This window comes from uncultured Lutibacter sp. (assembly GCF_947495725.1).
In the GTDB taxonomy this organism is placed as follows: Bacteria; Bacteroidota; Bacteroidia; order Flavobacteriales; family Flavobacteriaceae; genus Lutibacter.
In genome coordinates this window covers 57,672-115,342 of record NZ_CANLZZ010000007.1, presented here as the reverse complement: position 1 = coordinate 115,342, position 57,671 = coordinate 57,672, and the positions used below count along the sequence as shown (strand labels likewise).

48 protein-coding genes and 1 other RNA gene (1 of these 49 only partly in view) are annotated in these 57,671 nt (G+C 30.0%); 24 read left to right on the top strand and 25 right to left on the bottom strand.

Annotated features, from left to right (window positions below; genetic code table 11):
- The first annotated feature begins 202 nt into the window (after positions 1-202).
- Positions 203-2,656, top strand: a complete 2,454-nt coding sequence (gene lon / locus Q0776_RS15500) for an endopeptidase La (RefSeq protein WP_298370221.1) — start codon at positions 203-205, stop codon at positions 2,654-2,656.
- Positions 2,657-2,711: 55 nt separating this feature from the next.
- Here lon and Q0776_RS15495 read toward each other — a convergent pair whose 3' ends face one another.
- The 7 genes from Q0776_RS15495 to ruvX all read right to left on the bottom strand — a co-directional run bounded on the left by Q0776_RS15495 (position 2,712) and on the right by ruvX (position 6,894).
- Positions 2,712-3,476: an SDR family NAD(P)-dependent oxidoreductase gene (locus Q0776_RS15495; protein ID WP_298370218.1), complete on the bottom strand. Its 765-nt coding sequence runs from the start codon at positions 3,474-3,476 to the stop codon at positions 2,712-2,714.
- Positions 3,451-3,909 carry a DUF1801 domain-containing protein gene (locus Q0776_RS15490; RefSeq protein ID WP_298370216.1) on the bottom strand — a complete coding sequence of 153 codons (459 nt, stop codon included), beginning with the start codon at positions 3,907-3,909 and terminating at the stop codon, positions 3,451-3,453. Before Q0776_RS15490 ends, Q0776_RS15495 begins: the two co-directional genes overlap by 26 nt.
- Positions 3,910-3,939: 30 nt before the next feature.
- Positions 3,940-4,719 carry a nucleoside triphosphate pyrophosphohydrolase gene (mazG, locus tag Q0776_RS15485; RefSeq protein WP_298370213.1) on the bottom strand — a complete coding sequence of 260 codons (780 nt, stop codon included), beginning with the start codon at positions 4,717-4,719 and terminating at the stop codon, positions 3,940-3,942.
- 3 nt (positions 4,720-4,722) lie between these two features.
- The gene (locus Q0776_RS15480; RefSeq protein ID WP_298370210.1) at positions 4,723-5,142 is read right to left on the bottom strand and encodes a DUF5606 domain-containing protein; all 420 of its coding nucleotides are present in this window, start codon (positions 5,140-5,142) and stop codon (positions 4,723-4,725) included.
- A 4-nt stretch (positions 5,143-5,146) separates the two neighbouring features.
- Positions 5,147-5,734 carry a peptide deformylase gene (gene def / locus Q0776_RS15475; protein ID WP_298370207.1) on the bottom strand — a complete coding sequence of 196 codons (588 nt, stop codon included), beginning with the start codon at positions 5,732-5,734 and terminating at the stop codon, positions 5,147-5,149.
- Positions 5,735-5,809: 75 nt separating this feature from the next.
- Complete coding sequence (locus tag Q0776_RS15470) at positions 5,810-6,487, bottom strand: DUF1919 domain-containing protein (RefSeq protein WP_298370204.1); 678 nt, start codon at positions 6,485-6,487, stop codon at positions 5,810-5,812.
- On the bottom strand, positions 6,484-6,894 hold the full coding sequence (ruvX, locus tag Q0776_RS15465) for a Holliday junction resolvase RuvX (protein ID WP_298370598.1): 411 nt from the start codon (positions 6,892-6,894) through the stop codon (positions 6,484-6,486). Before ruvX ends, Q0776_RS15470 begins: the two co-directional genes overlap by 4 nt.
- A 98-nt stretch (positions 6,895-6,992) precedes the next feature.
- On the opposite strand from ruvX, the gene Q0776_RS15460 reads away from it, so the two are divergent.
- The 3 genes from Q0776_RS15460 to Q0776_RS15450 all read left to right on the top strand — a co-directional run bounded on the left by Q0776_RS15460 (position 6,993) and on the right by Q0776_RS15450 (position 9,912).
- The gene (locus Q0776_RS15460; protein ID WP_298370202.1) at positions 6,993-7,808 is read left to right on the top strand and encodes a 2,3,4,5-tetrahydropyridine-2,6-dicarboxylate N-succinyltransferase; all 816 of its coding nucleotides are present in this window, start codon (positions 6,993-6,995) and stop codon (positions 7,806-7,808) included.
- 115 nt (positions 7,809-7,923) lie between these two features.
- The gene (locus Q0776_RS15455; RefSeq protein WP_298370200.1) at positions 7,924-8,484 is read left to right on the top strand and encodes an L-threonylcarbamoyladenylate synthase; all 561 of its coding nucleotides are present in this window, start codon (positions 7,924-7,926) and stop codon (positions 8,482-8,484) included.
- A 3-nt stretch (positions 8,485-8,487) separates the two neighbouring features.
- Entirely contained in the window at positions 8,488-9,912 is a 1,425-nt protein-coding gene (locus Q0776_RS15450; protein ID WP_298370199.1) for an HD domain-containing protein, read from the top strand.
- A 41-nt stretch (positions 9,913-9,953) separates the two neighbouring features.
- Here the strand turns inward: Q0776_RS15450 and Q0776_RS15445 are convergent, their stop codons facing one another.
- The 4 genes from Q0776_RS15445 to Q0776_RS15430 all read right to left on the bottom strand — a co-directional run bounded on the left by Q0776_RS15445 (position 9,954) and on the right by Q0776_RS15430 (position 15,098).
- On the bottom strand, positions 9,954-11,780 hold the full coding sequence (locus Q0776_RS15445) for an ABC transporter ATP-binding protein (protein WP_298370196.1): 1,827 nt from the start codon (positions 11,778-11,780) through the stop codon (positions 9,954-9,956).
- On the bottom strand, positions 11,780-13,495 hold the full coding sequence (locus Q0776_RS15440; RefSeq protein ID WP_298370194.1) for a phospho-sugar mutase: 1,716 nt from the start codon (positions 13,493-13,495) through the stop codon (positions 11,780-11,782). Before Q0776_RS15440 ends, Q0776_RS15445 begins: the two co-directional genes overlap by 1 nt.
- Before the next feature lie 73 nt (positions 13,496-13,568).
- Positions 13,569-14,516, bottom strand: a complete 948-nt coding sequence (locus Q0776_RS15435; RefSeq protein ID WP_298370191.1) for a glycosyltransferase family 2 protein — start codon at positions 14,514-14,516, stop codon at positions 13,569-13,571.
- Positions 14,517-14,531: 15 nt separating this feature from the next.
- Positions 14,532-15,098 (bottom strand): DUF4199 domain-containing protein, encoded by a 567-nt coding sequence (locus Q0776_RS15430; protein ID WP_298370188.1) that lies wholly within the window; start codon positions 15,096-15,098, stop codon positions 14,532-14,534.
- Between the two features lie 175 nt (positions 15,099-15,273).
- On the opposite strand from Q0776_RS15430, the gene ffs reads away from it, so the two are divergent.
- Positions 15,274-15,372: signal recognition particle sRNA small type (gene ffs, locus Q0776_RS15425), an RNA gene on the top strand.
- Positions 15,373-15,482: 110 nt separating this feature from the next.
- Complete coding sequence (locus tag Q0776_RS15420; RefSeq protein WP_298370186.1) at positions 15,483-16,286, top strand: SDR family oxidoreductase; 804 nt, start codon at positions 15,483-15,485, stop codon at positions 16,284-16,286.
- Between the two features lie 28 nt (positions 16,287-16,314).
- Here the strand turns inward: Q0776_RS15420 and Q0776_RS15415 are convergent, their stop codons facing one another.
- Positions 16,315-16,491 (bottom strand): hypothetical protein, encoded by a 177-nt coding sequence (locus Q0776_RS15415; RefSeq protein ID WP_298370185.1) that lies wholly within the window; start codon positions 16,489-16,491, stop codon positions 16,315-16,317.
- 330 nt (positions 16,492-16,821) lie between these two features.
- Here Q0776_RS15415 and fsa point away from each other — a divergent pair, with 330 nt between their 5' ends.
- Complete coding sequence (gene fsa, locus Q0776_RS15410; RefSeq protein WP_298370183.1) at positions 16,822-17,475, top strand: fructose-6-phosphate aldolase; 654 nt, start codon at positions 16,822-16,824, stop codon at positions 17,473-17,475.
- Positions 17,476-17,623: 148 nt separating this feature from the next.
- Here the strand turns inward: fsa and Q0776_RS15405 are convergent, their stop codons facing one another.
- The 6 genes from Q0776_RS15405 to Q0776_RS15380 all read right to left on the bottom strand — a co-directional run bounded on the left by Q0776_RS15405 (position 17,624) and on the right by Q0776_RS15380 (position 32,359).
- Positions 17,624-19,171, bottom strand: a complete 1,548-nt coding sequence (locus tag Q0776_RS15405) for a T9SS type A sorting domain-containing protein (protein WP_298370181.1) — start codon at positions 19,169-19,171, stop codon at positions 17,624-17,626.
- 384 nt (positions 19,172-19,555) lie between these two features.
- Complete coding sequence (gene uvrB, locus Q0776_RS15400; RefSeq protein ID WP_298370178.1) at positions 19,556-21,544, bottom strand: excinuclease ABC subunit UvrB; 1,989 nt, start codon at positions 21,542-21,544, stop codon at positions 19,556-19,558.
- 73 nt (positions 21,545-21,617) lie between these two features.
- The gene (locus Q0776_RS15395) at positions 21,618-24,458 is read right to left on the bottom strand and encodes a T9SS type B sorting domain-containing protein (protein ID WP_298370175.1); all 2,841 of its coding nucleotides are present in this window, start codon (positions 24,456-24,458) and stop codon (positions 21,618-21,620) included.
- An 80-nt stretch (positions 24,459-24,538) separates the two neighbouring features.
- The gene (locus Q0776_RS15390) at positions 24,539-30,454 is read right to left on the bottom strand and encodes a T9SS type B sorting domain-containing protein (RefSeq protein WP_298370172.1); all 5,916 of its coding nucleotides are present in this window, start codon (positions 30,452-30,454) and stop codon (positions 24,539-24,541) included.
- 157 nt (positions 30,455-30,611) lie between these two features.
- Entirely contained in the window at positions 30,612-31,457 is an 846-nt protein-coding gene (locus Q0776_RS15385) for an ABC transporter permease subunit (protein ID WP_298370170.1), read from the bottom strand.
- The gene (locus tag Q0776_RS15380) at positions 31,457-32,359 is read right to left on the bottom strand and encodes an ATP-binding cassette domain-containing protein (RefSeq protein WP_298370168.1); all 903 of its coding nucleotides are present in this window, start codon (positions 32,357-32,359) and stop codon (positions 31,457-31,459) included. Before Q0776_RS15380 ends, Q0776_RS15385 begins: the two co-directional genes overlap by 1 nt.
- 90 nt (positions 32,360-32,449) lie before the next feature.
- On the opposite strand from Q0776_RS15380, the gene Q0776_RS15375 reads away from it, so the two are divergent.
- Entirely contained in the window at positions 32,450-33,514 is a 1,065-nt protein-coding gene (locus Q0776_RS15375) for a hypothetical protein (RefSeq protein ID WP_298370166.1), read from the top strand.
- A gap of 142 nt (positions 33,515-33,656) precedes the next feature.
- Here Q0776_RS15375 and Q0776_RS15370 read toward each other — a convergent pair whose 3' ends face one another.
- Complete coding sequence (locus Q0776_RS15370) at positions 33,657-34,022, bottom strand: YchJ family metal-binding protein (RefSeq protein ID WP_298370164.1); 366 nt, start codon at positions 34,020-34,022, stop codon at positions 33,657-33,659.
- A gap of 127 nt (positions 34,023-34,149) precedes the next feature.
- Between Q0776_RS15370 and Q0776_RS15365 the strand changes: the two genes are divergently transcribed.
- Complete coding sequence (locus Q0776_RS15365; RefSeq protein ID WP_298370161.1) at positions 34,150-34,461, top strand: MTH1187 family thiamine-binding protein; 312 nt, start codon at positions 34,150-34,152, stop codon at positions 34,459-34,461.
- Positions 34,462-34,540: 79 nt separating this feature from the next.
- On the opposite strand, the gene Q0776_RS15360 is transcribed toward Q0776_RS15365, so the two are convergent.
- Positions 34,541-35,044: a hypothetical protein gene (locus Q0776_RS15360; protein WP_298370159.1), complete on the bottom strand. Its 504-nt coding sequence runs from the start codon at positions 35,042-35,044 to the stop codon at positions 34,541-34,543.
- A 75-nt stretch (positions 35,045-35,119) separates the two neighbouring features.
- On the opposite strand from Q0776_RS15360, the gene Q0776_RS15355 reads away from it, so the two are divergent.
- The 5 genes from Q0776_RS15355 (at position 35,120) to Q0776_RS15335 (ending at position 39,651) form a co-directional block, all read left to right on the top strand.
- Complete coding sequence (locus tag Q0776_RS15355) at positions 35,120-35,536, top strand: PaaI family thioesterase (RefSeq protein WP_298370156.1); 417 nt, start codon at positions 35,120-35,122, stop codon at positions 35,534-35,536.
- 53 nt (positions 35,537-35,589) lie between these two features.
- Positions 35,590-36,396, top strand: a complete 807-nt coding sequence (locus tag Q0776_RS15350; protein WP_298370154.1) for an alpha/beta hydrolase — start codon at positions 35,590-35,592, stop codon at positions 36,394-36,396.
- A complete protein-coding gene (locus Q0776_RS15345) occupies positions 36,396-37,466 on the top strand; it encodes a chorismate-binding protein (RefSeq protein ID WP_298370152.1) in 1,071 nt (356 codons plus the stop codon). Before Q0776_RS15350 ends, Q0776_RS15345 begins: the two co-directional genes overlap by 1 nt.
- A gap of 88 nt (positions 37,467-37,554) precedes the next feature.
- On the top strand, positions 37,555-39,219 hold the full coding sequence (gene menD, locus Q0776_RS15340; protein ID WP_298370149.1) for a 2-succinyl-5-enolpyruvyl-6-hydroxy-3-cyclohexene-1-carboxylic-acid synthase: 1,665 nt from the start codon (positions 37,555-37,557) through the stop codon (positions 39,217-39,219).
- A gap of 6 nt (positions 39,220-39,225) precedes the next feature.
- Positions 39,226-39,651: a DNA-binding protein gene (locus Q0776_RS15335; protein ID WP_298370147.1), complete on the top strand. Its 426-nt coding sequence runs from the start codon at positions 39,226-39,228 to the stop codon at positions 39,649-39,651.
- Positions 39,652-39,769: 118 nt separating this feature from the next.
- On the opposite strand, the gene Q0776_RS15330 is transcribed toward Q0776_RS15335, so the two are convergent.
- The 3 genes from Q0776_RS15330 to Q0776_RS15320 are packed head-to-tail and all read right to left on the bottom strand — an operon-like array spanning position 39,770 to position 45,840.
- The gene (locus Q0776_RS15330; RefSeq protein ID WP_298370144.1) at positions 39,770-40,927 is read right to left on the bottom strand and encodes a C1 family peptidase; all 1,158 of its coding nucleotides are present in this window, start codon (positions 40,925-40,927) and stop codon (positions 39,770-39,772) included.
- Positions 40,927-42,120: an alpha/beta hydrolase-fold protein gene (locus Q0776_RS15325; RefSeq protein WP_298370141.1), complete on the bottom strand. Its 1,194-nt coding sequence runs from the start codon at positions 42,118-42,120 to the stop codon at positions 40,927-40,929. Before Q0776_RS15325 ends, Q0776_RS15330 begins: the two co-directional genes overlap by 1 nt.
- Positions 42,121-42,138: 18 nt before the next feature.
- Entirely contained in the window at positions 42,139-45,840 is a 3,702-nt protein-coding gene (locus Q0776_RS15320) for a metallophosphoesterase (protein WP_298370138.1), read from the bottom strand.
- Between the two features lie 67 nt (positions 45,841-45,907).
- Between Q0776_RS15320 and Q0776_RS15315 the strand changes: the two genes are divergently transcribed.
- Entirely contained in the window at positions 45,908-47,155 is a 1,248-nt protein-coding gene (locus Q0776_RS15315; RefSeq protein WP_298370136.1) for a Pycsar system effector family protein, read from the top strand.
- On the opposite strand, the gene Q0776_RS15310 is transcribed toward Q0776_RS15315, so the two are convergent.
- Positions 47,152-49,542 carry a GAF domain-containing protein gene (locus tag Q0776_RS15310; protein ID WP_298370133.1) on the bottom strand — a complete coding sequence of 797 codons (2,391 nt, stop codon included), beginning with the start codon at positions 49,540-49,542 and terminating at the stop codon, positions 47,152-47,154. The genes Q0776_RS15315 and Q0776_RS15310 overlap by 4 nt on opposite strands.
- 219 nt (positions 49,543-49,761) lie before the next feature.
- Here Q0776_RS15310 and Q0776_RS15305 point away from each other — a divergent pair, with 219 nt between their 5' ends.
- The 4 genes from Q0776_RS15305 to Q0776_RS15290 all read left to right on the top strand — a co-directional run bounded on the left by Q0776_RS15305 (position 49,762) and on the right by Q0776_RS15290 (position 54,831).
- Positions 49,762-50,601: a 1,4-dihydroxy-2-naphthoyl-CoA synthase gene (locus Q0776_RS15305; RefSeq protein WP_298370131.1), complete on the top strand. Its 840-nt coding sequence runs from the start codon at positions 49,762-49,764 to the stop codon at positions 50,599-50,601.
- Positions 50,602-50,687: 86 nt separating this feature from the next.
- Positions 50,688-51,299 (top strand): fumarylacetoacetate hydrolase family protein, encoded by a 612-nt coding sequence (locus tag Q0776_RS15300; protein ID WP_298370130.1) that lies wholly within the window; start codon positions 50,688-50,690, stop codon positions 51,297-51,299.
- Between the two features lie 104 nt (positions 51,300-51,403).
- A complete protein-coding gene (locus tag Q0776_RS15295) occupies positions 51,404-54,133 on the top strand; it encodes a T9SS type A sorting domain-containing protein (protein ID WP_298370129.1) in 2,730 nt (909 codons plus the stop codon).
- Positions 54,130-54,831, top strand: coding sequence for a hypothetical protein (locus Q0776_RS15290; RefSeq protein WP_298370126.1), 702 nt, complete (start codon positions 54,130-54,132; stop codon positions 54,829-54,831). The genes Q0776_RS15295 and Q0776_RS15290 overlap by 4 nt, the downstream gene beginning before the upstream one ends.
- Positions 54,832-54,864: 33 nt before the next feature.
- Here Q0776_RS15290 and Q0776_RS15285 read toward each other — a convergent pair whose 3' ends face one another.
- On the bottom strand, positions 54,865-55,281 hold the full coding sequence (locus tag Q0776_RS15285) for a hypothetical protein (RefSeq protein WP_298370123.1): 417 nt from the start codon (positions 55,279-55,281) through the stop codon (positions 54,865-54,867).
- Positions 55,282-55,382: 101 nt separating this feature from the next.
- On the opposite strand from Q0776_RS15285, the gene Q0776_RS15280 reads away from it, so the two are divergent.
- From Q0776_RS15280 to ftsY, 5 genes are all read left to right on the top strand, one after another.
- Positions 55,383-56,627 carry a competence/damage-inducible protein A gene (locus Q0776_RS15280; protein ID WP_298370122.1) on the top strand — a complete coding sequence of 415 codons (1,245 nt, stop codon included), beginning with the start codon at positions 55,383-55,385 and terminating at the stop codon, positions 56,625-56,627.
- Between the two features lie 80 nt (positions 56,628-56,707).
- A complete protein-coding gene (gene rpmB / locus Q0776_RS15275; protein ID WP_298370121.1) occupies positions 56,708-56,947 on the top strand; it encodes a 50S ribosomal protein L28 in 240 nt (79 codons plus the stop codon).
- 7 nt (positions 56,948-56,954) lie between these two features.
- On the top strand, positions 56,955-57,140 hold the full coding sequence (gene rpmG / locus Q0776_RS15270; RefSeq protein WP_298370119.1) for a 50S ribosomal protein L33: 186 nt from the start codon (positions 56,955-56,957) through the stop codon (positions 57,138-57,140).
- A 9-nt stretch (positions 57,141-57,149) separates the two neighbouring features.
- Positions 57,150-57,302, top strand: coding sequence for a DUF4295 domain-containing protein (locus Q0776_RS15265; RefSeq protein WP_298370117.1), 153 nt, complete (start codon positions 57,150-57,152; stop codon positions 57,300-57,302).
- A gap of 179 nt (positions 57,303-57,481) precedes the next feature.
- Positions 57,482-57,671, top strand: the start of a protein-coding gene (gene ftsY, locus Q0776_RS15260) for a signal recognition particle-docking protein FtsY (RefSeq protein WP_298370115.1). 764 nt of this gene lie beyond the right edge of the window; 190 of the gene's 954 nt are visible here — the first part of the coding sequence; it begins with the start codon at positions 57,482-57,484; its stop codon lies beyond the right edge, outside the window.

Here is a 57,671-nt window from a genome sequence, read left to right as displayed (position 1 = left end):
AAGCTGTTACACTTTTATTTAAAATTACTAAAAAATAAATTGTACTAATGCTAATCAATTTGGCATAAGAATTGAAATTTAACTAAAGCAGAATGCAACTACAATGCTTTAAAGTATTGTAAACCAATGAAATAATTATGATTAATTAAATTGTGATTTGAATAAGATATTATTTAAGTGACAAAATGACCATAAAGAAACTATGAGTGATTCAAATTTTTTAAAAATAGACAATATGTCATTACAGCACATATTAGATGAAGATGCAGATTTAATACCTTTAATGACGCCAGAAGATGAAGAGGAAATAAATAAAGAAGATGTGCCAGAGGTGTTACCAATATTACCTTTGCGCAATACTGTTCTTTTTCCGGGAGTTGTAATACCTATTACTGCAGGAAGAGATAAATCCATACAATTAATAAAGGAAGCAAATAAAGGAAATAAAATTATAGGTGTTGTTGCTCAAAAGAATGAGGCAATTGAGGATCCATCAGTAAATGACATATACAAAGTTGGGACAGTTGCCCGTATCTTAAGGATGTTAAAAATGCCTGATGGTAATACAACTGTTATAATTCAAGGAAAAAAGCCTTTTGAAATTGATAGTATTGTTCAGGAAGAGCCTTATTTACAAGCAATAACAAAGCCGCGTATTGAAGATAGAACAGAAGAAAAAGAACTCGAATTTGATGCTATTATTGATTCAATAAAAGAAATGGCTGTTCGTATTATTAAGGCAAACCCAAATTTACCATCCGAAGCTTCTTTTGCAATAAAAAACATTGAGAGCAAGCCATTTTTAATAAATTTTGTTTCTTCAAATATGAATTTGAATGTTGAAGAGAAACAAGAATTGTTAGAAACTGAAAATTTAAAAGAAAGAGCGCTTCTTACTTTAAAAAAGATGGATGAAGAATTTCAACGATTAGAGTTGAGAAATGTAATTCAGTCTAAAACACGTACTGATATGGATCAGCAGCAGCGTGAGTATTATTTACATCAACAATTGAAAACCATTCAAGAAGAATTAGGTGGTGTTTCGTACGATGAGGAATTGGAAGAAATGCGGGAAAAATCGCATACGAAAAAATGGAGTAAAGAAGTTAAAGAAACATTTGAAAAAGAATTAGGACGTTTACAGCGAATGAATCCGCAGGTGGCAGAGTACTCTGTTCAAAGAAACTATTTGGATTTATTACTCGATTTACCTTGGAACGAATATTCAGATGATCAATTTGATCTTAAAAGAGCTCAAAAAATATTAGACCGTGATCATTTTGGTTTAGAAAAAGTGAAGGAACGTATTATAGAGCATTTAGCTGTTTTAAAACTTAAGGGAGATATGAAATCGCCTATTATTTGCTTGTATGGACCTCCGGGTGTTGGAAAAACTTCTTTGGGGAAATCAATTGCAGAGTCTTTAGGAAGAAAATATGTTCGTATGTCCTTAGGTGGTGTTCGAGATGAAGCTGAAATTCGTGGGCATAGAAAAACCTATATTGGTGCAATGCCAGGAAGAATTATTAAAGATTTAAAAAAAGCTGGAACTTCTAATCCTGTTTTTGTATTAGATGAAATTGACAAATTAGCTTCTTCTAGTCATAATGGAGATCCATCTTCAGCTATGTTAGAAGTGTTAGATCCTGAGCAAAATACTACCTTTTACGATAATTATTTAGAATTAGATTATGATTTATCTAAAGTGCTTTTTGTTGCTACGGCTAATAGCTTATCAACTATTCCTTGGGCATTAAGAGATAGAATGGAGATTATTAATGTTTCTGGTTATACAATTGAAGAAAAAGTTGAAATAGCTAAACGTCATTTATTACCAAAGCAGTTAAAAGAGCATGGTATAACGGCCGATCAACTTAAAATAGGTAAGAAACAGTTAGAAAAAATAGCTGTTGCTTATACAAGAGAATCTGGAGTTAGAGGTTTAGAAAAGCAGATAGCAAAAATGGTGCGTTACGCAGCAAAATCTATTGCTATGGAAGAGGAGTACGATATTGATATTTCTGTAGAAACTATTGAAAAAGTATTAGGACCATCTCATTTAGAACGCGATAAATACGAAAGCAATGACGTTGCGGGTGTTGTTACCGGTTTAGCTTGGACGAGTGTTGGTGGGGATATTTTATTTATTGAGTCAATTATTTCAAAAGGGAAAGGATTATCTATTACTGGAAATTTAGGAAAAGTGATGAAAGAATCGGCTACAATTGCAATGGAGTATATAAAAGCGAATGCCGAAGAATTTGAAATTAAACCTGAAGTTTTAGAGGAATATAAAGTTCATATTCACGTTCCTGAAGGTGCAACACCTAAAGATGGTCCAAGTGCTGGTATTACTATGTTAACTTCATTGGTTTCTGTATTTACTCAGCGAAAAGTGAAATCGAGATTGGCAATGACAGGTGAAATTACCTTAAGAGGTAAAGTGCTACCAGTTGGAGGAATTAAAGAAAAAATATTAGCAGCAAAACGTGCAAATATTAAGGAATTAATTTTATGTATTGATAACAAAAAAGATATTGAGGAAATTAAGCCGTCTTATTTAAAAGGATTAAAATTTCATTATGTATCAGATATGAAAGAGGTGATTGCAATAGCACTTACTAAACAAAAGGTTAAGAACGCTAAAAAATTATAATAAGTAAAAAAAACGCTTTAAAAAGCTAAAAAAAGCAGCCAATGGGCTGCTTTTTTTATTCGTTTCGTACATCTAAAATTATTCCATTTTTTAATTTCCCCTTATCTTCAAGTTCATAAATTTTTTCTGCAACTTGTTTAGGAGTAGATAATTCTCCATTCTCATAAAAATCAATAAATCGTTGAACGGAATTAAACCTTTCTTTTGGAGTGTTTCTTGCCTTGGCTTGCATATCTGTATCAACTACTCCTGGATAAATTGAAACTATTTTTACACCATTTTTAATTTTCTTTTGCTCTTTTGCAACAACTTTTGTCATCATATCAATTCCCGCTTTTGAGGAGCAATATAACGACCAGCTTTCGTATGGGTTTATTGCAGCGCCAGATGAAATATTGATAATTTTCTTTTTGCATTCCCATCCTTTAGTTAATTTAATAAAAAGAGAATTTAAAATTAGTGGAGCTGTTAAATTTACTTTTATTGTGTAATCAATATTTATGGTTGGAATATTTTCTAAAGTATTTACAATTCCTAAATCTCCGGCATTATTTATTAATACCAATTTTTTTGTAGTGTTTTCATCCAATTGCGAAAAAATATCAAGCATAGTTTTTTCAATAGAATCTGAAATGCTTAAATCACATTGATATTGTTCAACTGAATACAACTTTTCAATTTTATTTCTTGAAATTGAAATAACACGGTATCCATTTTTATGAAATTCTTTTGCTAGTCCGTACCCAATTCCTTTATTTCCACCAGTAATAATTACAACTTTTTCCATATTATTTTTATCTTTTTTTAATGGCTTTTTCATAAATATGTATCCAATCTTTTACACTCATTTTTTGCATTAATTGAGCAATTAAATCAAAAGGAATTTCTTCCGCTTTTTTAAATCTGATACAACTTTTTCCCATATCTATTTTACGCTTACAATGTTTTGGGTATTCGTTTACAAACCAATCATAGAGTTCTTTATTGGCATAAATACCGGAATGGTACAATGCAATAAAATTCTTTTGAGACGCAATATTTACAAATGGTAGAGGTAAACTAGTATCGCAATGGTATCCTTCCGGATAAATACTTTTTGGAACCACATAGCCAATCATTCCATAACTCATTTGTTCTTCAAATCCTTTAGGGATATTGGTTAAAATAGTAGTTCTTAGTTTTTTAAAATATGGAATTCTGTCTTCAGGAATATTTTGAATATATTCTTTTGGTGAATTTGCTTTAATTTGCATAGTTTGTAGTTTACCATGCTAATTTAAAGATTATTTATAAAACTTTTTAGATTCATTCCAAAATACATCCATTTCTTGTAATGACATGTTATGAAGTGATTTATTCACTTTTTTCGCTTCTTGTTCTAAATATTGAAAACGATTTATAAATTTTTTGTTAGTTCTTTCCAATGCATTTTCGGGATTTACTTTAATAAATCGAGCGTAATTAATCATTGAAAATAGGACATCTCCAAATTCAGATTCAATTTTATCAGTATTTCCTTTTTTAATTTCTTCATTCAATTCGGCTAATTCCTCTTGGACCTTTTCCCAAACCTGTTCCGGTTTTTCCCAATCGAAACCAACTCCTGCAACCTTGTCTTGTATTCTATTTGCTTTAACCATTGCTGGTAAAGATTTAGGCACGCCTTCTAAAACAGATTTTTTACCTTCTTTAAGTTTTAGCTTTTCCCAATTTTGTTTTACTTCTTCTTCGTCTTTAACTTCAACATCTCCATAAATATGTGGATGACGATAAATAAGCTTTTCTGAAATTTCATTAGCAACATCAGCAATGTCGAACGAGTCGGTTTCAGAGCCTATTTTAGCATAAAAAACAATGTGTAGCAATACATCACCTAATTCTTTTTTAATTTCTTCTAAATCATTATTAAGAATGGCGTCTCCTAATTCGTAAGTTTCTTCGATAGTTAAATGGCGAAGACTTTGAAAAGTTTGCTTTTTATCCCACGGACACTTTAGACGCAATTCGTCCATTATATCTAATAATCGACCAAATGCTTTAAGTTGCTGTTCGCGGGAATTCATAATTTAGGCCTCCTCAGTTTCTTCTTCTACTTCTTTTATCGAAGCAAAATCGAAATTTTTTGAAGCTAATAAATTATACCATTGCACAACTTTTTTAATGTTTGATGTGTAAACACGTTCTTCATCAAAGTTTGGTAAAATTTCTCTAAAATATGAAGTTAAAACTTTACCACTTTCTTTATGACTAATGGTTTCTTTTCCTTCTTCTTTTTCGGCTATACTTTTGAAAATAATTCGAAGAGGAACTTCTTCTTCATAGGTATAAATAGCAATTTCGTTTAACGCACTAATATTATGAGTAACAGTAACTGGTATTTTTTTTCCATCAATTAATGATTCTACAATAATTCCACCTTTAGATTGCGCTTTAATTTCGAACAATCCTGGTTTACCGTTAACAGATACAATATCTTTTAATTCCATAAATTTATTTTCTTTTTAATAAAGGAAACTTCATTCTATAATCCGCTTTTATTTTTCCTTTTGAAATATTTTCTAGTTTCTTTTTAATCAATCTTTTCTTTAAAGATGAAATTCTATCTGTAAATAAAATTCCTTCAATATGGTCATATTCGTGCTGAACAACTCTTGCTGCAATACCTTCAATTACATCAATGTGTTTTTCAAAATTTTCATCCAAATATTCAATAGTTACTTTTTCTTCTCTAAAAACATCTTCTCTAATTTCAGGAATGCTTAAACATCCTTCATTAAAGGCCCATTCTTCTCCTTCTTCTTTAATTATTTTGGCATTGATAAACACTTTATCAAACTTGGATAAAAATTCACGTTCACTTTCGTCCAAATCTTCATCCTCACTAAATGGAGTTGCATTAATAATAAATAAACGAATGGCCTTGCCAATTTGTGGAGCTGCTAAACCAACACCACTAGCGTTAACCATGGTTTCTCTCATATTTTCAATAAGTTCATCCAAATTTGGATAATCTTTATCAATATCAACACCTACTTTTCTTAAAACAGGATCACCGTATGCTATAATAGGTAAAATCATTTTCTTTTTTTTGGAATGCAAAAGTACAAATTTATAGTTGAAACTAAAAAGATGTAATGGAAAAGTACATTTAGGTTAAGATAATTGTTTTGCCATCCATTTATAAAAATCTACATACATAAACATAATTTTAAAAAGTTTTACCCCGTTTGGAACTCTGTCTTTAAAATTTTTATCTATTTCTAAAACTTCATAATGGTTTTTTAAATTCAAATGCTCAAACTTATGATTTGAGAATGAAATCTTATTTTTATAAGGAAGTTTTCCAAAGTCGGCAAAGTTATGTTCTTTAGCATACCAGGCATCAGACATCATAAAAATATAATCATCCTTATTAGTTGTTTCTTCTAACATTCTGGCGGTTCTCCTAGTCCATTTTGTTTGAGCTTCTTTCTCAGTTTTATAATGTGTAAAATGAAGTTCAATATCACCTAAAAGGGCTAGAGGGTAAGTAATGTTTCTATTTTTATACTTACTTTCAGTTACAAAGTTTAAGGGAAGACTCATATAATGGTCAAAATTAGAAAGCAATTTTATGTAACAATCTCCATAAAAACCAATGCTAATAAAAGGTGAGTTATAGGGACGTTGTAACCATTGGTAAACAGATCCTGCCCAACAATTATCGCAAACAATTACAAATTTTTTGTTTTTCAAAAGTTCAATGTCTCGCTTGCTGTATTTTTTTTTGTTGAAAACACGGTATTTTCTTCTAATAAAAACAACTAGTTTTCTAAATATATGATTCCTCATTTCTGTTCTAAATACGTTTGTAAAATTATAGTTGCACTTATTTCATCAATCAAAGCTTTGTTTTGACGCTTTTTTTTCTTTAATCCTCCTTCAATCATACTTTGAAAAGCCATTTTTGATGTAAACCGTTCATCAATTCTTTTAACTTCAATTTTCGGAAAAGTACTTTTTAATTTTTCAATAAAAATTTTAATAAATTGCTCACTTTCACTATGTTTATTGTTCATTTGTTTAGGTTCTCCAACTATAAACAGCTCAACGTTTTCTTGCTGTAAATAGGTAGTTAAAAACGAAAATATTTTTTTTGTATCAACTGTAGTCAGTCCAGATGCAATAATTTGTAATTCATCAGTAATTGCTATTCCTGTTCTTTTAGTTCCGTAATCAAAAGCCAATATTCTACCCAAAATGTTAACAATATTTATAAAGTTGTGCAAATTTACGCATTTAGGATTATATAAAAATTAGAAATTTTATATTTGCAGCAATTAAAGAAATTAAATAAATGGAAGCGATTAGAAAAATTATAGAAAATGCTTGGGATAATAGAGAATTGTTAAAAAACGAGGAAACTCAAAATACAATTCGTGAAGTTGTAGCTTTATTAGATGCAGGTGAATTACGTGTTGCCGAACCTATTGAAGGTGGATGGCAAGTGAACGAGTGGGTTAAGAAAGCCGTTGTTTTGTATTTTCCAATTCAAAAAATGGAAACTCAAGAAGTTGGTATTTTTGAATACCATGATAAAATTCCATTGAAAACAGGATATAAAGAAAAAGGAATAAGAGTTGTACCTCACGCAGTTGCGCGTCATGGAGCATATATTTCGGCCGGTACTATTTTAATGCCAAGTTATGTAAATATTGGAGCTTATGTAGATGAAGGAACTATGGTTGATACTTGGGCTACTGTTGGTAGTTGTGCTCAAATAGGAAAAAATGTTCACTTAAGTGGTGGAGTTGGAATTGGTGGAGTTTTGGAACCATTACAGGCGGCACCAGTAATTATTGAAGATGATGTTTTTGTAGGTTCACGTTGTATAGTTGTTGAAGGTGTTAGAGTAGAAAAAGAAGCTGTTTTAGGTGCTGGAGTTGTTTTAACTATGAGCACAAAAATTATAGATGTAACTGGTCCTGAACCAATTGAGTTAAAAGGTAGAGTTCCTGCACGATCGGTAGTAATTCCAGGAAGTTATAAAAAACAATTTCCAGCAGGAGAATTTAATGTTCCGTGTGCTATGATAATTGGTCAAAGAAAAGCTAGTACCAATAAAAAGACATCTTTAAACGATGCTTTAAGAGAAAATGAAGTAGCAGTTTAAATATATTATATTTATTATAGAAAAATCCTACTTTATTTTATATGAAGTAGGATTTTTTTATTGTTTTAAATTACTCTAAAACAATATATTTGCATTCTAAATATTTTTTGATAAAATGAATACCGAGCTCGAAAATAGTTTAAAAACACTTAAAAATAAGGATGTTTTGTTATATCCAACAGATACTGTTTGGGGAATTGGTTGCGACGCAACATCTGAAGATGCTGTAAATAAGATTTTTAAATTAAAGCAACGTTCTGAAAGTAAAAGCTTAATTATTTTGGTAAATAACTTTGAAATGTTGTGTAAATACATTCCAGAAATTTCTGAAGAAGTTAAAAATCTTTTGCGAAATTCAATAAAACCAACAACAATAATTTATAACAATCCAATAGGGCTAGCAAAAAATGTGGTTGCAGATGACAATACTGTAGCAATTAGAATTCCTAAAAACGATTTTTGTTTTCAACTAATAAAAGATTTTGGTAAACCCATAGTTTCAACTTCAGCAAATATAAGTGGAGCAGCTACACCAAATTGTTTTGAAGAAATTGATGCCGCTATTTTGGATAGCGTAGACTATGTTGTAAATTTGCAACGCAAGGAAGTAAATCATAAATCATCAACAATTTTAAAGGTTGGTGAAAATGGAGAAATTATAGTACTTCGAGATTAATATATGCATAAAAACACTACTTATAAAGATGCGATTTCGCATCCTATTTTTGAATATATTTCAAAAGCCTCAGATAATTTACAATTAAATTCGTATGTAATTGGAGGATTTGTACGTGATTATTTTTTAAATAGAGGAACACCTAAAGACATAGATATTGTTGCAATTGGAAGTGGTATAGAATTAGCACAGGAGGTTGCCAAATTATTACCACACAAACCCAAGGTCCAAGTATTTAAAACTTATGGAACGGCAATGCTTCGATTTGAAGATGTTGAAGTTGAGTTTGTTGGAGCAAGAAAAGAATCTTACAACGAAAACAGTAGAAATCCAGTTGTTGAAAACGGGACATTGCAAGATGATCAAAATCGTAGAGATTTTACAATAAATGCCCTGGCAATAAGTTTAAATGGTAAAGATTTAGGAAAATTATTAGACCCTTTTAATGGATTAAAAGCATTAGATAATAAAACTATAGTTACACCATTAAATCCGGATATTACCTATTCCGATGATCCTTTGCGAATGATGCGGGCAATTAGGTTTGCGGCACAATTAGGTTTTAAAATTGAAGAAAAATCATTAGAAGCAATAACAAGAAATTCTGAACGATTAGATATTATTACCAGAGAACGTATTATTGATGAATTTAATAAAATAATGCTTTCAGATGTTCCATCAGTTGGAATATTATTACTACATAAAACGAAATTATTGGAGCGTTTTTTACCTGAACTTACTAATCTTCAAGGAGTAGATGAGGTAGAAGGGCAGAAGCATAAAGATAATTTTTATCATACCTTGGAAGTTGTTGATAATATTTCAAGAAATACACAAGATTTATGGCTACGTTGGGCAGCATTGTTACACGATATTGGAAAGGCACCAACAAAAAAGTTCGATAAAAATATTGGATGGACATTTCATTCGCACGAATTTGTGGGATCAAAAATGGTATATAAATTGTTTAAAAGATTGAAAATGCCATTAAATGAGAAAATGAAATTTGTTCAGAAAATGGTTTTTTTAAGTTCTAGACCAATTATATTGGCAACGGATGTAACTGATGCCGCTGTACGCAGATTAATTTTTGATACAGGAGATGATATTGATAGTTTAATGACTCTTTGTGAAGCTGATATTACAACAAAAAATAAAGCGAAATTTAAGCGTTACCATAATAACTTTAAAAATGTTCGCGAAAAAATAAAAGAAGTTGAAGAAAGAGATCACGTTCGTAATTTTCAACCGCCAATTTCTGGAGAATTAATTATGGAAACATTTAATTTAAAACCGTGTAGAGAAATAGGTCAAATTAAAGATGCTATAAAAGATGCTATTTTAGATGGGAAAATAGCAAATGACTATGATGAAGCTTATGCTTTTATGCTAATAAGGGCAAAAAAAATAGGATTAAAAAAAGCCTAAAGTAAAACTTTAGGCTTTTTAATTTTTATAAGAGTTGTATATTATAACGATTGCATTGTTACTAATTTATAGTACTCACCTTTATTAGCTAATAACTCATCGTGCTTTCCTTGTTCTACAATTTCACCTTTGCGTAAAACAACAATTTTATCGGCATTTTGTATAGTAGATAACCTATGTGCAATTACTAAAGAAGTTCTATTTTTGGTCATTTCCTCTAAAGCTTTTTGAACTAACTGTTCACTTTCGGTATCTAAAGCTGATGTAGCTTCATCCAAAACCATAATAGGAGGGTTTTTAAGAACAGCACGGGCAATACTTAAACGTTGTTTTTGTCCTCCTGAAAGTGTGTTTCCGCTGTCGCCAATATTGGTTTCAAACTGATTTGGTAAATCTTTAATAAATTCGTAGGCGTTTGCTACTTTACTTGCTTTTAAAATATCTTCATCACTGGCAAATTCAACACCTAAACAAATATTATTTTTAACGGTATCATTAAATAAAATGGAATCTTGTGTAACAATTCCCATTAATTCACGAAGTGATTTTTGTTTTAAATCTCTAATATCTTGTCCATCAATTTTTACGGTTCCTTCATTTACATCGTAAAAACGGGTAATAAGGTTTGCTAATGTAGATTTTCCACTACCAGATTGACCAACTAGAGCAACTGTTTCACCTTTTTTAATATCTAGAGAAAAGTTTTTTAGAACGTATTCATCTTTATATTTAAATGATATATTTTCAAAAGAGATATTAGTGTCAAACGTTTTTTTCTCTAAAGCATCGGCTTTGTCAACAATGGTATTTTCACTTTCAATAATTTTAAAAATACGTTCGGCAGAGGCAGTTCCTTTTTGAATTTCGTACGATGCTGTTGAAATTGCTTTAGCAGGGTTTAAAACCAAATAAAACAATCCAATGTATCCAAAAAATTCTTCTGGTTTCATTGGGCTAGAATCTGTTAAAACCAATCTTCCACCAAAGTATAAAATAGCAATAATTGTTGCAGAACCGAGAAATTCACTCATTGGTGAAGCTAATGTTTTACGGTGTAAAACACTATTCATCAATTGTCTAAATTTAGAAGTTGAATTATTGAATTTTTTTTCAATTTTATTTTCAGCGTTAAAACCTTTGATTACTCTTAAACCAGTTAATGTTTCTTCTATAAATGAAATAAAATTTCCGGTTTCTTGTTGTGCTAATATAGAATTTGCTTTTAATTTTTTTCCTACTAAAGCAATAATAACTCCAGAAACGGGTAATAGAATAAATACAAACAATGTTAGTTTTACACTTATAGCAAACATTGAAATTAAGGTTAATACCACGGTTAAAGGTTCACGTACAACAACTTCTAATTGTTTTAAAAAGGAAAATTCAATTTCTTGAATATCAGAAGTCATTCTAGCAATAATATCTCCTTTTTTCTTTTCAGAGAAGAAGGAAAGAGGTAATATTAATATTTTATTATAAATACCATCTCGTAAATCTTTAATAACTCCGTTTCTTAAAAAGTTTAGAAAGAATGAAGCCAAATAGCGCGATACGTTTTTGAAGAAAAATAAACTAAATGAAAGAATGCATATAAAAAGTAATGCTTTTTCAATACCACCGGTATCTATTAGCTGTGTTACTTTATAATTTAAAGATCCTTGCACATATTTATATAATGACGAAATACCAGTATAAACTGGCGCTTCGTACACTTTTTCTTCTTGACCAAATAAAATACCAAGTACTGGAATAAAACCTAATACAGATAATACATTAAATATTGCATATAATATATTAAAGATTATGTTTAGAATAGCGAACCTTCTATAAGGTTTTGTATATGATATAACTTTTTTGAAACTACTCATTAAGATAATTTCATTTCAGTAATAATTCTTTGAATTTTAGTATCTAAATTATTTTTAACTTGCACTGCATTTTCTATGGCGTCAAGCGGTCCTCTTACACTAAAATAAAATTTAATTTTAGGTTCAGTTCCACTCGGTCTTGCGGCAACTTTGGTTCCATCAACTGTTTCGTAAATTAATACATTTGATTTTGGGATTTCAATTGCTTCAACCGTATTTAACAATAAATCAGTTTTTGTAGAAGCTTCGTAATCGTAAACATAGTTAACTTTAGAACCGTCAATTTCAGTTACAGGATTTTCGCGTAAATCAACCATCATTTGTGCAATTTGTTGTGCTCCATCCATCCCTTTTCTAACTAAAGAAATTAAATGTTCTTTATAATAGTTATTATCAACATAAATTTGTAATAATTCTTTATACATGGAGCTTCCTTTTGCTTTTGCGTCGGCTGCTATTTCACAAGCCAATAAAGTTGCTGTAACTGCATCTTTATCTCTTACAAAATCACCAACCATATAGCCAAAGCTTTCTTCACCACCTCCAATAAAGTCTTGTTTACCTTCGGCTTCACGAACCATTTTAGCAATCCATTTAAAACCTGTTAATCCTACTTTGGTTTCTACTCCATAACTAGAAGCAATTTCATTAACTAAGTTTGTTGAAACAATGGTGGATCCAACAAATTGTTTACCGTTTAATTTACCTTCTTCTTTCCATTTTTTAATAAGAAAATTAGTCATTAAACACATAGTTTGATTACCGTTTAATAACTTCATATTTCCTTCTAAATCTCTTACAGCAATACCCAATCTATCACAGTCAGGATCAGTTCCAATTAAAATATCAGCACCTACTTTATTAGCTAAATCTGTAGCCATTTTTAAAGCTGCAGGTTCTTCTGGATTTGGAGAAGCAACTGTTGGGAAATCACCGTTTGGAACTCTTTGTTCTTCAACAATACTAACATTTGCATATCCTGCTTTTTCTAAAGCTGCCGGTACGGCAGTAATAGATGTTCCGTGTAATGAAGTAAATACAATTTTTAAATTATCTCTTCCGTCAATATTGAAAGTTCCATTTTTAACTGAAGCATCAATAAAAGCATTATCTACCTTTTCGCCAATAACTTCAATTAATTTTTCGTTGGCGTTAAATTTAACATCAGCAAATGCTAAACTGTTAACTTCATCAATAATTTCTCCGTCTTGTGGAGGTACAATTTGACCACCATCTGCCCAATAAACTTTGTATCCATTATATTCTGGTGGATTGTGAGATGCTGTTAATACAATTCCTGCATCACATCCTAAATGTTTAACTGCAAAAGAAAGTTCAGGTGTTGCACGTAAGTCTTCGAATAAATAAACTTTAATTCCGTTTGCAGAAAGTACATCTGCAACAACTTTTGCAAATGATTTACTATTATGACGACAATCAAAAGCAATAACAACTTTTAGTTGCTTGTTTGTGAAAGTTTTAATTAAATAATTGGATAATCCTTGTGTTGCCTTTCCAAGTGTATACTTGTTAATTCTATTGATTCCCGCACCCATAATTCCTCTCATTCCACCAGTACCGAATTCCATATTTTTATAAAAACGGTCGTTTAATTGATCTTGATCAGTATCAATTAAATGTTTAATTTCTTGTTGAGTTTCAGAATCAAATGTATCGGTTAGCCAAAGTTTTGCTTTTTCTAATATAGTGCTCATAATTGTTATTTAATCAAATTTTATACAAAAATAATGTTATTACTTTTAACTTTCAGAAGTTTTTACTAAAACGTTATAAATTGAGGTTTTTGGAAATTGAATAGCGTTTAGAATCGGTTTTTGATTTTAAAATAATTTCACCTAAAAAACCAGCCAAGAAAAATTGAGTTCCTATAACCATAGTAATCAGAGAGATATAAAATTGAGGTCTTTGAGTAATTAACCTACCTTCTGGGTGAATAAATATTTTATCTATACCTAGGTAAAAAGCAAACAAAAAACCAATTACAAACATTAAGGTACCTAAAAGTCCAAATAAATGCATTGGTCGTTTTCCAAATTTAGATAAAAACCAAATGGTTATTAAATCTAGAAAACCATTAATAAATCGGTCCATTCCAAATTTTGTAACGCCATATTTTCTAGCTTGGTGAATAACAACTTTTTCTCCAATTTTATTAAAACCGGCATTTTTTGCAAGCACAGGAATATAACGATGCATTTCACCGTTTACATCAACATTTTTAACAACTTCGTTTTTATAAGCTTTTAGTCCACAATTAAAGTCATGAAGTTTTAAACCTGAAGTTTTACGCGCGGCAGCATTAAATAGTTTTGATGGAATGTTTTTTCTTATTTTTGAATCGTATCTCTTTTTTTTCCAACCGGAAATTAAATCGTATCCTTCTTTAACAATTAAGTCATACAATTCAGGAATTTCATCTGGACTGTCTTGTAAATCAGCATCCATAGTAATAACAACATTACCTTTAACTACTTTAAATCCAGCGTTTAAGGCTTGTGATTTACCATAATTTTTTTGAAATCTAATACCTTTAACATTTTCATTCTTTTTTGAAAGGTTTTCAATTACTTCCCAAGAATTGTCTGTACTACCATCATCAATAAAAAGTATTTCATAAGAATAACGATTGGACTGCATAACTTTTGCAATCCAATCGTGTAATTCATTTAAAGATTCGTCTTCGTTAAGTAGTGGGATAACTACTGATATATCCATATAATATTGTTTTGTTTAATCTAATGCAGGATCTTTTTTCTTCAAAATAAAAGCTAATAACAAACCAAATAACGAGAAGATAGCTATTGAAATTGTAAAACCTTTTAGAAGAGAAAGTAAGCTATATGGCTTGTCATTTTTAATTTTTTCTATTGCTTCATCAAATTTATCGTGAAACTCATCAACTTGTTCTTGTGGAGCATTCCCCATTTTACTTGCAAAAAAATCTCTTTGATTTTCAGTTACTTGTATTTGTTCTTGTTTAACAACTTGTTCAAAGTTTTTATCAATTACATTAAATAAAACAAAATTCATTAAAGTTGATAATAAAAAACTTACAATAACCATTATAAAATAAGAGGCAAAAGCATTTTTAAAGGAAATAAAACCGCCTAATGCTTTTTTAGAAAATGCAATAACCACAATACCTAAAATAATAACAGCTAAAAAAACAAAAGCTAAAGTCCAATAGCTAACAAGAAATGAAATAGAGAAAGCATAACCCAATAAAGTAGGCAGGATTAATAAAAAACCAAGGATTAATCCAAAGTTGATACCATTTTTTTTAATAATTTGATTCATAAGATTGTGATTTTTGAGTAACAAATATACTAAATAGACATTTAGTAAAGTATAATTTTGTTTAACATTAATAAATTAGTTCTAATAATTTATTAGTAAACAGTTATTTAAAATTGTTACATAAATTTATATAAAAATCATTGTTTAAACTAAAAATTGATTGTAAATTTGCACCCGGCAAGTCCTACACAACTAGCTCCCTTTGAATCCTCCAGGGCGGGAACGCAGCAAAGGTATTAGGTTGTAGCAGTGTGATGTAGGTAGCTTGCCTTTTTTTTATGCCCTTTTTTCAATAAGAAATTAGAAAATAAAACTTAACTTAAGGTCTTACATTACATTTGAAAATGTATTTTTGAACCAAATTCTCAATTTTAAATACAAATAATGGCTAAAGTAGTGTTAGTTACCGGAGGATCTTCTGGTATAGGAAAGTCGGTAGGAGAGTATTTATGCTCAAAAGGCTTTGTAGTTTATGGAACTAGTAGAAATCCTCAAACAATTAAAAATCATCCGTTTAAATTGGTTGCTTTGGATGTGAGAAATGTTTCAACTATAAATGCTGCTGTTGCTGAAGTTATTAAAAATGAAGGAAAATTAGACGTGTTGGTAAATAATGCTGGAATGGGAATTACAGGGCCTATTGAAGAAACACCAACTGATGAAATGAGAAAAGTTTTTGACACTAATTTTTTCGGTGCCATTGATGTTATGAAAGCTGTTTTACCACAAATGAGAAAACAAAATAGCGGATTAATTATTAATGTTACTTCAATTGCTGGTTATATGGGATTACCTTTTCGTGGCATATATTCGGCATCAAAAGGAGCTTTAGAAATTGTTACTGAGGCTATTAGAATGGAAGTGAAAGAATTTGGAGTAGAAATAACTAATGTTGCGCCTGGAGATTTTGCAACAAACATTGCTTCAGGAAGATTTCATACTCCTGTTTTTGAAAATTCACCATATAAAGATAAGTATCAGTCAAATCTAGAATTGATGGATGCTCACGTAGATAGTGGAAGTGACCCGATACAAATGGCCGAAGCGATTCATAAAATAATAAATTTAGAAAAGCCAAATATTCATTATAAAGTTGGAGATTTTATGCAAAAGTTCTCTATTGTTTTGAAGAAAATTTTACCAGATAAAGTTTATGAAAAGCTATTAATGAACCATTACAAATTATAGATACATTGTTGAATTTATGCATTGATATTTATTCGTTATTAAGTTCTTTGTATCTTTGAAAACGCCAAAAATCTTGATAAGCATACATTAAATCGGTAGACATATCCATCCATTTTACTTGTCGAGTTCTTATGGCATCTCTTAATTTTTTATACTTTTTTTTAGTTAAAGGAAGCTTGATTTTTTTTACATCTAATTTTTTCATTTTGATATATTTTAGTGTTTTTATTTCATTAAATTAAATTCTACAATTTCATTTTAAAAGGTAGACTTAATGATCTTATTTTATTTGTAGAAAATAGGGTGTAAAAGTTGTTTGGAGTTTAATTTATAAAACAACTTTTATCTTTATAACATAATAAAATTATTTCTAAAAAGCAAATTATTCGAGCTAATTAGCTAAAAATAAGCCTTTTTACGTTAGGAGTCTTAAATTTTCAGTTAGTAGAGTTAGTTTAGTAATTAAAGCTTAAATTATAATCATTTATATATTTTTGCAACTAATATTATTACTAATTAACTAAATAAAAACAGAATGAAATTTTTTATTGATACGGCAAATTTAGATCAAATTAAAGAAGCTCAAGCACTTGGTGTTTTAGATGGTGTTACAACAAATCCGTCATTAATGGCTAAAGAAGGAATTAAAGGTGAAGAAAATATTTTAAAACATTATGCAGACATTTGTAATATTGTAGATGGAGATGTTTCGGCAGAAGTAATTTCAACAGATTTTGCAGGAATGGTAAAAGAGGGAGAAGCCTTAGCCGCTTTACATCCTCAAATTGTAATAAAGTTACCAATGATAGCTGATGGTGTTAAGGCTTGTAAATATTTTTCGGATAAAGGAATTAAAACAAATGTTACCTTGGTTTTTTCTGCGGGACAAGCTTTATTAGCGGCAAAAGCAGGTGCAACTTATATGTCTCCGTTTATTGGGCGTTTAGATGACATTTCTTCAGACGGTTTACACCTTATTTCTGAAATAAGACATATTTATAATAATTATGGATTTGAAACCGAAATTTTAGCAGCATCTGTCCGTCATACAATGCATATCATTGATTGTGCAAAAATTGGAGCAGATGTTATGACAGGTCCATTAAGCGCAATAAAAGGTTTATTAAAACATCCTTTAACTGAGAGTGGTTTAGCTCAATTTTTAGCAGATTATAATAAAGGAAACTAATAAATTTTGCTATGTTAAATAAAGGCTGTTTAAAAAGAAATTATAGATATGTGAACTTTTTTAAACAGCCTTTACAATTTTTATGTCATTACGTCTATATTATATTTGGCTAATCTGCGAATAAAAATTAATGAAATCTGTCTTTTAATTATTTTATAATTAATTTTTTTGCAATATTAATACCATTATTAGTCGCTTTTAAAATATAAACTCCTGATGCCCATCCAGTAATATCTACCTTTGTATGTTCTTTAGGCTTTACAGTTAAGCTATGCACCAACTGGCCAGTTAACGTATAAAATTTAAAAGAAGTTTCTCCCTCAGTAACGTTATTACTAATATAACATTGCTCTTTCGAAGGGTTTGGATATATAGAAATGTTTGAGTTTAAAATGTCCTCTTCAACTGAGAGTGTACTAAAAGGGTCACTATTTAGGAAAAAACCAATAGTATTTATATTGGATGTAGTTAAGGTACCTGTAGCACCTGAATTTTTGTGTTGAAAAGAAACATCAAAAGATGATAATGCATTTATTCCGCTAACTATACCAATCAAGCCTCCGCTACCTGTTGTACCATTAAGAACATAGCGTTGTATCTCAAAAGGCGTAAATGTTCCCGCAGAACTTGTAAACTCATGGGTAGCATATGCTATATTATCACCAGCTGCTGTCATATTATAGGTGGTATGCATAAAAAACTTATTATCTGTAAAACCATTTTCTGGAGCCGTTATTGTGGCTGAATTAATAACGCTATATGTATTTGTAGTGCTTGTTTCACTTGGAGGTGATTGGGTATATGAAGGAAACACATCATCTCCAGTAGCAATTGTACTTCTTAAAACAACGGCAGATATTGTAGCTCCGATTGTTGAAAGATTTGTTCCTGTATTTACCTTGTCAGCTAACCTAAAATAATAATTTCCTGCTGGCTTTGCTTTGATTAAAGTTGCTATAGTTGCAGCACCAATACCGGCATCATTTGCAGCAGTAATAGATCTTGTAATTTGTGAATTTGGAATATCTGTGTATGAAATATTATCGGTAGATTCTTGTATTGACCAATCTCCAGATGCAGAAACGTCTGTTGTACTAGTTGAAAATGTAGAAGTTATATAGATATCAGCTGTTTTTTCAAGAGTAATCATATTTGTTGTTGCAACAGGCGAATAAGTAGTTGAAGTTGTACTTGTTAATGATGCAGTTGCTTGCCCACTTGGTAAGATAATATTACTATTAGAAATTTCAATAGCAGTTATTATTGCTTTTGATGTAAATTGTTTATTTTCACCACTCGTTGTTTTAGTATGCTCTAATGTAAATGTTTTTGATCCAGTAAATGGGGTACTATCAAAAATAAAAGAAATTGATACTTTTCCTTTGTCTGTGTAGGTTTTAGTTGTTACATAGCGAAAAATAACTGGACTAAAATTTGTACCATCTGTTAATCTAAATTCCGTATTTATATCACTATTTCCACTAGTAACAGTTGCTTCAATTACAGCTTTAACCAATACTTTTGTTCCAGCAGTTAGATTTAGTGATGTTACCACTACTGGAGTCCAATTAACGCCATTTCCTGTTGTAGTTGCAGTGCCCTGAGCAGTTGAAGCAGTTAAAGCTTTTTGGGCATTAATAAATGCGATGTTTAAAAAGAAACATAAAACGGATAAAATAAAAACATTTTTTTTCATAGTGTAAATACTTAATTAAAATAAGATATTTTGTAAGTAAATATACGATTTTTTTAGGTGTTAATTTTTAAATTATTAATAAAAAAATTAATAATTTAAAAATAATGAAGTTTTTTTTTGATGTAAAATAAAGAGTTGTTATTCAAATGTTTAATAAGTGATTATTCTAAATAAAATGATTTTAAATTATATAGTAAAGCTTAAATAAATTCATCTTTATAATATTGATATTTGTCAAGTTAAAAACTCCAACTATAGAGAATTTAGATGAATTTTTCACATGTAATAGTAAAAAAAATCAGAATTAAAAAACAGAATATAATTTTACAATGTTTTGTAAATGGTAGTAAATTTGTTGATGGAGATGTTTTATTAAAATTTGTATTAAATTTTTTCCTTTAATATTTTTATTTCATCCCTCAACTTTGCTGCAATTATAAAATCTAGTGCTTTTGCAGCTTCTTCCATTTGTTTTCTTTTTTCTTTTATGCGAGTTTCAATTTCTGATTTAGACAGGTAATTCAACTCATCTTCCGCTGCAATTCCAACAGTGGTGTCGTAATTGTAAGATGCGGCAGTATTTTGTCCAAGTGTATCTTCTATACTTTTTTTAATTTGAGTAGGTGTAATATTATTAGCGGTATTATATGCTACTTGTTTTATGCGCCTTCTTGCAGTTTCATCAATGGTTAATTGCATACTGTTGGTGATTTTATCGGCGTACATAATTGCTTTCCCTTCTACATTTCTGGCAGCTCTACCAATTGTTTGTGTTAAAGATCTATGTGACCGTAAGAAACCTTCTTTATCGGCATCTAAAATGGCAACCAAAGAAACTTCAGGTAAATCCAATCCTTCTCTTAACAAGTTTACACCAATCAATACATCAAATAAACCTTTTCTTAAATCTTGCATAATTTCAACACGCTCTAAAGTATCAACGTCAGAATGAATATAACGACAACGGATTTGGATTCGTGTTAAATATTTGGCTAATTCTTCAGCCATTCTTTTAGTTAAAGTAGTAACCAAGGTGCGTTCATCTTTTTCAACCCTTACTTGAATTTCTTCAATTAAATCATCAATTTGATTTATACTTGGTCGTACTTCAATTTCAGGATCAAGTAAACCTGTTGGACGAATAACTTGCTCGACAAAAATTCCCTCTGTTTTTTCCAATTCATAATCTGCAGGAGTTGCACTTACATAAACGATTTGATTCTGAATTTCTTCAAATTCTTCAAACTTCAAAGGTCTATTATCCATAGCCGCAGGTAATCGAAATCCATATTCAACCAAATTTTCCTTTCTACTTCTATCACCACCATACATTGCATGTACTTGAGGTACGGTAACATGGCTTTCATCAATTACCATTAAATAATCATCCGGAAAATAGTCTAATAAACAGAATGGTCTTGTTCCTGGATTTCTACCATCTAAATATCTAGAGTAGTTTTCTATACCACTACAATAACCCAATTCACGTATCATTTCTAAATCAAATTCTGTACGTTCTTTTAAGCGTTTGGCTTCTAAATGTTTTCCAATTTCTTTAAAATAATCTACCTGTTTTATTAAGTCTTCCTGAATTGCGTGAATTGCATTTTGCAAAACATCAGGGGAGGTTACAAATAGGTTTGCCGGGTAAATATTTAACTGTTCAAATTTTTCAACAACCTGATTGTTAGTTATGTCAAAACTTTCAATTTCTTCAATTTCATCACCAAAAAAGTGAATTCTATAGGCGTGTTCTCCATAGGAAGGATATACAGTTATTGTATCGCCTTTAACCTTAAATGTTCCACTACTAATTTCTGTTTCAGTTCTTGAATATAGGCTGTTAACCAATAATTTTAAAAATTTTGTACGAGGTATTTCCTGGTCCACTTCAATTGAAATGATATTCTTTTTAAATTCAACTGGATTTCCAATACCATAAATACAAGAAACAGAGGCAACTATAATAACATCTCTTCTTCCTGAAAGTAGGGTAGAAGAAGCACTTATACGAAGTTTTTCAATATCTTCATTTATAGATAAATCTTTTTCAATATAAGTTCCAGTGGTAGGTAGAAAAGCTTCTGGTTGGTAATAATCATAATAAGAAACAAAATACTCCACAGCATTGCTTGGAAAAAATTGTTTAAACTCTGAATATAATTGAGCGGCCAACGTTTTGTTGTGCGCTAAAACTAAGGTTGGTTTTTGAGTTTGGGCAATTAAATTAGCTACAGTAAATGTTTTACCTGAACCAGTAACACCTAAAAGTGTTTGGTATTTTTCATTGGTGTTTATCCCTTCTACAAGCTGTTTTATAGCTTCGGGTTGATCTCCAGTAGGCTTAAATTTTGATTCTAATTTAAATTGCATATTGCAAAAATAAGTTATTTAATATTCAATTTAATACTACTATAATTAAGAATTTTTGTTTAATGTAAAATAGTTACCTTCTTATTAAACTAAAGTGCCCTTTTTTAAATCGTCTATTTCCAAATTGGTCGGTTAATTCAACAGAATACCAATAATCGGAAGAAGGTAATTGTTTACCGTTTAATGTTCCATTCCATCCGGCATCATTTGGATTTAAGGTGATAATTAAGGTTCCAAACCTATCAAAAATATGAATATTTGAAGATGGGTAAAAACTGCTATTTACTCCTGGAATTCTCCAAAAATCATTAATTCCATCATTATTGGGAGTAAAATATTTAGGAAATCCTATAACTGAAACTTCCAATTGATCAAAACCACAACCAATTTTATCTTTAACGTATATGGTGTGAAATCCTGAAGATACATTTTCGAAAAATGGTTCATCTTGATATTCGCCATAAAAATCATCAATTGAATATTGATAGCTTCCTATTCCTAAATTATCGGTATTTATGGTAATACTGTTGTTTGATGAATCATCAATAATTTCGACGTTTTCATTATATAAAACAGGTGCATTCGATTCAACAACTTTAAATTTACTATACCCAATACAATAACTTGTATCATCATTTTTATTAAGGTTATTACTATATTTTCTTTGCACCTCAACACTATAATTACCTCCTTTTGTTGCTGCATAAATAGCGTTAGTTGCTCCATAAATTGGTTGGTTATTAAAATACCATTGATATTGGTCGTTTTCAAAATAAGTGCTTCCATCCAAATCCACATAATATTCATTAAGTGGATTGTCTTCAATTGTGCCAATGCAAAGAACTACATCTTCATCAACAAAATTAGGTAATGGGATTTTATTAACTACTAGGTTAAATTTTCCCGCCGAAATACAATTGTTATTATCCTTATTCGAAATTCTAACAAAAATTTCACTATTAGGATATTCTTTTACACCATCAATTTTATTTGTTTGAAGTTGAGTATCTAAAATATTTTCATAAAATTCTACAACTATATTATAATTAGAAAAGAGCTCCTCAATTTGTTCTCGTTTAATTTCTAAATTAAAACTACCTAAATTAGTAGGTTGGCTATATTTTGAATCGGAATTTAATTCATTTTCACAAGTATAGATAGCATCATAGGTGTCTAAACTTGTAGGATACACATTTAATTCCATTTTCCCAATTGAGGAACATTCACTTAAAGTATCTGTTATTTTTACTATAAAATTTTGATTTGTATAGGATGCATATTCCGATGGATTTTCAATTGGCATATCATTTTCAAAATCAATTATAGATTTATAAAATGTTACAATTAATTTGGGGTTGTTATTGGTTATTTCTGGAATTTTGGTTTCAAGATTAAAAAGTGTTATTCCATCTAAACTATTTGAATCGAAATCACACTGATCAAAAATTAGATTTTCTGGAACAATTGGGGGGTCATATACTTCAACCTCAAAATTTCCTTCATAAATAATTGATTTACCACATCTATCAACTAAACTAGCTTTAAGTTGGTATTTTCCAGCATTTGTCTTTTGAATATTTTTTAAATTAATACTTGCATTTGTGCTAAAAATAGAGTCATTTAATTTCCAACTATACACGGCGTTTCCTGGTAAGGTTTCGGTATTAAACGTGTAATCTGTTCCAGTACATAGTTTTATAGTTTGGTTGGTAACCACTTCATTGTCTCTTGAAGCGTTTAAAATTTCAATTTGGTAAAATATGGAGGCAATAAATGGGGGAAGACCTTGAGTGGATTTATTAGTTCCTAAATCAATTGCATTGTGTACGTAGTTGCAATTTAAACCATCATTTTCTGGAAACTCAATAACTCCTAAATAATTAGATCCTTTATTATATGTATGAGCCAAAGCTCTGTAAATTTTTTTATCGGGACCAAGTTGTAGAGCTCCTCTATATAGGTTTTGAGAATCTAAAATTACTCTCGAACTGTTAATAAGCGCAGTTGTTGGTTGTTTAAGATTAAATTGATATAAAGTTGAATAATGGTTTGCTGGGTTGTTCCATTCTGAAAAATCTTCACTATAATAATCATTACTAGCGTGCACATATAATTTTTCTCCACTACTAGAAAATTCTAAACCATAAGGGCTATGTGCAGGATATGATAAATTTAATTCTTGTGGATTGGTAACCAAACCAGTTTGGTTATTAAAATCATATAAAAATAGTTTTTGATCTTTCATATGTGCTATGGCAATCTTTTTCCCATTTGGAGAAATTTTTAAATAGCCTCGTTTATCCTGAGCATAATATCCTGTTTTTGTTGTAATTGGTCTAAAAGCAACTCCGTTTTTAGTTATTTTATATGCTTTAAATTCATCACCTACATATGAAATAACCCAAAATGTTTCACAATCTTTACCATTAATTGCTGCTACTTTTTCTGTCCATTCTAGTTCTCTACCTTCATTTAAATCAACAGGTCCTCTTACAACATCTCCAAAACCACCATCCTTTGTCATATCAATAGTGTAGTAATTAAAGCCAGGGTTTTCATTGGCAAATGATCCAACAGTAAAAATATAAAATTCAGTTGTGCTTGCTGGTTTTGGAATAATCATAGCCGATTGCGAGCTAGAAGAACCTCCTTTTAAAAAAGTTCCGTTAGGCATTGGATTATGATTTTTATTCCAAACAGTTGTACCATCTGAATAAAATAGTAAGTTTCCATTAGCATCAGAAAAAGAAGAACAACCTTCACGTGTTGTTAATTTACTACCTGAAATTGATAAAGGATTTCCGGAATTAAAATCTAATCCGGCATAATCTCCAAAATACCAAATATTTGCTTCTCCTTGTGAATAGGATTTTAAAAAGCAAAAAAATAGAATATAAAGGAGTATTTTTTTCATTTAATTTGATAAGGTTATTTAATTCAAAGATAGAATATCTTTATAAATAAGGGAAATGTGAAATTGAAGTGTTAAAAAAATTACCTCCTTATTAAGCTAAAATGACTTTTTTTAACTCTAATATTTCCTTTAATATCTATAAGTTCTGCAGAAAACCAATAATCGGATGAAGGTAATGGTTTTCCGTTAAGAGTTCCGTCCCAACCCTCTCCATTTGCATTTACTTGGTGAATAAATTTACCAAATCTGTCGAAAATGTAAATTTTAGCGTTGTTATAAAATTCGCCATTAACACCAATTATTTTCCAAGTATCATTATGCCCATCATTATTTGGAGTAAAAAATTTAGGATATCCAACTATTGGAACCGATACTGCTTTTATACCGCATTCATTTTTATCGCGAACATACACAGTATGAATTCCAGCTTTTACATTCTCAAAAAATGGTTCATCTTGATAGGAGTTGTTTTCATTATCTAGCGAAAATTCATAATCTCCAATACCAAGATTTTCGGTAGAGATAGATATTGTGTTATTATCAGAATCATCAACAATATCAATATCAAAAAGACTAAATTTTGCAACTGAAGATGGGTTTACAATTATTTCTTTAGTTCTTGAACAAAAAGAACCATCATTTTTGGTAAGTGTTATAAAGTATAATCCTGGCTCAAAAATATTAATTTCAAAATCGTTAGAGATTAATTCACCATTTTCATTATGCCAAGAATAATCGAATAAATTGGCGTTTGCACTATTTATTTCAGGGGATAATGTAATAAATTCTTGAGGTTTGGTAATACATAAAATTTGAGGAGAAGTAACTTCAAATTCGGGTAATTCATTTACAACTAAATTAAACGAGCTAGTTGCCGTACAAGTGCTGTTTATTGGATTTATTACTTCAACTGAAATTGTTTGAGTATGTGATGTAAAAGGATTTGGTAGAGGATTGGATAGTTCGTTTCCATTTTCATCATAGTAATGAATTTCCAAGCCTTCTTGAGTACCTAATAAAGTACTTTGAATAAAAGAAGTGTCAAAGTCGTAAATTCCGTCATTATTATCTTCTTTATCGCAAACAGGCACTAAATCTAAAGGGTGAATTTCTGGTAAATCATCAACAATAAAAGTAAGTTCAGTCTCATCATAACAAGGACCATTTAAGGTTTTAGTACTGTTATTGGCAACTTTAATTTTTATAGTCTGACTTTTCGTTAAAAAAGGATTTGGTAATGGGCTAGGTAATTTAGTGCCGTTTTCATCAAAATAGGAAACAGTTATATTGGTTTGCCCATTTCTAATTTGATCATCAATAGTTGCAACATTAAAAGGAAACAATCCATCGTGATCATCGTCACATTCTCTGTTAATTGTAACTGGAGTGGCTATAGGTAATTTTTCAACATTTAAGGTAACAACATGGTTTAAACCTAAACATGAATTTACTTCATCACTGTCAACTCTTACATAAATTTCTTGTTGCCAAGGTGTAGTATTTTCATAATTAGAAATATCAGGTATAGCGTTGATTTCTGAAAGCGCATCTTCTAAATTTCCATAAAATGAAATAGTTACCGATTGCAACGAAAATAACTGGTTACTAGCCTTAATAACTTGTTTAGCACTACTAAAATTAAAATGGGTTTTACCATCTTGATTGTTGGATGGCCCATCTTCGCATTCATAAAAATTTAATATTTCAAAATCTGGAGGTATTTGAGTAACACCTACTTTTAAAATTATTTTTGCAAAGCGTTCACAGCCATTAGTTGTTATTACTTTTACAAAAACTTCACTGTTTATTACAGACGGGTTTTTGTAAGCTATTGGATTGGTAATTGGGATAGTATGATTTTTATCAAAATAAAACTCAAAAGTTTCGTTTAAATAATCTTCAGAAATTAATTGGTTGGCTTCATTTAAATTAAAAATACTATAACCATCTGAAATCTCATCATCGTCACATTGATTTAGGTAAACTACAGATTCTTTTAAAACAGGTAACGGATTAACAATTACATCAAAATTTAAATGAGCGTTTACACAGCCTTTTATTTTATCATAAATACGAACATAAATTTTTTCAGAGTTTGGACTTAATTTGTTTTCAAAAGGGCTAGTTAGTGGGTTGTTTCCAGAAATAGCTTCATTTTCTGAAAGATGATAAGTAACTATATAATCGGCCGGATTTTGTGTGCCTAAAATTAAATTAGTTTGACTTTCTAAATCGAAATTTTGAACAATACCATTGGTGTCATTTCCATCATTTAAATTATCACATAATTCTAAATTTTCAACAGGATTGGCAATTGGTAAGGCATTTACTATAACTTCGAAAGTTGAATGCGGATTTACGCATCCTGTGGTTTTATTCAAAACTCGAACAAAAATAGTTTGATTATTTGGACTTAAACTATTAGAATGTGGACTTGATAATGGATTGTCTCCTGAAATAGCATCATTTTGAGATAGGTGATAAGTGACCTTAAAATTGGTGGCGTTTTGTGTTCCTAGTATTAAATTTGTTTGGCTCTCCAAATCAAAATTTTGAACAACTCCATTAGTGTCATCTCCATCATCTAAATCATCGCAACTTTCTAAATTTGAAACAGTTGTTGCAGTGGGAATAGCATTTACCACAACATTAAATGTTAGCTCATGATTTCTACAAAGTGTATTTTTATTTAAAATACTTACATAAATTGTTTGTGAATTTGCACTTAAGTTATTTTCAAAAGGACTTGTAATTGGATCATTTCCAGATTTTGCATCATCTTGATTTAAATGATAGGTTACAGAAAAATCCGATGCTGGTTGTGTGCCTAAAATTAAACTAGTTTGACTTTCTAAATTAAAACTTTGAACAATTCCGTTGGTATCATCTCCATCATCTAAATTATCGCATAATTCTAAATTCGATACAGTATTTGCAATTGGGTTTGGGGTAACTATGAGGGTTACTTCATCAGAAATTAATCCACAAGAATTACCTAATTTTTCTAACTGTACTCTAAATTTGTAATTATTAAACTCAATGGGTGTATTTTTTATAGTTAGAATTTTTGATTGAACTCCGGAATAATTAACGTCGTCAATTAAATTTTGCCAGTTTGTGCCATTATCAATACTTAATTGCCATTGATATGTATCAACGTTGTTTGTATTTATTTCAAATATAGAATCATAAAAAATACAGGTGGTTAAATTTGTAGGTTGGTCTGTAATTATTATTTCTGAAAATGTAGCATAATCGGAATTGGGTGTTGTATAGCCATCAGCAGCATTAGTAACAATTCCATTTTCATTTACAATTATGGTAGTATTTCCTAAAAAAGTATCATTATTATCGTCTGTAAATCCAGCTTCGATAACATCTGTACAGTCATCACCATCACTGTCTTTGTCTATATAACTAAATAGTAAGTCGTTATCAAAATCACCGAGATTATAACCAATTAAATTACTGTCTGGTGAACTTTCCGCATTATCATCCCAACCATTAATTCCTATTGTTGTGTTTATATTATCAATAATTCCATCTAAATTAGTGTCATTTAAATTACTATTAGATTCATAAAGATCGAATATTCCATCATTATCGCTGTCTAAATCGTAAAAATCGGGTATTCCGTCAATATCTGTATCAAGAGGAATGAAATTAATATCGAATATATTATCCAATCCATTTTCGTCAGTATCAATACCTGAAAATACTAAATTTTCTCCAGAATTCTCTATAATATCGGGTATTCCATCATTATCGCTATCTAAATCTAAGGCATCTTCTATACCATCACTATCATTATCATTTTTATAACAAGTAAGTGACAATAAACCATTAAAAGTTGAAGCTTTATTAATGTTATCTAAATGATGAATAAATGAAAAACCAGTAACATTGTTGGCTAAAAATTGAAAAGGAGTATTTCCTGAAGGAGAAGGGTTTACTATAAAATGTATTTCAGAGCCTGAAACTTTTGTAATACCAGATTCATAAATTCCATCAAAATTTGTGTCTACTAAAAGCCTATTATCTGGATCAATTAATGTAATATTTTTATTAGCAGGGGAAATTTTAGCAATAAAATGTTCTCCATCATTAATTGAATGTGTAATTGAAGTGTTTTCACTAAATTTAAAGTTAATTTCTTCGGAAAATGAAATAGAATAATCATTTATAGCTGTTGCTGAAGCTGGTATTTCGCTTTTAAAGTTTCCATTAGAAGAACCAATTAAACTAGAATTTGTTGTTGTATTATTGGTGAAATTAAAATTGCCGGTTGCAATATTTGAAATTATAGATCCATCGTTCAGAACAACTGAAGGTTTTAAAATATTAGATAAATTAAGTGTCCCATTTCCTTTAGATTCTGTACAATTTAAAATCCCGTCGTTGTCATTGTCAATATCAATATTATCAATAATACCATCTTCATCAATATCATCGGGACAATAACTTACAGGAACTTCAAAAGATTCAAGCGTTAAATTGGTGCAGCTTATATAACCAACTAACTTGTATTTCCCAGGATTAATAGGAACCAAAATACTTGTAGTATTTCCAGTGGTTTTAAAACCAGAACCATCATCAAAAAACCACTCCAGGGTGTCAAAGCTTTCAGAGTTTAAAGCTTCCAAGGTAATATTTGGAATGCAAATACCTAAGGTATTAAAAATAGCTTCAAAGTTTATTTCAGGTGCTGTTGGAAACCCAGAATAAAAACTTCCCGAAGTTGCTGCTCCATTGTAATTAAAGTACGAGCAATACAACTCTTGGTCACTTTCTACAGAAACATCACCAAATAAACCAGTAACTTTATAAGTTACATAATCAGATTTCCCATTAACATTACTTGGTCCAATAGAGGAGAAGTTAGACAGTGGTAAATTATTTATAGTAACTGCTGCTCCTTTTTTTGTAACAATGGTAACTCCACCGGTAAAAGAAGTTGTACCAATGTCTTCGATTGCAGCAATATTATCAACATTTCCTCTTGTTTCACAACTTAGTGGAGGTACAAAAAACATACCTTGATTTGCTTCTGAAGTAGTTGCGCCAACTCCTTGATAGGCAAAAACGGGATTAGATGTTTCTACATACATATTTCCAGAGGCATTATATTTATCACCTTCAATTACATAATATTCACCAGCATTTTTTGTAACTCCAATAGAGGTGCCATTTACGCTTATAGTGGTATTATCTTGGTGTGCAACTAGTAAAATATTCTCCCAATCATTACTTCCATCTCCTTTTACAAAAATATATTCTGATCCAATTTTATTATGTCCAACAATTTGATCAATACCATAATCTCTTCCATTTCCATTGCTAAAACTACCATTTGCCGAACCACAGTTTACAACAATATCTTTATCCGATTTTACCAAACAACCTATTAATCCATCTCTATTAACAGGAGTTGTAAAACTATTTGTAGCTAAAATATAACTTTCACCTTTATCTAAATTTATAGAAAAAGGAGTTGTTCCAGAATAATTTTTTATTACTAAACCAGCGGGTAGGTTACTAAATTCCACGTTTGTATTGTCATCAGTTGCCATTACTGATACAAAATTTAAATAATTGTCTTGTGGATTTTCATTGGTATAACTTCCAACTCTAAACTCTTTTCCTAAAGCAGAAAGTCCTTTGCTAACCAATGCTCCGGCTTGAGCTCCTCCACCAGCTGTCATTCTAACAGAAACATATATGGTTCCGGCAGCTTCAACAATATATCCTTTGTTGTTTGTAACCCTACTTGTTTGACTGGATTGTACAAATAATTGAGAATAACCGTTACCAATATAAATTTCTTCCGGATTTGATTTTGAAACATATCCTGTAATGGTGCTTGATGAACCAATGGGAGTTACTGTATAAGGTACGTCTGTTATACTAGGTGTTGAAATATATATGTATTGATTTTCAGGATTTGCATTTCCAAATTCAGCACTTGTTAAAGGAGGAATATAATGTGTTTTACTCAATTGAGCAAAACCCATGTAACTTAATAACACACAAAAAAAAGTGGTAAATAAAAGTTTAACTGACAGTCTATTCACGGTGGTCATTGATATTTGACCAAATTTACATGTAAAAGTTTAATATTATGAAAAAAAAAATTCTAAAAAGAGCAACATATGATTATAAATCGCGCTTTTTTAGCAATGCATAAGAGAAATATATAAACAATGCAGTCCAAATTAATGCAATTAGTAAATCTAATGGTTGAACCGAAAAATCTTTTGTTAAATTTTCTCCAACTTGTTTAGCTACAGTTTTAACTGCACTTAAGCGAGTAAAAGGTTCTTTAATTAAATTTGAAATTGATTCCATTGGAAGAAATTGCATAATACTATTTACACGTTCGCTTGTATTTTCTAGGTCTTTAAATTGCCAAAATAAAAAACCTTTAAACAAGCTTTCACCAAAAAACCAAATTAAAATACCTCCAACCGCAAAAGCTGATCGTTTTACTAGAATTCCCATAAAAAGTCCAAAGGAGAAAAATGCTGTTAGCTTTATAAAAAAAGCGAAAAGGTATATTAAATCTGTTGTTACTATTGAAAACTCAGTAAAATCGGAATAGCTATATCCTAAAATTATAGAAACCACAAAAACAAATAATGTAGAAATTAAGGCAAGTGCTAAAACAGTATAAAACTTAGATAACACAAACTCCTTTTTGCTTAAACCATCAATTAAATTTTGTTTTAGAGTTTTGTTGCTATACTCATTTGCCATCATAGAAACAATAACTAATAATAAGAAAAATTTAAAAATAGATGCCATATAGGTATTAAAATGCCATATGTATGGAAAATTAAAAATTCCCTGTTCTGCTAAATGAAACTTAACCGGGCCAATATCAAATTTAATGGCAGCAATTAAAGCAATGGAAGTTAACAATATAAAATAAATAAGAATTAAAATTCTACTGGCACTGTTATACTTTAACTTATGAATTTCTATGTTTAATAATCGTAACATTATGATTTGTTGTTGGTTAGCGTTAAAAATTGTTGTTCTAAACTAGGTTTTCGTTTTACTAAATGTGATAAAATAACTCCATTTTGAAATAAATAATTGTTAATTTCAGTTGCGGTAATTTCTTTGTTAAGGGTAGCAATAACAAAATTGTTTTCTTTTTTTGTTGAAGAAATTCCATCAAAATTAGAGAGCAATTCTAAAAGGTTATCTTCACTAGCATCCGTTTTTAATTCGAATAAACCATGTGAGGCTGTCATTTCATCAACACTTCCAGAGTATAATTTTACACCTTCTCTAATTACTACAACATGCGAACATACTTTTTCAACTTCATCCAATAAATGAGATGCTAATAAAATTGTAGTTCCGTTTGCGGCAATATTTTTTATAATTTGTCTAATTTCATGTATTCCTTGTGGATCTAAACCATTTGTGGGTTCGTCTAAAATTAAAATTTCAGGATCATTTAAAAGAGCGGAAGCAATTGCTAAACGTTGTTTCATACCTAAAGAATAGGTTCTAAATTTACTATTCCTTCTTTCAAATAAATTAACAACCTTAAGTTTTTCTTCAATTTTTACACTTGGTATTTCTTTTATTTTGCACACTAACTCAAGGTTTTGAGTTGCGGTCATATATGGATAAAAATTAGGGCGTTCAATAATAGCTCCCACTTTTTTTAATGCCTGATGTGTTGATAATTTGCCGTCGAACCAGCTAAATTCACCTGAAGTTTTATTAACTACATTTAGAATAATGCCTAGTGTTGTTGACTTTCCACTTCCGTTGGGTCCAAGTATTCCATAAACACTTCCTTTTTTAATATCAAAAGATAGGTTATTTACTGCGTGAATTGCTCCAAACCTTTTATTAAGATTTTTTAATGAGAGAATAGTTTCCAATATAAATTTGTTTAGTATAAAATTAAGACGACAAATATTAAAATTTGTTACGGCAATATACTAAATTTGACAAATTAGAAAAGATTTACGATGGAAGAACAGAAATTAATTTCAAAAAAAAAACCGGCATTTCCAATTAATCAAAAGTTATATGATTATTTAACAGAGTATAATAGAAATATTAAAATACCTGTTTTTTATGATGATTTATTGCGATTTGCAGGAGCAATTGTAGTTTACGATAAGAACGGTGACGATACCCTTTGGGTTCGCGTATATTATGCTGAGCACGAACGTGATGAAATTGATTTAAGTTTAAAGCGAATGTATTTAATTTTACATGGCGATGGTAGTGAAGACTCTATTCCTTTTTTAACCGTAGATGCAATTGACTATTGTACATTTGGAAATTCGAAACCATTTAGAATAAAAATTCGAAATATTTTAAACGATAACCACACTTATTTATACATTAAAAAGGCTGATGCATCGAGAGTTTACGGACTTGAGTTTGAACACATATTATCTCCAAATAATATTAACTTTTTGGTGTATAAAGATACTCTTATTGAAGAACATGTTTTAGGAATTCCAGGTGATCAATTTTTAGCAGAAAATTTAAGTACAGTTTCAGAAAGTGGTTTAAAACGACTTTCAAAAGAGTTTGTAAAGTTTAATGAACGTTGTATGATTCGTTTACTTGGCGATATGCGTGCTTATAATTATGTAATTGTTGCTTCTTACGATTTTGATCAGGTAGAGTATAGAATTAGAGCTATGGATTTTGATCAACAAAGTTTTGAAGGAAATTTAAGAGTTTATTTCCCTCAATATTTTAAAGAAAATTATCCTTTTGTAAAAATGGTTTCGGACAACTTAAGAAACGAGTCTGTTGAACAATATAAAAAAGAAGAACGTTCCGCAATTGCGCGTAGGTTAAGAGGGTCTCAAGAAAGAGTTAACGATTTATTAGATTGTATGGTAGATGATGAAATTTCAACTCCCGATAAAATAAAAGAACTTAAAAAGGATTTAATTAAATATACAAAGGATAAAAACTTTAAAGATTGCAAAACTATGGGGCAAATTTTAAAAGTAGCATTTGATTTTGTTAGAAGAAATTACGAAAACGTAAATACTTATATTATTAGATAAAAGTAGAAAGTTGCAGAGTTGGAGGTTTAAAAGCTATATTTTTCATAACGTATTTAGGAGTCTTACTTATTAAAAATTACACATTTTATAGCTAATCTTGGATTAGCAAAAGCAGAAATCTAAGATTAAGAAAATTTAGTTACTAAAAAGCGTCTAAATAAACCCAATGCTCATTTTCTTTACAAAATTTTGAATTTTCATGAATTACCTCAATATTCTTATTTTCCATAAAAAAGGCTTTAAACTCAACCGTATTTTCTGTAGAATTTAAAACTTCAAGTCGAATCCATTTAACAGATTTTGTCCATTTTTCAATTTCTCTCTTTTCTTGTTTAGATGGGCGAGTAGAAGTGTGATGACTTTTTTGTAAGTAATTAATATTGGCAAGTACAAAAGCACTATATCTAGAGCGCATTAATTGTTCTGCACTTGTTACAGCCTGTATATTCTGATGTGCTTTTTGACAACAATCAACATATTTTTTATTTGGATTACAAGGGCATTGCATATGTGTTTAATTTGTAATTATTTATAGTTGTATAAAGTGTTAAACTCATTTAAAACAGTATAATTTTACTAAATAAATTAAGTACTTTCACTACCTTTGTAAATATAACAAATACCATTTTAAATTAATGTCAGTACTATTAGAATTTGCTATGTTTCCAACCGATAAAGGTGAGAGTATAAGTGCTTATGTAAGTAAAATAATACAAATGATTCGTGAAAGTGGAGTTACTTATCAATTAACGCCAATGGGTACTGTAATAGAGACCGAAACAATTGCGGAAGCACTAGCTATTGTACAGCAATCTTATGAAGTATTAGAGTTGGATTGTGATCGAGTGTATTCATCTCTTAAGTTTGATATTCGTAAGGGAAAAAGTAAATGTATGACCAAAAAAATAACTTCTGTAGAAAATATTATCGGAGAGGTAAATAAATAGTATTTATTTATCCGGAATTACAATTATTGCTAAAACCTTAACGGGTTTTGGCTAATATAAAATGAGTTTTTATGATATATTAATAATTATCTAAATCTATATCATCAATATTGTCAAAATTACTTTCATCATCAAAAGCATCAAAATTGTCTTCATCAGAATTTTCTCCAATAAATTCTTTTTCGGGAGCTTCGTCTGGAACATCACCAAAAGACAGTGCAATCAATGGTAATTCCTCTTCAGGATTTTCTATTATTTCAGACAATTCAATAAAAAATGTCCACATAGAAAAGAAATCATAAATATAAATAAGTTTTGCACCTTCTTTTCTTAACACTGTTGAAATTGTACAAGTTGCCATTGAAAATGAGTTTTCATCCTCAGACATATCGAATAATGGAATTTCTTCTCCTTGTTCCCAAGAATCGTCGCTTAAATAAAAAGAAGCCATTTCCTGACCTTTAAAACCAAACGATTTTGCAATAGTAAAATGCAATTCTTCTAAATTAAGAGTCTCATTTACAATAATATCTCTAAATACGTCTTTCTCGACATCTAATATTGCTCTAATTTTATAAGCCATTTTACTTTATACTTTTAAATTGCAAAGGTAGTATTTATAGTTTTAATTCTTATTTTTACCAACCAACTTTTAATTATGAATTCAAAAGAAGCAACTTTAAATAAACTTAATAAAATGTGTGAAAACACATTAAACGAAACTTTAAACATTGTTTATACCGATTTGGGTGAAGATTTTTTAGTAGCAACAATGCCTGTAAACTCTAGAGTGCATCAACCAGATGGGATTTTAAACGGTGGTGCAACAATGGCATTGGCAGAAAGTGTTGGTAGTCCAACATCAATATTAGCAATAGACCAAGAAAAGTATGCGGTTAGAGGAATCGAATTTTCTGCAAATCATTTAAGAAGCGTAAAAAGTGGAATGGTTACTGCAACTGCACGCATCATTCATAAAGGGAAAACAATTCATTTAGTTGAAATAAAAATAATAGATGATAGAAATAGAGTAATTTCTCTTTGTAAAATAACCAACTATATTTTAGCAAAATAGCTTTGAGTAAGCTTAAGAAAATACTCAAAATTTTAGTATTTATACTGCTATTTTTGCTAGTAGTAGCATATGGTGTTATCTATTATTTTTCAACACCAAAGTCAACCGAGCAACTGATAGAAGATTTTGCAGAGAAAGACACAAAAGTTTTTATCACAACAAAAAAGTTTCAAGAGTTTGATTACCGCGTTTTAACTTTTCAAAAAAAGATAGACACAACTTTACCAACGCTAGTTTTTGTGCATGGTTCTATAGGTTCGGCAAGTGATTTTAAAAAATATTTATCTGATAAAGATATTCAACATAACGCCAATTTAATAGCTTATGATAGAGTTGGTTATGGTGTTTTTAAAACTGGAGAAGTTAAGGAGTCTATAGAGTTTGAAAAGAATTTATTGGAAAGTTTAATCAACAATATTGATTCACAAAAAGTAATATTAGTAGGTTATTCTTATGGAGGTCCAATTGTTTTAGCTTCAAACAAAAAGTATAAAAAAATAGTATTACTTGCTCCGGCGGTTATTTCAAAGGTAGAACCAATGCCTTGGGCTTTAAACCTTTATAAGTGGGAAACAACAAGGTGGCTTATGCCAAAGGCTTGGCAAGCAGCATCAAAAGAAAAAATTTCTCATAAAAAAGACCTACTACATTTTGAAGGACTTTGGAATAATAACCCTTCAAAAATTATATGCATTCACGGAAATAATGATTGGATTGTGCCTTATGAAAATTCTACTATTTTAAAAGAAAAAATAGCACCAAATAAATTTGAATTAATTACATTAGATGGAGCTGGACACGACTTGGTTTGGAGTAATTTTAATGAAATTAGAGATATTTTATTACAACAATTAAATTAATGAAATTAGAATTTACGAATATTGTTTTTTTTGAAAAAATTTCATCTGTATTAGATGCACAACAGCCATTTGTTGCATATAGAAAGCCAAATTCAAAGGTAATTTCAGCTATTCACCAAAATAATAATGATTTAATTAAACTTGAAGATTATAATTCTTCAGGATTTATATTTGCTCCATTTAATAAGAATGAAACTAAAATCTTATTCCCTATAAGTAAAAGTGAACAATTTTTTACGCAGATAACTAACAATTTAGAAATTGTAGATTCTTCGTTAAAATTAGAGGATTCTTGTACAATAGAAGAAAAAGAAAAATATATTTTAAAAGTCAATAAGGCGGTTGATTTTATTAAAAATGGATTTTCTGAAAAGGTAGTTTTATCAAGAAAAGAAACTATTGCAATTGGCAAATCAACAATTACAACGGTTTTTAAAAGAATGCTAAACTCTTATAAAAATGCCTTTGTTTATTTATGGTATCATCCAAAGGTTGGTTTGTGGATGGGAGCAACTCCAGAGCAATTAATTGCTATTAAAAATAATAAGTTACAAACAATGTCTTTGGCCGGAACACAAAAGTTTAGTGGGACATTAGATGTAATCTGGGAAAAAAAGGAATTGGAAGAACAACAATTTGTAACAGATTTTATTGTTGAAAATATTAAAGATAAAATTAACAAATTAGAAGTTACAGGTCCAATTACAAGTAGAGCAGGAAGCTTAATTCATTTACGATCTGATATTTGTGGCGAGTTAAAATCGAAAAAAAGTTTAGAACAATTAATTAATGCTTTGCATCCAACACCTGCTATTTGTGGAATTCCTAAAAACGCGGCAACAGAATTTATAATGCAAAACGAAGAGTATGATAGGGAATTTTATTCTGGTTTTATGGGTGAAATAAATTGTAATAATGCATCTGCAATTTATGTTAATCTGCGTTGTATGAAAATTGAAAACCATAATGCAACAATTTATATTGGAGGAGGTTTAACTAAAGACAGCCAACCTGTAAAAGAGTGGGAGGAAACAGTTGCAAAAGCTGCAATTATGAAAAGTATGTGGTAATTTACTTTTGCATTATTCAATAATATTTATTTAAAAATCTACAATAAGTTTACGTAACTTTGTGCTTTCAAAAAATGAAGACTATTTAATGCCTCAATTTCCAATAAATGAACTTGCTCAATTAACAATTGCAACCTGTGTTGCGAGTAAAATTGAACACGTAGTAATTTCCCCTGGATCAAGAAATGCACCTTTAACCATAGGCTTTTCAAACCATCCAAAAGTTAAAACCTATAGTATAGTTGATGAGCGTTGTGCAGCATTTTTTGCTTTAGGAATAGCACAACAATTACAAAGTCCGGTTGCCATAGTTTGCACCTCAGGTTCGGCTTTGTTAAATTATTATCCGGCAATTGCAGAAGCATTTTACAGTAATATTCCGTTGGTAGTTATTTCAGCAGATAGACCAAAACATTTAATTGATATTGGTGATGGGCAAACTATACGACAAGAAAATGTTTTTGAAAATCATATGTTAGCGTCGGTTAGTTTAGACGAAAGTTTAAATATTGAAGGAAACATTAATGAAATGCTTTCGGAAATTATTAAAACTGCCATTTTAGAAAGTGGTCCTGTACATATAAATGTTCCTTTTGATGAACCTTTGTATGAAACTACCAGCAATATATTAAACTTCGAAACTTTTGATTATAGCTTCGAGGAAGAACCATTAAATGTGGATGATTTAGAGCAATTTGCCAAAATTTGGAATGCATCTGAAAAGAAAATGGTGTTGGTTGGAGAACATTATCCAAATGAACTTTTACAAATTCAATTAGAACATTTAACAAAAGATCCTTCGGTTTTAGTGTTAATTGAAAATACAGCCAATGTTTCTAATCCAAAGTTTATCAATAGTATAGATAAATTAATTTTTCCTTTGGAAGATAATGAACTGACTCATTTTCAGCCAGACATTTTGTTGAGTTTAGGAGGACTTATTGTTTCAAAAAAAATAAAACAACATTTACGTAAGTTTAAACCAAAACATCATTGGCACGTTGACCCAAAAAGAGCATTTGATACCTATCACAGTTTAAGTCATCATTTTAAATTAACACCTCAATTATTTTTTAGTCAGTTTTTCTTTTTAACAAAACCAACTGATAGTTTTTATCAAGAGTTTTGGTTGCATAAAAAAGAAATACGATTGAGTAAACACGCAGCATTTTTAAATGAATGTGCGTTTTCCGATTTAAAAGTAGTTGATACGGTTTTAAAATCAATTCCGGCTAATAGCCAGTTGCAAGTTTCGAATAGTTCAGTTATTAGATATACACAATTATTCGACATAAATAAATCGTTACGACTTTTTTGTAATAGAGGAACAAGTGGTATTGATGGAAGTACAAGTACAGCAATTGGAGCATCGGTAGTGGTTGATGCTAACACTGTTTTTTTAACAGGAGATATAAGTTTTTTTTACGATAGTAATGCGTTGTGGAATAGTTACATACCAATTACATTTAGAATTATTGTAATTAATAATGGAGGAGGAGGTATTTTCCGATTTATTCCAGGTCCGCAAAAATCGAATGCATTAGATTATTTTGAAACTCCACATAATTTAACTGCCGTACATTTGTGTAAAATGTATAATTTTGAATATGCAACGGCAACAAGTGTTGATGAATTAACAACTGGTTTAAAAGATTTTTATACAATTTCTGAAAAACCAAAATTATTAGAGGTATTTACTCCTCAAAAAGAAAACGATAAAATATTAAAAGCATATTTCAACAATTTAAAATAAAAGAAAATGGATTTAAAAGTAGGAGATAAAGTAGATTTAATTGTTGGTAGAAATTCAGCAATAGGTTTTACAGTTTTAGTAAATGAAGAGTTTGAAGGAATGCTTTATAAAAATGAACTGTATCAAAAAATAGCAGAAGGTGAAAAATTAGTAGGCTTCATTAAGAAAATTCGTGAGGATGGTAAATTAGATATTAGTTTACAAGCCCTTGGTTTTAAACACACAATTGTAAAAAATGAGATTGCTATTTTAAATGCATTAAGAAAAAATAATGGAGCTTTAGCATTGCATGATAAAAGCGACCCTAATGATATTAAACATCAATTAGGAATGAGTAAAAAAGCCTTTAAAAGCGCTATTGGTGGCTTGTTTCGTCAAAAATTAATTGTTATTTCAGAGGAAGGAATTAAGTTTGTAGAGCATATTGAATAAGGTCTTGAAACAAGTTCAGGATGTCTTTTTTTAGTGATGTTAGAAATATAAATCAATGCTTCTATTTCGCTAAACAGAATGTTAAAGGTGCTTTAAAGGTATTTCTTTTAAAACAGTTTTATAAGTTTAAGTCTTTTTTAAACCCTTTAGATAAACCGTTTTTATTCACCAAAATAGAAATGGTTTTTAGTTTAAAAAAAGCTTTACTCATATAAACATAACCATTATTTCCAATACGTTCACTATTGCCTCCCCAAGAGTTTTTTACTTTATAATACTCGTTTCCGTTTTGGTCCTTAACCATTCCAATAATGTGCATTAAATGATCGTCGGTAGTATTGTAATTTTCAAATTCTTGCTGTCTATATTCAGGTGTAATAGTTGTTTCTTTAACAATATATGTGAGTGCTTTTTTAGTGTCGTCTATGTTTTTTGGAATAACTGCAATTCCATATTTTGAAGAAAAAGTTGTTTCTGAAACATCACAATCTAAGGCAATAGAATAGCCTTTTTTTAAAGCTCTGTCTGTTATTTCAACTAAATCATTTAAAGAAACATTGTAAAAGTTTCCGTTTGAAAAATTATCAGGAATATTAAGAATAAAACTAGAGTTATAAGGTTGATGTAGAAATGAAGTTAAAGTAACGTAATTTGATGTATTGATTTTTGTTTTTTTAAGAAACGTTTTTGGATTGTAAGTAATATCATTATACACAAAATTATTAGGAGTTTTTCCTAAATGAACAGTTAAAATAGAATCTACCGAAGCTCTCCAATTTGGATATGCCGATTTCTCTCCATTTTTAATATAAGCATCCAATACTTTTTTTAGTTCAGGAATTATTAAAGCATGATTATGTTTAGATTCTCCTGCTTTTAATCCTGTAAAAGCACTTTCTGGAACCAATCCATAATTTTTTACCGAATTTAACACATCGTGTGCCAAGCCTCCTTCACTAAATTGTATTTTTCCTTGTCGCATCACATAATTCCAAGCTTTTGCAGGGTAGGTGTTACGAACATTATACATTTCTGATATGTCAATCATTTCACCAGTTTCTCTAAATATTTCAGATTCTAAAAATGAAGAGCCTGAAAAACTCCAGCAAGTACCAGTATTTCCTTGGCTTTTAACTGCAGAAGCTTCAATATCTACAACAGTTGTGAATTCGTATTTTTGTTCTAATGGTAAATTTACTTTTACCGCGTTACCTTCTTGAGCATAAAATAAAAAGGCAGTAAAAATTAAGGCTAGGGTTAAAATTGTTTGTTTCATTAATTTTCATTTGGAATTTCTTCAATATACGCGCCATCTCTTTTTTGAAGTACGCGTTCAATATTTTTATAATAGCCATCGGAGTTTGGATCTCCTTCAGCAAGTTTCATATAACCGCTTTTATAATATTTTAAAGCTAGTTTATATTTTTTACCAGTTTCATAATAGCGTCCAATGTAATAATCTCCTATGGCAGATTCTTTCTCTAATTTATTAATCATTTCGCCAAAGTTTTTTAAATAATCTCCATTTTCTTTATCCAATACTATGGACTCAATTGCAAAAATATCTTTTTCTCGTATTTTTAAATTACTTCCAAATAAATATTCAATTTCAACATATTTGTTTTCTAAATAGGCAATGGCATCGGCAGGAGACAAATCTTTTATATTTTGATCAAATTCTTCTTTTGAAATTGTCGAGTACATTTCAAAAATAAATGCCAAAGCATCTGGTATAGATTTTCCTATAGAAGCTGTTTTTGTGGTGTTTTTAAACTTTTCGTACTTGTATTTAAACTTTTCAATATTAAGAGAATCGAGCAATGAATTTGCATCGTCAATTAATGTTTCATATTTATCAGGATTATAGTCTCCATTACTTAGGTAATAATAAATATTTTCGTCTTTTAACGTTTTAACCTTTTCATTTAATACTAAAGGAATATCCAATCCAAAATATGGGTTGATGTTGATAAATGCATTAAAACTAGGGAATTGTTCAATTAAAAAATAGTTTGTGAAATTTGCAGTTAAGGTGTTTCCAATAATAGTTTTAAATGGAGAAATTCTATAATTTTCTTCAAGAAAACTAATAAGTTCAAGTTTTATAAACTGATAAAAAGCATCTCCCTCGGCAGTTGGCATACTGTTTTGTTCATTTATAGAACAATCTTGGTAACGTTCACCATAATGGTTTTGATTAATGCCAACTATAATTTGCTCAGGAGCTTTGTCTTTATTTGCAAATAAAATAGAATTTCCAACATATACATCAAATATAAATTCGGCATCTAAAACAATTGTTAAAGGATACATTTTAGTTTCTTCCGTAGCATAACTTGGGGGAACATAAATTTTTAAATACCGGTCATTTTGAAGTATTTCTGAACTGAATTTTTTTGTTTTAATATTTTGAGAATACACATTATAAGATAAACTTAAAATGAGTAGAGATACAATAAGTTTTTTCATTGTTGAAATTTATTTTTTTTAAAAGCCAAAACCTAATCCAAATTGAAAGCGCGGACCTTCATTGGAATTAAACATAGCTAAATTTAAGTTAATCATATTTGCTCCAACTAGCCAAAAACCACCACCATAAGATGTTTTCCAATCATTAGAACCTTCACCATCTAACCAAACTCTTCCGTAATCAAAGCCTCCAAACAATCCAAGTTGTAATGGAACCAATTCGGTTTTTACCTTTTTAAAACTCCAGCGGAGGTCTGTATTTTGGTAAAATGCTCTATTTCCAATAAAACGTTGGTTTCTGTAACCTCTTAATCCATCAAGGCCTCCAATACTTGCTGCATTATAAAACTCAAAAGTATCACCAATTATTATATTACCTTTAAATTTTGTTGCTAAAACAAGTTTTCCGTTTGGAACTAATTTATAATCAAACCCTAACGAAGGAATCACATAAGCGTTATTTTCATCGGTGTCTTCAATATTAGTTTTCCAGCCAGTTGTTATACTAAAACTCATTCCAAGTGTAGGAAATACGTAATTATCTGCGTTTTGATATGAATATGAGGCGTTTAAACCTGCATAATTTTTTCGTTCTTCAATATAATTGGGAACGGAATTTATGTATCTACCAGACGTGTCTTCTACTTCTAGACTTTCAAATGTAGCTCCTATACAAATTTTGGCACCCATTCTTCCAATCCATTTTAAAGTGGGTTTTGCTGCAATTGTACTTATTTTTACGCGATGGTAATCATCGCCAAGATCATCTTCTAAATTTATAGATTCATTTCCAAAACCATAATAGTTGATACTAAAATTTGGACTTGTAAAATTTGTTTGAATATTAAAATTCCAATTATTAAAAATATTTGCAAACTCAGCGCTATAATTTAAATCGTAACCATTGGTTGCTTTGTAAAAAGAAGCATCAATTATATGCTGTTGTGTAAACGGATTACGCTCAAAACCATAAACGGTAAATATATTATTGATTCCAATTTTTAAACCATCATCAGGATTAGACCCGATAGAAGGAATTAATTGATTTTGACTGTATTTTAACTTTTTATAATTATAATAATTGGTTTTGTATTTGTTGGTTAATTTTTTACGCCCTTTTGAAGTTTTAAAGATGTTTTTTTTCGATTTGTAATCGTAAATAGTAACACGTTTTCCGTTTTCAATTATGTATTCATCTTTGTTTTGTCCACCAACAATTCTTAATGGAATTGCATTTCTATTAAAATCTCCAGTAACCTTAAAAACATCTTCGTCATCCAAGCCATACAACCAAATTTCATTAGTTTCTGTATTGCTATATGTTTTATTTAAAATTTGAGATCCTTTATTACCGTTTTTAATATTATATAATTGAATGTTGGTTTTTCCGTTTGGCAATCGAGTTATATCAAACCAATTATCTTTGTCATTTCCTTTTACTACCACATATTTCGAAAAATGCTTGTAATAATCTTTCATTATTTGAGGTAGATTTTTCAATCTTCCTAATAGCTTTTGTTTAATTTTTTCTAAAGTTTTGTCTCGTACTTCAATCGGCATTTCTAAAAATGCTTCTTCAACTACTTTTGGGGTAATATTTTCTTGAATAAATTTTGCTTCCTTCTCCCAATCTTTAAAAGTTGCTTTAGATATTAGTGAAATATCTAAAGGATACGGTTCTAAATTAAACCATTTGGCATTTCTCATTTCATCGTCATAGACTTGCATTAATTTTAAAGCAGGTATTGTTCTTGTTAAAAAGCCTAAAACCAATCCGTCGTTTTTAGAAAAAGCTTGGTCTCTATCTCTTGGAACTGGTTTGTAAATTGTTTTTTTTCCATCTTCAAATGCTGCCCAACGCCATTGATCTTCATGTCTGTCCCAATCGCCAATTAACATATCAAATAAACGAGCTCTTATATATGTTTGTTCATCAACAATATAATCGTCAGATTTTCTTAGTTTTTTTAATAAGTCATCCGTGCTAATCAACTCGTTTGAATAACCAAAACTAGCTAAATCACTATGACCTTTTGTGGTTCGTTCTTCAATCATATACAATTCATTTCCAAATTCGGCATTAAAATGTTTTAAGGCATTTTGTTTTGGAATGTAATATAAAGTTGGATTTGTATGGTAAACGTCTATTGCATCGGCTAATTTGCCAATGGTAAAAGGAGCATAAGGATGCGCGGCGGTATAAATATCCAATAATAGTTTTTCGGCAAAAGTATCATCAAACTGACCTTCAATATAATCGTTTTTAAAAGCTACGGCTTGCATATACTGTGTGGCACTTTTTCGTAAAGCACGCATCACATACTCTTTTCCGTTTTTATCCTCTAGTCGAACGGAGCGCGATTGATTTCCACCACCTTTTCTTATAGGTTTTAATCCGCCCATAAGTGTGTCCAATAAAACTATTGGAGCGTTTACCTTTGTGCCATAATATGTTCTATAATGTTGTCCCCAAAGCGTTTTAAAAAAAGCACTTTTTTTTATTTCAGCTTCAGTGTAAATGGAAGCTGATTTTGTTTTTGGAAATTTAGAAGGATAGGTTGTTGTGATACTTTTTTCTGAAGAAGGGAAAATTTCTGTTGAGTATATTAATTTTTGTTCGTTATTTTCTTCGGTAAAGAATGAAACTATTGAAGCTCCATTTTTAAAAATATCCACTTTAGCATAACCTAATCCACCAAAAGAAAACCTACTTCCGTTTATAGTTCTAACAGGATTGATTTTTGAACCACCACCACTAACAATCTGTCGTAATCCATCTTTAATTATATATTGTAAATTATGCTCATGACCCGATACAAAAAGTGTTTTTTCAGCTGTTCGAGAAATGGTAACCAATCGTTTTTTTAATTCTAAATATATAGGGTTATTCATGTCTTGTGGAGAAATTCCACTTGTTTTACGTATAATATTGGCTACTGAACCTAAAATAGGAAGCGGAATACTTCCTTTTATAGGGTGTAATTGTTGTTTAATAGAACTTTGTCCGCCGTGATTTCCATTGCTAAACATTGGGTGATGTAATGCTATTACAATAGTTTTTGTTGCATTTTTTTTTATTAAACTTTCATATTCATCAAAAAACTTTTCTCGTGTTTTTATTTCACAATCGTCGTTCATTGTTGGGTTCTTATCCCAATTTTCTAAGTACCATTGTGTATCAACAATTATTAAAACCAATTCATCAGAAATTTCAATTTTTTCTAAAGGACATCCGTTTTCTGGCTGAAAAGTATTTTTACCAAGGTTTTTTTCAATATAATCTTGCTGTCTTTTCAATCCTTTTACACCTTCACTATAATAATCATGATTTCCCGGAATAAAAAGTGTGTTTCCATCATAGTTTTTAACCAATTCTATTTGAGCATTTAACCTATGTTCGGCTAAAGCACGTTTTGGATTATCTTTTTTCACCAATCCAACAGGGTAGAGGTTATCACCTAAAAATATGGCTGTTGAGTTTTTTGAAGCTTTACTTAATTCTTGTTTTAATAAGTTTAAATGTGACAGCGATTCGTTTAAATTTGCGTTTCCGGCATCACCAATTAAATAAAAGGTGTGTTCAATTTTGGAATTGTAACTTGGAATGTTTTGTTGCCAATTCAACTCGCTTCTCTTGTAATTTACTTTGTAAGTAGCACAACCTGAAAAGAATAAGGTAAGGATAAAAAGTGAAAGTTTTTGAACAAAAAAGCGACTCATAAATGGTATTTAGTTAAAACTCTAAAAGTACATAAATTTATGTATTTTTGAATAAACTTATTTTACAATGTTAGAAAATGCTTTATTGATTGAAGTTAAGGATTTTGTGTTTAATACCTTTAAAAATGAACTTTTACCTGAAGTTATATATCATAATTTTAATCATACTCAGTTTGTAGTAAATGCCGTAAATGAAATTGCCAAGGCCGAAAAGGTGAATGATAACGATTTAGAAATTGTTTTATTGGCTGCTTGGTTTCATGATATAGGATTTGTAAGAGATTATAAAAACCACGAGGAATATAGTAAAGAAATTGCTTCAAAATTTTTAAAAGAAAAAGGGGTTTCTGCTGAAAAAATAAGTAAGGTTTGTGAAATTATTGATGCCACAAAAATGCCACAATCACCAAAAAATAAATTAGGTGAAATTATTTGTGATGCAGATTTACAGCATTTGGGACAGGATTGCTTTAAAGAAAAAAGTAACCTACTACGTGCAGAATGGGAACAAAATTGTAACGAACAATTTACAGATATAGAATGGCTGAAAAAAAATGAAGGTTTTATAAAAGATCATAAATTTTTTACAAATTATGCTTTTAATAAATTTGAAGAGCAAAAAACGCAAAATTGGTTAAAAATAAAAAAAGACCTTAAAAAAAGCATTGTAAAAGAAAAAGAACAAAAACAAAAAGTAAAGCTTAAATCTGAAGATCAAAAACGTAAAAAAGAAAAAGAGGATAGACCTGAAAAAGGGATTGAAACTATGTACCGTGTTACGCTTAGAAATCATATAAAACTTAGTGATATTGCAGATACAAAAGCAAATATTTTATTATCAGTTAGTGCCATTATATTATCTATTGCACTTTCTAGTTTATTTCCAAAATTGGATAAGCCAGACAATGCTTATTTAGTAATTCCGACATTAATGTTTCTTGTTATGACAGTGCTAACCATGATATTTAGCATTTTATCTACACGTCCAAAGGTTACTTCGGGGAAATTCACAAAGGAAGATATAAAAAACAAAAAAGTGAATTTATTATTTTTTGGTAATTTTCATCAAATGGAATTAGAAGAGTTTCAAGAAGGAATGAAGGAAATAATGAAGGATCGTGATTATTTATACGAAACGCTTATGAAAGATTTGTATTTTTTAGGAGTTGTGTTGCAACGAAAATACAAATTATTAAGAATTGCATATACCATATTTATGGTTGGAATTATACTATCTGTTATAGCATTTATATTTTCATTCGAACTTTTTGGAGTTCCTATAGCAAGCGAAGTTTTAAGTAAAGTTTCTAACTAAGATTTTTGCTCTTCTTGTATGTTTTCTATAAAATCATCTATACAAGTTGAGCTTGCGTTTACTTCGTTGTAATTAACCTTTACACGCAGTGCTTTTAATCCAGAAATACCTTGCAACTCCTCTAAATCCACAAATTCAATTGGGTCACTTGTAATAAAATTATTAGACTGCAAAAAAGTAATGTATTTTAAATACTCTTGAGCATCTTTATGTTGGCTGTAAACAATAGCAATTTTTCCTGGTTGAGTTAAGCGCTCATCGGTGCCTTTTACAAGTGCCTTGTCAATTCGTTTTTTAATAATCTCATAACGAATATTATAGGCTCCATCAACATCAAAACGCTTTTCATCCATTCTAAATTTAATTGAAAGCGGATTGCTATGAATAAGTATTAAACTTGCTACTTCTAACGGATGCTGTAATTTCGATTTTAAATTATAAGCAACATTCTCAAGTTCGCACATCATTTGTAATTGCCACAAGCGTAAGTTTTCTAAATATATTTCATTATACGTATGGTTTTTAACTAGAGATTGCCCAATGTACATATTATAGTCAATACCATCAGTTTTATATCTTTCAAAATAATGAGGAAACATTGCTTGAGCTTCATCTTGTTTATCATCAATAAATTTTGCTAAAACTTCATTTAACTTATTAACACTGCCCTCGTATTCTTTTCTTTTTTCATAAACTACATGAATATCTGGGTCAATATGCGACATATATTCATCAACATCTGCTTTTATGTTAGAATCTAATTGTTTTAAATGATTGAAAGCTGGATAAATATCTCTTTGAAGAAAGTCTGTTAATGAAACTTCATCACCAGAGTTTAATCCCTTTCTAATATTTTGTAAACATTCTTTTATTCTAAAAAGCAAATCGTTGTAAATAGGTAAATTGTAAGTTAGCTTTGCTTTTTCAATAACTTTTGAAGCCAATTTTAGTTGCTTTACCAAATCTTGTTGAATAGCTTCATTTCTAGCAATGGAAGATCCTTTTATATCACTTTGCCCATATAAAGGAACCACATTTTCAAAAACTATATCATTTAAATTAATTTCGGCTTTTGAGTCAGCTTCTAACTTATAAAGGTACTCTTCAACTTCATCAAAAAACTTCCATTTTACTGAAGGATGTAATGAAGTGTAATTTTCTTGAATTATAGATTCTAGTTTATTCTCATATTCTTCCATGTAACGCTCAACCGCAATTTTGAATACAGGAATAACATCATTTAATTTATATGCATTTACAGAGTTAAGTTCATATTTATTAATAGAAACCAACTCTAAAATACCCATTATATCATCTTTTAATTTAATAGGTACCAATATTAAACTTTGAATAAGTTGGTCTTTTAAACTGTGATAAAATTTATTGTAGTTTGAAATTTTTCCATATTTTTCAACATCAGAAATAGCTATTAATTCCTTTTTTTTAAAAATTTGATTTAAAATACTTTCACAAAAGAAATCGGAACAAGAATTACTACACTCAGAATGTTTTATAAAGCTTTTTTCAGTTTTATGATTGTCAAAATTCACTCCATTTTGCACAAGGTTGTATGTAGAAAATCCAACTTTTATATTTTGAGAATTGTATAATTTTGAGATGCTTTTTTCGAGTTCAAAAAACGTATTTTCATCAACTCGTAAAAGATCTTCTTTAATTTTAGAAATAGAATGATCTGCCGAAACATCAAACAAATTCATAATTCCAAAACCTTCAAATAAGTAACTTTCTGGTGGGAATTTTTCAACCCATAAATCAATATTGTCAAAATTATCTAACAACTCGGCAATATCTTCTTGAGTTATTTTAGGTGCATTATCAAGCGGTGTAACTTGAAAAAAGTCACCGTTGTATAAAGATCTATAATGTTTTTCAATTCCATTTTTATCCGGAATATCAAAATAAAAAGGTCTTCTAAAATCAACCATTGTATCATAACAATAGGCTAAAATAAAAGTGCACGACATTATAAAAACTTTCGACTCATCATAATTACGTACTTGAAAATCGTAATCTTCACCTGCTTCGGCAATTATATTTTCAAATCTTCTTGATAGTTTAAATGAAGTAAAATCAAATGGAATAGTTGCAGCCTTTATTTCATTTGTTTGTAAAATATCTGGAAACAAAATATCAAGTAATCTATCAATTTGACTATTGTATTTTTCTAACAGCGTTAAATCTTCAAAACCTTCCTTTAATTCGGGAAATGCTTTCATTTCTTCTAACAAATTTTTTGCTGAAGCATTTAAAAAATGTTGATCTTCTTTAGAAACAAGTTCTAAATAATTAAAGATAGCTTTAAAACTAACCTTTAATTTTAATGGAAGTTCCCAATTTTTTTTATGTGATGTAGTAACTATTTTCATTCAAATGCTCTCTAGATAATTGCTTTGTCGTAATATTATTTGCAAATTTACAGTAAAATTAACAGTTATTAGTTTCCTTGCTATTAAGAAAACTAAATAAAACTATTTTATTAGTTTGTAACAATATATACAGAGGTGTGGTTTCTGTATTTTTTTTCAGAGATTACCCTTTAATTAAATAATAAAATAAACTATTTTTACCAGCAAATAAATGCCAATATGAGTACATTAAAATGGGAAACCGTTAGAGAATTTGAAGATATAACCTATAAAAAATGCAATGGTGTTGCGCGTATTGCGTTTAATAGACCCAATGTTAGAAATGCTTTTAGACCAAAAACAACAAGTGAATTATTAATTGCTTTTCACGATGCGCAAGAAGATACATCGGTTGGAGCAATTCTATTATCGGCCGAAGGACCATCAACAAAAGATGGAGTTTATAGTTTTTGTAGCGGAGGCGATCAAAAAGCACGAGGCCATCAAGGTTATGTTGGTGAGGATAATTATCATAGATTAAACATATTAGATGTTCAACGCCAAATTCGTTTTATGCCAAAAGTGGTTATTGCGGTTGTTCCAGGTTGGGCAGTTGGAGGAGGTCATAGTTTACATGTTGTTTGTGATATGACATTAGCTAGTAAAGAACATGCCATTTTTAAACAAACAGATGCAGATGTAACTAGTTTTGATGGCGGATATGGGTCAGCTTATTTAGCAAAGATGGTGGGGCAAAAGAAAGCTCGTGAAATATTTTTTTTAGGAAGAGATTATTCTGCTCAAGAAGCTTTTGAGATGGGAATGGTAAATGCTGTTGTTCCTCACGAAGAATTAGAAGCTACCGCCTATGAATGGGCGCAAGAAGTAATGGCAAAATCTCCAACCTCTATTAAAATGTTAAAATTTGCAATGAATTTAACTGATGATGGTATGGTGGGGCAACAAGTTTTTGCTGGTGAAGCAACACGATTGGCTTATATGACAGAAGAAGCAAAAGAAGGAAGAAACGCTTTTTTAGAAAAACGTAAACCCAATTTTGAGAAAAAATGGATTCCATAAAAGTTTTATTTTTCCATTCCATTTTAACATTTATTAGTACTGCAAAATCAGAAATCTTTTAACTTTAATCTTTTCAATTTATTAAAATGAAAATAATTTGTATTGGACGTAATTATGCTAAGCATATTGAAGAACTTCAAAATGAAAGACCAGAAAATCCGGTTGTTTTTCTAAAACCTGATTCCGCAATTTTAGCAAAGAAACAGCCTTTTTTTATTCCTCCATTTTCAAATGAAATTCACTATGAGGTCGAGGTTTTGGTTAAAATTAATAAAGTTGGAAAGTATATAGAAGAGAAATTTGCACATAAATATTACGATGAAATAGGACTTGGAATTGATTTTACAGCTCGAGATCTTCAAAATCAACTAAGAGAAAAAGGATTATCTTGGGAAAAATCAAAAGCATTTGATGGTAGTGCTGTTATTGGTGAATTTTATAAGAAAGAAAGTTTAGGAGATTTAACTAATTTGGAATTTACGCTACATAAAAATGAAGAATTGGTCCAAAATGGAAATACAAATGCAATGTTGTGGACAATTGATGAATTGATAGCTTATGTTTCTCAATTTTTTACACTAAAAAAGGGTGATATACTTTTCACTGGAACTCCTGCAGGAGTTGGAAAGGTTAGCGAAAATGATATTTTAAAAGGAACAATAGCAAATAAGCAAGCTTTTTCAATAAAAATTAAATAATAATTTATTTTTTAATCTAATAAACCAATTGTAACACTTAATAACATAATTGTTCTACTTGTTGGGTTTTGACTGAAGTACTTTTGGGTTAAAATTTAAATTAAATGAAAGTAAAACATAAATTGTTTTTGCTTGTAGCATTTTTTATGCTGAGCAGTATTTATTCCAAAAACATTTACGTAGCAAAAGATGGTGACGATTCTAATCCAGGAACCGAAGAATTACCTTACCTAACAATTTCTAAAGCAGCAAGTATTGCCGTTGCAGGTGATGTTGTTTTTATTAAAGAAGGTACTTATGAAGAAACCTTAAAACCTTCAAATTCAGGAACAGCGGGAAGCCCTATTATTTTTCAATCTTATCCAGGAGATAAAGTTATTATAAGTGCTATGGAAGCTCTTTCTGGATGGACCCAAGATTCTGGTAGTATTTATAAAACCACAATTCCTTTCAATGGCTTAGGCCAGCAGAATTTTGTTATGAATGGAGAAACTGCCCTTGATTTGGCACGTTGGCCAAATAAAACTGTTGGAGATAGTCCATTCGATTTAAATACCTTAAGAAATACAGGAGGAAGTGATGGAAGTGTTATTTCTAATGCTTACTTAACTGAATCTAGTATTCCTAGTCACGATTGGACAGGTGGTGCTGTTTGGTTCTATGGAGATAAACCTGGATCTGGTTGGATTGCTTGGAAAGCGACAATAACAAGTAGTTCTGGTGGAAGAGTTAATTTTAATTTAAATAAAAACCCTGACTGGATTAGAACATTTCATGCTCCGGCAGATTTGGGAGACTTTTATTTAGAAGGTGTAAAAGATGCATTAGATTATAAAAATGAATGGTATTATAACGCTTCAACTAAAGAGTTATTTATCCAATTGCCTAACGGAACTGCTCCAGTTGATGGCGTAGTAAAAATGAGAAGAAGAATTGAAACTATCAACTTAAAAGATAAAAAGTACATCGAAGTTAGAAATTTAGCTGTTTTTGGTGGAAGTATTAATTTAGAAGATTCATCAACTTGGCAAACCAATGATCGAACTACAAATAATGTATTGTATGGTATTTCATCTTTCTACGGAAATCATACACAAGGAATTGTTTCAGGGTTTAATGCCAACTCTCCTAGTATAAGTGTTCAAGGACAAAACAATACCATTGAAAAGAGTGAAATTGCTTTTAACGCAGCATCTGGTATACAAGTTAGAGGTAATAATCATATTATTAAAGATAATAGAATTCACGATTTTAACTTTTTAGGATCTTATGATGCTCCTGTTGTTATTAGAGGAATCACCAATACAAAGTTTTTACAAAATGAAGTATTCAATGGTGGTAGAGATGGAATTAACTACAGTGGAGAAAACAATGAATTGGCTTTTAATGACATTTCAAGAAGTAATTTAATCGCTGATGACTGCGCCTTATTTTATACAGTTGGTAAACAATCAGGTACTGAAATTCACCATAATTGGTTTCATGATGCTGCTTCAAGTGGTGATAAGAAAAAGGCTGCTGGTATTTATTTAGATAATAATGCCGAAGGTTTTTCTGTACACCACAACGTTGTTTGGAATACTGAATGGTCTAGTATTCAAATAAACTGGAATGGGAAAGATCTTGATATTTTTAACAATACCCTATGGGATGGCTCTCAAGTTATGGGAGCTTGGCATAAAGATGGAACATCCTTTTCAAATGTTAAAGTTTGGAATAATTTAGGAAGTGATGATAATTGGGAACCTCAATCTGATAAACAAAATAATTTAGTAGTTTCTGCAGACGTTTTTAGTAGTATAGATGGAGGTGATTTTCAATTAAAAGCTGGAACAAGCCCAATAGACGCAGGAAAAGTAATTGATGGAATAACTGATGGTTATACCGGAGCTAACCCAGATGTAGGTGCTTATGAAAACGGAGGTGATAATTGGGTAGCAGGAATAACTTGGGATCCAAAGTATAGTCCAACTGGTTTAGGTTGTTATGGGCTCCCAGGTGAAGATTGTATTCAGTTGCCAGCTGAAGACCAAGATAATGATGGTGTGGCAGATGAATATGATGAGTGTCCAGATACTCCAACGGGAACAACTGTTAATACTAAAGGGTGTTCAGTTTTTGAATTGGATGCTAATAATTTTAAAGTTTTAGTTTCGGGTGAAAATTGTGCAAATAGTAATAATGGTTCAATAACAATAACTTCAATTGAAAATTTACCTTTTACAGCTAAAATAGTAGAAGCTGCTCTTGAGAAAAACTTTACAACAAATGTTGTTTTTGATAATTTGAGTGCTGGTGATTATACAATTTGCATTACAACTTCCGAAAATGCTGCATTTAAGCAATGTTTTAATTTAAAAGTAACTGAGCCTGAGCCTTTGAGCGTTTCATCTAAAGTAAATAAGGCAGGTAAAGAAGTGATACTCGATTTAGAAGGTGCAGATCGCTATCGGATTGAACTCAATGGAGTAGTTTCTATTACCGACAAGAATATTTATAAGTTAAACCTTAATTATGGTGAAAATAACTTGCGTATTACAACTGATTTAGATTGCCAAGGAGTATATAATGAAAAAATAAATGTATTTGATTCTGTTACAATTTATCCGAATTCGGTTAATAATAGTTTTACAATTGCTTTGCCAAATACAAGTTTTGGACAGGAGCTAAGTTATCGAATTGTGTCAGTTGAAGGAAAACTAATTTATCAAAAGAATTTAGTGATAAAAAATGATAAAATAAATGTAAATGTTGAGAGTCTAGAAAGTGGAATATACTTTATTCAAATAGTTTCTTCAACAATAAATTCTCAATCTAAAATTATTAAAGAATGATAATTAAATTAAAAAAAATAGCTGTTTTAACCTTAGTTTTATCTGTAATGGCTTGCGGAGGTGGTGGCGATGATATTGATGAGCAACCAATTGTTGAATCTCCAGAGGCGGCAATATTAATATCACCATTAAAAAATGCTGAATGTAATCAAGGAAATATTGTTTCAGAAACTAAAAGTAATGTTGATTTTGAATGGAATGCTTCAAAAAACACAAGCACTTATACTGTTGTTTTGACCAATTTAGATTCTAATCAAGCAACTGAGAGTTCAACATCTGGGACGCAATTAACAATGACATTATTGAGAGGTGTGGCTTATTCTTGGAAAGTAATTTCTAAAGCATCTGGAACTTCTGCAACAGCTACAAGTGAAACATGGAAATTATTTAATGCGGGCTTACCGGTTGAAAATTACGCCCCATTTCCAGCAGATGCGGTAAGTCCAACAATTGGAGGGATAAGTAATTCAAACGCTTCATTAGAATGGGTAGGAAGTGATGCTGATGGAGATATTGAGTCTTACGATGTGTATCTTTCAACAACAAATCCACCAAGTACTTTAATTCAAAATACAACAAGTACTAAAATAGATAATTTAACCTTAAATGTAGATGAGGTGTATTATTGGAAAATTATAACAAAAGATAGTTATGGTAATAGTTCTGAATCACAAATATTTGATTTTAGAACTCAATAAAAAAAGCAGCTAAATTTCTTTAGCTGCTTTTTTTTAAAAGGTAAACAATATAGGTTTCATTCCTGAAGGTTCTTCTTTTCTATGCTCCTTCAAGATATCGTAACCGTAGTGTGTTTTTACTAAGTTTTTAAAATTGTATCTAAGTCTTGGAAAATCGCGAAGAATTTTTTCAAAACTTGCGTTCTTTGGCGAATTTTGCATAAAGTAATATAAAATTTCCGTGTAGGCTCTTGTTAAGGTACGATTAAACTTATTACTATTTAATGCATTTATAAAATAGTTTTCTTTAATCTCGGCCGTCTTATTTATTGCTTCATCTATTCCGTACTTTTTAATGAGTATATACGAAAGTCGTAATAAAACCTCATGAGTTAAAAATGAAGGACTCAAAGTACAGTTTTCAATTCTTTTAAGTAGTTCGTTGTCGGTTAATTCATTAGTAGATATCATAGCGTTAGTAGGTTTTAGTTTTTTCTTTCAATAAGAAGATGTTAAAAACCTTAAAAGGTTGCGTTGAAAAGATTATTTTTACCCAAAAATAATACAGATAAATGCAAGCAGAAATAATAACAATTGGAGATGAAATTTTAATAGGACAAATATTAGATTCAAATTCAAAATGGATAGCAGAAGAATTAAATAAAATTGGAGTTTCTGTTTATCAAATTACGTCAATTCAAGACAATAAACAGCATATTGTTTCAGCTTTAAAACAAGCACAAAAAAATAGCGACATTGTTATAATAACAGGAGGATTAGGACCAACAAAAGATGATATTACAAAAATAACTTTAGCAGAATATTTTAATGATACGTTGATTTTAAATGAAGAAATTGTTGAAAACAACAAGGCAATGTTTGCTAAAATGAATTACCCATTTACTGAAATTAATCGTCAGCAGGCGTTAGTGCCATCTAAATGTATTGCTTTAAAGAATAATTGGGGAACTGCTCCTGGTATGTGGTTTAATAAGAATAATAAGGTAGTTGTTTCGTTGCCCGGAGTTCCAAATGAAATGAAAGGTTTAATGACAGATAGTGTACTTCCCAAAACTATTGAATCATTTAATTTACCATATATTATACACAAAACTATTTTAACATATGGAATGGGTGAAAGTATGTTAGCTGAAAAAATTGAAGCCTGGGAAAATCAATTACCTTCAAATATTAAGTTAGCGTATTTACCAAATTATGGGAGAGTGAGGTTAAGGTTATCTGGAAAAGGAAAAATTAAAAATGAACTTGAAAAAAGTATTTCGATTGAAGTTGGTAAATTAGAAAAAATTATTCCCGATTTAATTATAGGATTTGATGAAAATGAAACAATAGAAGTAGCCATTGGAAAGTTACTAAAAGATAAAAAACAGTCAATTGCTACCGCAGAAAGTTGTACAGGAGGTGCTATTTCTAAAATGTTAACGGCAATTCCTGGGGCATCAAAGTATTTTATGGGAGCAATTGTTGCGTATAATGCGGCTGTAAAAGTTTCAGAATTAAATGTTTCTAAAAAAATTATTGAAGATAATTCTGTGGTGAGTGGAGAAGTAGCAGAAGCCATGGCCATTGGAATACAGCAAAAATTTAAAACAAATTATGCAATCGCTACTACTGGTAACGCAGGACCTACAACAGATGTAACAGATAAATCAGTAGGCGTCGTGTTTATTGCTATTGCAACACCAACTAAAGTTTTTTCTGAAGAATTTTTCTTTGGAAAACCAAGAGAAAAGGTAATTGAAAGAGCCTCAACAAAAGCATTAGAAATGCTAAGGAAAGAAATTTTAAAAAACTAGCAAAATAAGTTTGTGTATTTAGATTTAAAGAATTAATTTTGCATCTCGTTTTGAGAATACATTAAAAAAGGTACAGAATTATGTCAAGAGTTTGTGAACTTACTGGAAAAAAAGCAATGGTTGGGAACAATGTTTCTCATGCTTTGAATAGAACTAAAAGAAAATTTGACGCTAACTTAATTAAGAAGCGTTTTTATATTCCGGAAGAAGATAAGTGGATTACACTTAAAGTGTCAACATCTGCTTTAAAAAATATTAATAAAAAAGGAATCTCTGCAGTTTTCAAAGAAGCTAGAGAAAAAGGTTTCTTAAAAAAATAATTAAGTAATGGCAAAGACAAAAGGAAATAGAATTCAGGTAATTTTAGAATGTACTGAGCATAAAGCTTCTGGTAAACCAGGAACTTCAAGATACATTACTACTAAGAATAAAAAGAATACTCCTGATAGAATGGAAATTAAAAAATTCAATCCTATCTTGAAGAAAATGACTGTTCATAAAGAAATTAAATAATATAGGACCATGGCAAAGAAATCGGTAGCATCATTACAAACAGGATCAAAAAGATTAACAAAGGCTATAAAAATGGTAAAGTCTCCAAAATCTGGAGCTTACACTTTTGTAGAGTCAATTATGGATCCAGCAAACGTAAAAGACTTTTTGAGCAAAAAATAAAATTTTTGTTTACAAAATAATTTATAAAGCTACTTTCAATTGCATTGAGGGTAGCTTTTCTGTTATATATTTGCATTAGTATTGTATATGGCTTTTCTTAAACCTTATATTATATACTGCTATGTTAATTCAGAATTGTTCAATTTGGCAATTTGGAAAAATAAAATTGAAACATAAAAATGAGTTTATTTAAAAGAATATTTTCGAAAGAAAAAAAGGAAACATTAGATAAAGGTTTAGAAAAAAGTAAAACATCATTTTTTTCTAAACTATCAAAAGCTGTAGCTGGAAAAACTAAAGTAGATGATGATGTTTTAGATAATTTAGAGGAAGTATTAGTATCATCGGATGTTGGTGTTGAAACAACTT

Excerpts from the sequence above, each read along its gene's own strand:
- Q0776_RS15420 (WP_298370186.1), top strand. The coding sequence starts at position 15,483 with ATGGCTAAAGTAGTGTTAGTTACCGGAGGATCTTCTGGTATAGGAAAG.
- Q0776_RS15450 (WP_298370199.1), top strand. The coding sequence starts at position 8,488 with ATGCATAAAAACACTACTTATAAAGATGCGATTTCGCATCCTATTTTT.
- Q0776_RS15430 (WP_298370188.1), bottom strand. The coding sequence starts at position 15,098 with ATGAATCAAATTATTAAAAAAAATGGTATCAACTTTGGATTAATCCTT.
- Q0776_RS15360 (WP_298370159.1), bottom strand. The coding sequence starts at position 35,044 with ATGGCTTATAAAATTAGAGCAATATTAGATGTCGAGAAAGACGTATTT.
- rpmB (WP_298370121.1), top strand. The coding sequence starts at position 56,708 with ATGTCAAGAGTTTGTGAACTTACTGGAAAAAAAGCAATGGTTGGGAAC.
- Q0776_RS15285 (WP_298370123.1), bottom strand. The coding sequence starts at position 55,281 with ATGATATCTACTAATGAATTAACCGACAACGAACTACTTAAAAGAATT.
- Q0776_RS15305 (WP_298370131.1), top strand. The coding sequence starts at position 49,762 with ATGAGTACATTAAAATGGGAAACCGTTAGAGAATTTGAAGATATAACC.
- Q0776_RS15295 (WP_298370129.1), top strand. The coding sequence starts at position 51,404 with ATGAAAGTAAAACATAAATTGTTTTTGCTTGTAGCATTTTTTATGCTG.
- Q0776_RS15370 (WP_298370164.1), bottom strand. The coding sequence starts at position 34,022 with ATGCAATGCCCTTGTAATCCAAATAAAAAATATGTTGATTGTTGTCAA.
- Q0776_RS15455 (WP_298370200.1), top strand. The coding sequence starts at position 7,924 with ATGAATACCGAGCTCGAAAATAGTTTAAAAACACTTAAAAATAAGGAT.
- Q0776_RS15460 (WP_298370202.1), top strand. The coding sequence starts at position 6,993 with ATGGAAGCGATTAGAAAAATTATAGAAAATGCTTGGGATAATAGAGAA.
- Q0776_RS15315 (WP_298370136.1), top strand. The coding sequence starts at position 45,908 with ATGTTAGAAAATGCTTTATTGATTGAAGTTAAGGATTTTGTGTTTAAT.
- Q0776_RS15320 (WP_298370138.1), bottom strand. The coding sequence starts at position 45,840 with ATGAGTCGCTTTTTTGTTCAAAAACTTTCACTTTTTATCCTTACCTTA.
- Q0776_RS15365 (WP_298370161.1), top strand. The coding sequence starts at position 34,150 with ATGTCAGTACTATTAGAATTTGCTATGTTTCCAACCGATAAAGGTGAG.
- Q0776_RS15385 (WP_298370170.1), bottom strand. The coding sequence starts at position 31,457 with ATGTTACGATTATTAAACATAGAAATTCATAAGTTAAAGTATAACAGT.
- Q0776_RS15290 (WP_298370126.1), top strand. The coding sequence starts at position 54,130 with ATGATAATTAAATTAAAAAAAATAGCTGTTTTAACCTTAGTTTTATCT.
- Q0776_RS15280 (WP_298370122.1), top strand. The coding sequence starts at position 55,383 with ATGCAAGCAGAAATAATAACAATTGGAGATGAAATTTTAATAGGACAA.
- Q0776_RS15335 (WP_298370147.1), top strand. The coding sequence starts at position 39,226 with ATGGATTTAAAAGTAGGAGATAAAGTAGATTTAATTGTTGGTAGAAAT.
- lon (WP_298370221.1), top strand. The coding sequence starts at position 203 with ATGAGTGATTCAAATTTTTTAAAAATAGACAATATGTCATTACAGCAC.
- menD (WP_298370149.1), top strand. The coding sequence starts at position 37,555 with ATGCCTCAATTTCCAATAAATGAACTTGCTCAATTAACAATTGCAACC.
- Q0776_RS15345 (WP_298370152.1), top strand. The coding sequence starts at position 36,396 with ATGAAATTAGAATTTACGAATATTGTTTTTTTTGAAAAAATTTCATCT.
- mazG (WP_298370213.1), bottom strand. The coding sequence starts at position 4,719 with ATGAATTCCCGCGAACAGCAACTTAAAGCATTTGGTCGATTATTAGAT.
- Q0776_RS15480 (WP_298370210.1), bottom strand. The coding sequence starts at position 5,142 with ATGGAATTAAAAGATATTGTATCTGTTAACGGTAAACCAGGATTGTTC.
- Q0776_RS15330 (WP_298370144.1), bottom strand. The coding sequence starts at position 40,927 with ATGAAACAAACAATTTTAACCCTAGCCTTAATTTTTACTGCCTTTTTA.
- Q0776_RS15375 (WP_298370166.1), top strand. The coding sequence starts at position 32,450 with ATGGAAGAACAGAAATTAATTTCAAAAAAAAAACCGGCATTTCCAATT.
- Q0776_RS15310 (WP_298370133.1), bottom strand. The coding sequence starts at position 49,542 with ATGAAAATAGTTACTACATCACATAAAAAAAATTGGGAACTTCCATTA.
- rpmG (WP_298370119.1), top strand. The coding sequence starts at position 56,955 with ATGGCAAAGACAAAAGGAAATAGAATTCAGGTAATTTTAGAATGTACT.
- Q0776_RS15440 (WP_298370194.1), bottom strand. The coding sequence starts at position 13,495 with ATGAGCACTATATTAGAAAAAGCAAAACTTTGGCTAACCGATACATTT.
- Q0776_RS15490 (WP_298370216.1), bottom strand. The coding sequence starts at position 3,909 with ATGCAAATTAAAGCAAATTCACCAAAAGAATATATTCAAAATATTCCT.
- Q0776_RS15470 (WP_298370204.1), bottom strand. The coding sequence starts at position 6,487 with ATGAGGAATCATATATTTAGAAAACTAGTTGTTTTTATTAGAAGAAAA.
- Q0776_RS15435 (WP_298370191.1), bottom strand. The coding sequence starts at position 14,516 with ATGGATATATCAGTAGTTATCCCACTACTTAACGAAGACGAATCTTTA.
- fsa (WP_298370183.1), top strand. The coding sequence starts at position 16,822 with ATGAAATTTTTTATTGATACGGCAAATTTAGATCAAATTAAAGAAGCT.
- uvrB (WP_298370178.1), bottom strand. The coding sequence starts at position 21,544 with ATGCAATTTAAATTAGAATCAAAATTTAAGCCTACTGGAGATCAACCC.
- Q0776_RS15395 (WP_298370175.1), bottom strand. The coding sequence starts at position 24,458 with ATGAAAAAAATACTCCTTTATATTCTATTTTTTTGCTTTTTAAAATCC.
- Q0776_RS15265 (WP_298370117.1), top strand. The coding sequence starts at position 57,150 with ATGGCAAAGAAATCGGTAGCATCATTACAAACAGGATCAAAAAGATTA.
- Q0776_RS15415 (WP_298370185.1), bottom strand. The coding sequence starts at position 16,491 with ATGAAAAAATTAGATGTAAAAAAAATCAAGCTTCCTTTAACTAAAAAA.
- Q0776_RS15300 (WP_298370130.1), top strand. The coding sequence starts at position 50,688 with ATGAAAATAATTTGTATTGGACGTAATTATGCTAAGCATATTGAAGAA.
- Q0776_RS15445 (WP_298370196.1), bottom strand. The coding sequence starts at position 11,780 with ATGAGTAGTTTCAAAAAAGTTATATCATATACAAAACCTTATAGAAGG.
- Q0776_RS15355 (WP_298370156.1), top strand. The coding sequence starts at position 35,120 with ATGAATTCAAAAGAAGCAACTTTAAATAAACTTAATAAAATGTGTGAA.
- Q0776_RS15495 (WP_298370218.1), bottom strand. The coding sequence starts at position 3,476 with ATGAAAAAGCCATTAAAAAAAGATAAAAATAATATGGAAAAAGTTGTA.
- def (WP_298370207.1), bottom strand. The coding sequence starts at position 5,734 with ATGATTTTACCTATTATAGCATACGGTGATCCTGTTTTAAGAAAAGTA.
- Q0776_RS15325 (WP_298370141.1), bottom strand. The coding sequence starts at position 42,120 with ATGAAAAAACTTATTGTATCTCTACTCATTTTAAGTTTATCTTATAAT.
- Q0776_RS15405 (WP_298370181.1), bottom strand. The coding sequence starts at position 19,171 with ATGAAAAAAAATGTTTTTATTTTATCCGTTTTATGTTTCTTTTTAAAC.